Origin of the sequence: Streptomyces sp. NPDC048420 (assembly GCF_040651535.1) — a bacterium.
Taxonomy (GTDB): Bacteria; Actinomycetota; Actinomycetes; order Streptomycetales; family Streptomycetaceae; genus Streptomyces.
Window position 1 is genome coordinate 1 of the sequence record NZ_JBEZKG010000020.1, and the last position, 54913, is coordinate 54913.

The 54913-nt window shown below is 70.2% G+C and carries 60 protein-coding genes (1 of these 60 cut by a window edge); 27 read left to right on the forward strand and 33 right to left on the reverse strand.

Features of this window, described 5'->3' with window-relative positions; all coding sequences use genetic code 11:
• The first annotated feature begins 431 nt into the window (after positions 1-431).
• The 3 genes from AB0D34_RS32935 (at position 432) to AB0D34_RS32945 (ending at position 2272) form a co-directional block, all read left to right on the forward strand.
• Positions 432-1397, forward strand: coding sequence for a zinc-binding dehydrogenase (locus tag AB0D34_RS32935; RefSeq protein ID WP_362668239.1), 966 nt, complete (start codon positions 432-434; stop codon positions 1395-1397).
• A 102-nt stretch (positions 1398-1499) separates the two neighbouring features.
• Positions 1500-1709 (forward strand): HTH domain-containing protein, encoded by a 210-nt coding sequence (locus tag AB0D34_RS32940; protein ID WP_007384656.1) that lies wholly within the window; start codon positions 1500-1502, stop codon positions 1707-1709.
• The gene (locus AB0D34_RS32945) at positions 1709-2272 is read left to right on the forward strand and encodes a Clp protease N-terminal domain-containing protein (protein ID WP_362668242.1); all 564 of its coding nucleotides are present in this window, start codon (positions 1709-1711) and stop codon (positions 2270-2272) included. The genes AB0D34_RS32940 and AB0D34_RS32945 overlap by 1 nt, the downstream gene beginning before the upstream one ends.
• Positions 2273-2317: 45 nt before the next feature.
• Here AB0D34_RS32945 and AB0D34_RS32950 read toward each other — a convergent pair whose 3' ends face one another.
• A complete protein-coding gene (locus AB0D34_RS32950; RefSeq protein WP_362668244.1) occupies positions 2318-3385 on the reverse strand; it encodes a helix-turn-helix transcriptional regulator in 1068 nt (355 codons plus the stop codon).
• Position 3386: 1 nt separating this feature from the next.
• Positions 3387-4634 (reverse strand): DUF4097 family beta strand repeat-containing protein, encoded by a 1248-nt coding sequence (locus tag AB0D34_RS32955; RefSeq protein WP_362668570.1) that lies wholly within the window; start codon positions 4632-4634, stop codon positions 3387-3389.
• 147 nt (positions 4635-4781) lie between these two features.
• Between AB0D34_RS32955 and AB0D34_RS32960 the strand changes: the two genes are divergently transcribed.
• Positions 4782-5627 (forward strand): hypothetical protein, encoded by an 846-nt coding sequence (locus AB0D34_RS32960; RefSeq protein ID WP_362668246.1) that lies wholly within the window; start codon positions 4782-4784, stop codon positions 5625-5627.
• A 66-nt stretch (positions 5628-5693) separates the two neighbouring features.
• Here AB0D34_RS32960 and AB0D34_RS32965 read toward each other — a convergent pair whose 3' ends face one another.
• The 5 genes from AB0D34_RS32965 to AB0D34_RS32985 form a co-directional block, all read right to left on the reverse strand.
• Complete coding sequence (locus tag AB0D34_RS32965) at positions 5694-5873, reverse strand: DUF6104 family protein (RefSeq protein ID WP_003992906.1); 180 nt, start codon at positions 5871-5873, stop codon at positions 5694-5696.
• Between the two features lie 85 nt (positions 5874-5958).
• Positions 5959-9789, reverse strand: a complete 3831-nt coding sequence (locus AB0D34_RS32970) for a multifunctional oxoglutarate decarboxylase/oxoglutarate dehydrogenase thiamine pyrophosphate-binding subunit/dihydrolipoyllysine-residue succinyltransferase subunit (RefSeq protein WP_362668248.1) — start codon at positions 9787-9789, stop codon at positions 5959-5961.
• Positions 9790-10081: 292 nt separating this feature from the next.
• The gene (locus AB0D34_RS32975) at positions 10082-11188 is read right to left on the reverse strand and encodes an ATP-binding protein (protein WP_362668250.1); all 1107 of its coding nucleotides are present in this window, start codon (positions 11186-11188) and stop codon (positions 10082-10084) included.
• On the reverse strand, positions 11185-11922 hold the full coding sequence (locus AB0D34_RS32980; protein ID WP_031038660.1) for a response regulator transcription factor: 738 nt from the start codon (positions 11920-11922) through the stop codon (positions 11185-11187). Before AB0D34_RS32980 ends, AB0D34_RS32975 begins: the two co-directional genes overlap by 4 nt.
• Positions 11923-12045: 123 nt before the next feature.
• The gene (locus AB0D34_RS32985; RefSeq protein WP_362668251.1) at positions 12046-12723 is read right to left on the reverse strand and encodes a spermidine synthase; all 678 of its coding nucleotides are present in this window, start codon (positions 12721-12723) and stop codon (positions 12046-12048) included.
• Positions 12724-12862: 139 nt separating this feature from the next.
• On the opposite strand from AB0D34_RS32985, the gene AB0D34_RS32990 reads away from it, so the two are divergent.
• Positions 12863-13690, forward strand: coding sequence for a rhomboid-like protein (locus tag AB0D34_RS32990; protein ID WP_362668253.1), 828 nt, complete (start codon positions 12863-12865; stop codon positions 13688-13690).
• Between the two features lie 24 nt (positions 13691-13714).
• On the opposite strand, the gene AB0D34_RS32995 is transcribed toward AB0D34_RS32990, so the two are convergent.
• Together AB0D34_RS32995 and AB0D34_RS33000 are read right to left on the reverse strand one after the other, a co-directional pair.
• Positions 13715-14515, reverse strand: coding sequence for a GNAT family N-acetyltransferase (locus AB0D34_RS32995; RefSeq protein ID WP_362668255.1), 801 nt, complete (start codon positions 14513-14515; stop codon positions 13715-13717).
• Positions 14516-14713: 198 nt separating this feature from the next.
• The gene (locus tag AB0D34_RS33000; RefSeq protein ID WP_362668257.1) at positions 14714-15370 is read right to left on the reverse strand and encodes a GNAT family N-acetyltransferase; all 657 of its coding nucleotides are present in this window, start codon (positions 15368-15370) and stop codon (positions 14714-14716) included.
• A 179-nt stretch (positions 15371-15549) separates the two neighbouring features.
• On the opposite strand from AB0D34_RS33000, the gene lon reads away from it, so the two are divergent.
• Positions 15550-17964 (forward strand): endopeptidase La, encoded by a 2415-nt coding sequence (gene lon, locus AB0D34_RS33005; RefSeq protein WP_362668259.1) that lies wholly within the window; start codon positions 15550-15552, stop codon positions 17962-17964.
• 75 nt (positions 17965-18039) lie between these two features.
• On the opposite strand, the gene AB0D34_RS33010 is transcribed toward lon, so the two are convergent.
• Positions 18040-18882 carry a lysozyme gene (locus tag AB0D34_RS33010; protein ID WP_362668261.1) on the reverse strand — a complete coding sequence of 281 codons (843 nt, stop codon included), beginning with the start codon at positions 18880-18882 and terminating at the stop codon, positions 18040-18042.
• Between the two features lie 254 nt (positions 18883-19136).
• On the opposite strand from AB0D34_RS33010, the gene AB0D34_RS33015 reads away from it, so the two are divergent.
• Positions 19137-19631 carry a MarR family transcriptional regulator gene (locus AB0D34_RS33015; protein ID WP_362668263.1) on the forward strand — a complete coding sequence of 165 codons (495 nt, stop codon included), beginning with the start codon at positions 19137-19139 and terminating at the stop codon, positions 19629-19631.
• Between the two features lie 18 nt (positions 19632-19649).
• Here AB0D34_RS33015 and AB0D34_RS33020 read toward each other — a convergent pair whose 3' ends face one another.
• A complete protein-coding gene (locus tag AB0D34_RS33020) occupies positions 19650-20438 on the reverse strand; it encodes a protein phosphatase 2C domain-containing protein (protein WP_362668266.1) in 789 nt (262 codons plus the stop codon).
• Positions 20439-20809: 371 nt separating this feature from the next.
• Between AB0D34_RS33020 and AB0D34_RS33025 the strand changes: the two genes are divergently transcribed.
• From AB0D34_RS33025 to AB0D34_RS33045, 5 genes are read left to right on the forward strand one after another with little or no spacing between them, the layout of a single operon-like run.
• Positions 20810-23503, forward strand: a complete 2694-nt coding sequence (locus tag AB0D34_RS33025) for a nitrate- and nitrite sensing domain-containing protein (protein WP_362668268.1) — start codon at positions 20810-20812, stop codon at positions 23501-23503.
• The gene (locus AB0D34_RS33030; RefSeq protein WP_362668270.1) at positions 23500-24003 is read left to right on the forward strand and encodes a roadblock/LC7 domain-containing protein; all 504 of its coding nucleotides are present in this window, start codon (positions 23500-23502) and stop codon (positions 24001-24003) included. The genes AB0D34_RS33025 and AB0D34_RS33030 overlap by 4 nt, the downstream gene beginning before the upstream one ends.
• A complete protein-coding gene (locus AB0D34_RS33035) occupies positions 24000-24434 on the forward strand; it encodes a DUF742 domain-containing protein (protein WP_362668273.1) in 435 nt (144 codons plus the stop codon). The genes AB0D34_RS33030 and AB0D34_RS33035 overlap by 4 nt, the downstream gene beginning before the upstream one ends.
• Complete coding sequence (locus tag AB0D34_RS33040) at positions 24415-25041, forward strand: ATP/GTP-binding protein (RefSeq protein WP_362668275.1); 627 nt, start codon at positions 24415-24417, stop codon at positions 25039-25041. Before AB0D34_RS33035 ends, AB0D34_RS33040 begins: the two co-directional genes overlap by 20 nt.
• Before the next feature lie 24 nt (positions 25042-25065).
• Positions 25066-26319 carry a styrene monooxygenase/indole monooxygenase family protein gene (locus AB0D34_RS33045; protein ID WP_362668276.1) on the forward strand — a complete coding sequence of 418 codons (1254 nt, stop codon included), beginning with the start codon at positions 25066-25068 and terminating at the stop codon, positions 26317-26319.
• Here the strand turns inward: AB0D34_RS33045 and AB0D34_RS33050 are convergent.
• The 4 genes from AB0D34_RS33050 to AB0D34_RS33065 all read right to left on the reverse strand — a co-directional run bounded on the left by AB0D34_RS33050 (position 26268) and on the right by AB0D34_RS33065 (position 29512).
• A complete protein-coding gene (locus AB0D34_RS33050; RefSeq protein WP_362668278.1) occupies positions 26268-27353 on the reverse strand; it encodes an NlpC/P60 family protein in 1086 nt (361 codons plus the stop codon). The genes AB0D34_RS33045 and AB0D34_RS33050 overlap by 52 nt on opposite strands.
• Before the next feature lie 103 nt (positions 27354-27456).
• Entirely contained in the window at positions 27457-27753 is a 297-nt protein-coding gene (locus AB0D34_RS33055; protein WP_362668280.1) for a hypothetical protein, read from the reverse strand.
• 10 nt (positions 27754-27763) lie between these two features.
• Positions 27764-28411: a TetR/AcrR family transcriptional regulator gene (locus tag AB0D34_RS33060; protein ID WP_362668282.1), complete on the reverse strand. Its 648-nt coding sequence runs from the start codon at positions 28409-28411 to the stop codon at positions 27764-27766.
• 162 nt (positions 28412-28573) lie between these two features.
• A complete protein-coding gene (locus tag AB0D34_RS33065) occupies positions 28574-29512 on the reverse strand; it encodes a diiron oxygenase (protein ID WP_362668285.1) in 939 nt (312 codons plus the stop codon).
• A 90-nt stretch (positions 29513-29602) separates the two neighbouring features.
• On the opposite strand from AB0D34_RS33065, the gene AB0D34_RS33070 reads away from it, so the two are divergent.
• Positions 29603-30715: a ferritin-like domain-containing protein gene (locus AB0D34_RS33070; protein WP_362668287.1), complete on the forward strand. Its 1113-nt coding sequence runs from the start codon at positions 29603-29605 to the stop codon at positions 30713-30715.
• A 9-nt stretch (positions 30716-30724) separates the two neighbouring features.
• A complete protein-coding gene (locus AB0D34_RS33075; protein ID WP_362668289.1) occupies positions 30725-31543 on the forward strand; it encodes a hypothetical protein in 819 nt (272 codons plus the stop codon).
• On the opposite strand, the gene AB0D34_RS33080 is transcribed toward AB0D34_RS33075, so the two are convergent.
• The 7 genes from AB0D34_RS33080 to AB0D34_RS33110 all read right to left on the reverse strand — a co-directional run bounded on the left by AB0D34_RS33080 (position 31540) and on the right by AB0D34_RS33110 (position 38132).
• Positions 31540-32043, reverse strand: coding sequence for a DUF3291 domain-containing protein (locus AB0D34_RS33080; protein WP_362668291.1), 504 nt, complete (start codon positions 32041-32043; stop codon positions 31540-31542). The two genes, AB0D34_RS33075 and AB0D34_RS33080, sit on opposite strands and share 4 nt — an antisense overlap.
• A gap of 45 nt (positions 32044-32088) precedes the next feature.
• The gene (locus AB0D34_RS33085) at positions 32089-33552 is read right to left on the reverse strand and encodes a penicillin-binding protein 2 (protein ID WP_362668294.1); all 1464 of its coding nucleotides are present in this window, start codon (positions 33550-33552) and stop codon (positions 32089-32091) included.
• A gap of 29 nt (positions 33553-33581) precedes the next feature.
• Positions 33582-34931, reverse strand: coding sequence for an FtsW/RodA/SpoVE family cell cycle protein (locus AB0D34_RS33090; protein ID WP_362668296.1), 1350 nt, complete (start codon positions 34929-34931; stop codon positions 33582-33584).
• Positions 34932-34983: 52 nt separating this feature from the next.
• The gene (locus tag AB0D34_RS33095) at positions 34984-35394 is read right to left on the reverse strand and encodes an SH3 domain-containing protein (RefSeq protein WP_362668298.1); all 411 of its coding nucleotides are present in this window, start codon (positions 35392-35394) and stop codon (positions 34984-34986) included.
• Positions 35395-35572: 178 nt separating this feature from the next.
• On the reverse strand, positions 35573-36808 hold the full coding sequence (locus AB0D34_RS33100; protein WP_362668300.1) for a HAMP domain-containing sensor histidine kinase: 1236 nt from the start codon (positions 36806-36808) through the stop codon (positions 35573-35575).
• Positions 36805-37530 carry a hypothetical protein gene (locus AB0D34_RS33105; RefSeq protein ID WP_362668302.1) on the reverse strand — a complete coding sequence of 242 codons (726 nt, stop codon included), beginning with the start codon at positions 37528-37530 and terminating at the stop codon, positions 36805-36807. Before AB0D34_RS33105 ends, AB0D34_RS33100 begins: the two co-directional genes overlap by 4 nt.
• 95 nt (positions 37531-37625) lie before the next feature.
• Positions 37626-38132: a protein phosphatase gene (locus tag AB0D34_RS33110; protein WP_362668305.1), complete on the reverse strand. Its 507-nt coding sequence runs from the start codon at positions 38130-38132 to the stop codon at positions 37626-37628.
• Positions 38133-38242: 110 nt separating this feature from the next.
• Here AB0D34_RS33110 and AB0D34_RS33115 point away from each other — a divergent pair, with 110 nt between their 5' ends.
• Positions 38243-39046: a nuclease-related domain-containing protein gene (locus AB0D34_RS33115; RefSeq protein ID WP_362668307.1), complete on the forward strand. Its 804-nt coding sequence runs from the start codon at positions 38243-38245 to the stop codon at positions 39044-39046.
• Between the two features lie 216 nt (positions 39047-39262).
• Here the strand turns inward: AB0D34_RS33115 and ligD are convergent, their stop codons facing one another.
• The gene (gene ligD / locus AB0D34_RS33120; RefSeq protein WP_362668309.1) at positions 39263-40144 is read right to left on the reverse strand and encodes a non-homologous end-joining DNA ligase; all 882 of its coding nucleotides are present in this window, start codon (positions 40142-40144) and stop codon (positions 39263-39265) included.
• Positions 40145-40206: 62 nt separating this feature from the next.
• On the opposite strand from ligD, the gene AB0D34_RS33125 reads away from it, so the two are divergent.
• The gene (locus tag AB0D34_RS33125; RefSeq protein WP_362668311.1) at positions 40207-41223 is read left to right on the forward strand and encodes a Ku protein; all 1017 of its coding nucleotides are present in this window, start codon (positions 40207-40209) and stop codon (positions 41221-41223) included.
• A gap of 54 nt (positions 41224-41277) precedes the next feature.
• On the opposite strand, the gene AB0D34_RS33130 is transcribed toward AB0D34_RS33125, so the two are convergent.
• The 6 genes from AB0D34_RS33130 to AB0D34_RS33155 form a co-directional block, all read right to left on the reverse strand.
• Positions 41278-41784, reverse strand: coding sequence for a peptidylprolyl isomerase (locus AB0D34_RS33130; protein WP_362668573.1), 507 nt, complete (start codon positions 41782-41784; stop codon positions 41278-41280).
• Between the two features lie 89 nt (positions 41785-41873).
• A complete protein-coding gene (locus tag AB0D34_RS33135) occupies positions 41874-42035 on the reverse strand; it encodes a hypothetical protein (RefSeq protein WP_362668313.1) in 162 nt (53 codons plus the stop codon).
• Between the two features lie 50 nt (positions 42036-42085).
• Complete coding sequence (locus tag AB0D34_RS33140) at positions 42086-42454, reverse strand: hypothetical protein (protein WP_362668315.1); 369 nt, start codon at positions 42452-42454, stop codon at positions 42086-42088.
• 8 nt (positions 42455-42462) lie between these two features.
• Entirely contained in the window at positions 42463-42972 is a 510-nt protein-coding gene (locus AB0D34_RS33145; RefSeq protein ID WP_362668317.1) for a SigE family RNA polymerase sigma factor, read from the reverse strand.
• A gap of 180 nt (positions 42973-43152) precedes the next feature.
• Positions 43153-43590: a hypothetical protein gene (locus AB0D34_RS33150; RefSeq protein WP_362668319.1), complete on the reverse strand. Its 438-nt coding sequence runs from the start codon at positions 43588-43590 to the stop codon at positions 43153-43155.
• A gap of 12 nt (positions 43591-43602) precedes the next feature.
• Positions 43603-44679, reverse strand: coding sequence for an acyltransferase family protein (locus AB0D34_RS33155; RefSeq protein WP_362668321.1), 1077 nt, complete (start codon positions 44677-44679; stop codon positions 43603-43605).
• A 234-nt stretch (positions 44680-44913) separates the two neighbouring features.
• Between AB0D34_RS33155 and AB0D34_RS33160 the strand changes: the two genes are divergently transcribed.
• Positions 44914-45297 carry a DUF6083 domain-containing protein gene (locus tag AB0D34_RS33160; protein WP_362668323.1) on the forward strand — a complete coding sequence of 128 codons (384 nt, stop codon included), beginning with the start codon at positions 44914-44916 and terminating at the stop codon, positions 45295-45297.
• Positions 45298-45483: 186 nt separating this feature from the next.
• On the opposite strand, the gene AB0D34_RS33165 is transcribed toward AB0D34_RS33160, so the two are convergent.
• Both AB0D34_RS33165 and AB0D34_RS33170 read right to left on the reverse strand, forming a co-directional pair.
• On the reverse strand, positions 45484-45900 hold the full coding sequence (locus AB0D34_RS33165; protein WP_362668326.1) for a DNA-binding protein: 417 nt from the start codon (positions 45898-45900) through the stop codon (positions 45484-45486).
• A complete protein-coding gene (locus tag AB0D34_RS33170; RefSeq protein ID WP_362668329.1) occupies positions 45897-46157 on the reverse strand; it encodes a CopG family transcriptional regulator in 261 nt (86 codons plus the stop codon). Before AB0D34_RS33170 ends, AB0D34_RS33165 begins: the two co-directional genes overlap by 4 nt.
• A gap of 1710 nt (positions 46158-47867) precedes the next feature.
• Here AB0D34_RS33170 and AB0D34_RS33175 point away from each other — a divergent pair.
• Both AB0D34_RS33175 and AB0D34_RS33180 read left to right on the forward strand, forming a co-directional pair.
• Positions 47868-48068, forward strand: coding sequence for a type II toxin-antitoxin system VapB family antitoxin (locus tag AB0D34_RS33175; protein ID WP_362668331.1), 201 nt, complete (start codon positions 47868-47870; stop codon positions 48066-48068).
• Positions 48059-48484 carry a PIN domain nuclease gene (locus tag AB0D34_RS33180; protein ID WP_362668333.1) on the forward strand — a complete coding sequence of 142 codons (426 nt, stop codon included), beginning with the start codon at positions 48059-48061 and terminating at the stop codon, positions 48482-48484. Before AB0D34_RS33175 ends, AB0D34_RS33180 begins: the two co-directional genes overlap by 10 nt.
• Positions 48485-48532: 48 nt before the next feature.
• On the opposite strand, the gene AB0D34_RS33185 is transcribed toward AB0D34_RS33180, so the two are convergent.
• Together AB0D34_RS33185 and AB0D34_RS33190 are read right to left on the reverse strand one after the other, a co-directional pair.
• Positions 48533-49780 (reverse strand): XRE family transcriptional regulator, encoded by a 1248-nt coding sequence (locus AB0D34_RS33185; RefSeq protein ID WP_362668335.1) that lies wholly within the window; start codon positions 49778-49780, stop codon positions 48533-48535.
• Positions 49781-49938: 158 nt separating this feature from the next.
• Positions 49939-50319 (reverse strand): GntR family transcriptional regulator, encoded by a 381-nt coding sequence (locus tag AB0D34_RS33190; protein WP_362668338.1) that lies wholly within the window; start codon positions 50317-50319, stop codon positions 49939-49941.
• A 618-nt stretch (positions 50320-50937) separates the two neighbouring features.
• Between AB0D34_RS33190 and AB0D34_RS33195 the strand changes: the two genes are divergently transcribed.
• The 8 genes from AB0D34_RS33195 to AB0D34_RS33230 all read left to right on the forward strand — a co-directional run.
• On the forward strand, positions 50938-51231 hold the full coding sequence (locus tag AB0D34_RS33195; RefSeq protein WP_362668341.1) for a hypothetical protein: 294 nt from the start codon (positions 50938-50940) through the stop codon (positions 51229-51231).
• A complete protein-coding gene (locus AB0D34_RS33200; RefSeq protein WP_362668343.1) occupies positions 51228-52214 on the forward strand; it encodes a DUF2637 domain-containing protein in 987 nt (328 codons plus the stop codon). Before AB0D34_RS33195 ends, AB0D34_RS33200 begins: the two co-directional genes overlap by 4 nt.
• Positions 52211-52861, forward strand: a complete 651-nt coding sequence (locus AB0D34_RS33205) for a GGDEF domain-containing protein (protein WP_362668345.1) — start codon at positions 52211-52213, stop codon at positions 52859-52861. The genes AB0D34_RS33200 and AB0D34_RS33205 overlap by 4 nt, the downstream gene beginning before the upstream one ends.
• Positions 52858-53184, forward strand: a complete 327-nt coding sequence (locus tag AB0D34_RS33210; protein WP_362668348.1) for a hypothetical protein — start codon at positions 52858-52860, stop codon at positions 53182-53184. Before AB0D34_RS33205 ends, AB0D34_RS33210 begins: the two co-directional genes overlap by 4 nt.
• A gap of 61 nt (positions 53185-53245) precedes the next feature.
• Complete coding sequence (locus AB0D34_RS33215) at positions 53246-53563, forward strand: hypothetical protein (RefSeq protein ID WP_362668350.1); 318 nt, start codon at positions 53246-53248, stop codon at positions 53561-53563.
• A gap of 2 nt (positions 53564-53565) precedes the next feature.
• Positions 53566-53736: a pRL2-8 gene (locus tag AB0D34_RS33220; protein WP_362668352.1), complete on the forward strand. Its 171-nt coding sequence runs from the start codon at positions 53566-53568 to the stop codon at positions 53734-53736.
• A 2-nt stretch (positions 53737-53738) separates the two neighbouring features.
• Entirely contained in the window at positions 53739-54038 is a 300-nt protein-coding gene (locus AB0D34_RS33225; RefSeq protein ID WP_362668353.1) for a hypothetical protein, read from the forward strand.
• Between the two features lie 153 nt (positions 54039-54191).
• Positions 54192-54913, forward strand: partial view of an FtsK/SpoIIIE domain-containing protein gene (locus AB0D34_RS33230; protein ID WP_362668356.1) — the start only. The gene runs 1519 nt beyond the window's last position; only the first 722 of its 2241 coding nucleotides appear in the window; it begins with the start codon at positions 54192-54194; its stop codon lies off the right edge, out of view.

Below are 54913 nucleotides of genomic sequence, written 5' to 3' on the forward strand. Positions count from 1 at the left end.
GGCCGCTGCGGGCGGACACCCCCCACCCCGTCCCCTTGCCGCCGTACGCGGCCAACGGCCCACCGTGGCGCACGGCGCGGCGAACGGTCCGTCGTAGCGCGGGGGAGCGGGGAACGGTTCGTGTTGGTGCGCGGGGTGGTTGGCGGTCCGTTGTGGCGCAGGCCGGCTGCAGCTCCTTAGGGGTGCGGGGAACTGCGCGACCAGCCCCCACCGGGCCGCGGCCGCCATACGACATCGCGAGGCACTTCCCTGGGCGCCCGGCCCAAGCCCAGCGCAGCTGCCCGCCGGGAACTGTGCGACCAGCCCCCACCGACCCGCACTCGCCACACGACATCGCGAGGCACGTCCATAGGTGCCCGGTATCGCAAGAGGGCGTGTGTCACATCGTGCCCCGGTTCCGTGTGCCGCCGGAGGACCCTATCGTCAAGGTCATGTTCGCTGTCTACGCCGCCCGAATCGACCGCGACAACCCGCTCTCGGGACTGGAGTTGGGGGAGCGCCCGGCCCCCGAAGCCCGCCCGGGTTGGAGCGTCGTCGACGTCAAGGCCGCTTCCCTCAATCACCATGACCTCTGGTCCCTGCGCGGCGTGGGTCTCGCGGAGGACAAGCTGCCGATGATCCTCGGCTGTGACGCCGCCGGTGTCGACGAGGACGGCAACGAGGTCGTCCTGCACTCCGTCATCGGACAGAGCGGGCACGGGGTCGGCCCCAAGGAGTCGCGGTCCATCCTCACCGAGCGCTACCAGGGGACGTTCGCCGAGCAGGTGACCGTGCCGACCTGGAACGTCCTGCCCAAGCCGAAGGAGCTCTCCTTCGCGGAGGCCGCCTGTCTGCCCACGGCCTGGCTGACGGCGTACCGGATGCTCTTCACGAACGCGGGCGTCCGGCCCGGTGACTCCGTGCTGGTGCAGGGCGCCGGGGGCGGCGTCGCCACGGCCGCCATCGTGCTGGGGAAGGCCGCGGGGCTGCGGGTCTTCGCCAGCAGCCGGGACGCGGCCAAGCGGAGGCGTGCGGTGGAGCTCGGGGCCGTGGAGGCGCTGGAGCCGGGCGCGCGGCTGCCGCAGCGGGTGGACGCCGTCATCGAGACGGTGGGCGCGGCCACGTGGTCGCACTCCGTGAAGTCGCTGAGGCCCGGCGGCACGGTGGTCATCTCCGGTGCCACGAGCGGTGACCGCCCCTCGCACGCCGAACTGACCCGGATCTTCTTCCTGGAGCTCAAGGTCGTGGGCTCGACCATGGGGACCAAGGACGAGCTGGAGGACCTGCTCGCGTTCTGCGCCGCCACGGGGGTGCGTCCCGTCATCGACGAGATCCTCCCGATGGACCGTGCCCGTGAGGGCTTCGAACGGGTCGCATCCGGTGAGCAGTTCGGAAAGGTCGTGCTCGCCAACGGCTGACCTCCTTTTTCCTTGTCGACGGCCGACCCGGGCCTGCGGGTCGGCCGTCGACGTTTGTCAATCACGGTTGACACCTGATTCTTGTCAACGTAGGTTGACGTCATGACCGAAGCAACGGATCTCGCCGAGCGCGCGGGCGATCGCGATCCCCGGGTGGGGCTGCGTGCCGTCGCCGCACTGCGCAGGCTGCTGGAGCAGCTCGAGTCGGTGCAGGTGCGCAGCGCGCGCAATCAGGGCTGGTCGTGGCAGGAGATCGCCGCGGAACTCGGAGTGAGCAGGCAGGCCGTGCACAAGAAGTACGGGAGGCATTGATGTTCGAGCGGTTCACGAAGGATGCCCGGGCGGTGGTCATGGGCGCGGTCGAACACGCCGAGGGGGCGGGGGCCGGGTCGGTGGACGCCGAGCATCTGCTGCTCGCGCTGCTGGACCGGGAGGCCGGGCGCGCCTCCTTCGCCCTGGCCGCTCTCGGACTTGCCGAGCGCGGGGAAGCCGTACGGGAAGCCCTGGGCGAGGCGCGGCGGCGGGCCGGGCTGTCCCAGGCGGACGCCGAGGCGCTGGCCGGGCTCGGTATCGACGTCTCGGAGATCGTCGCCCGGGTCGAGGCGGTGCACGGGGTCGGGGCGATGTCAGGTGACCGGAGGGGCAAGGGGCGGCGGTCCGGCCGGCACCCCTTCGGACCGGGCGCCAAGGAGATCCTGGAGAAGGCTCTTCGGATCGCCGTGGCCCGCCGTGACCGTCACGTCGGCGACGAACACATCCTGCTGGCCCTGACAGTCAGGCCCGGGGTCCCCGGGGAGGTGCTCGCCGACCACGGAGTCACCTACGAGTCGGTCGTTCGTGTCCTCTATGGAGGGGGAGAGGCGAAGGCCGGCTGAGTCCGCTGGGGCGCCGCCGTGGAGAGATGGCGACGCCCGGTCGGATCAGGCCTTCGGCGTGTGCAACAGCGCTCCTATGTGGGCCGCCGCCGTGGAGAGATGGCGGCGGGCGTCGCGGAGCTGGTCGGCCGTGATGCCGTGGTCGCGGGCCGCGTCGCGGATGTCGTCACGGAAACGGTCGAGCAGCCGGTCCAGGTCGCGGGCGGGATTGTCGGTCGGGGCCTCGTGGGCCCAGGAAGGTTCGTGCTCGGCGGGGAAGTCCTCGGGGGTGTGCGAGTACTCGGGGCCCGAAGACGTCCTCTCGGACCTCACGCCGCCCCGGCCGAAGCCGAAGTCCTTCCCGAACTCCTTGCCGTAGTCCTTCCCGAACTCGCCGAACTCCTTGGCCAGTTCGGTCAGACCCTCGCGCACTCCTGTCGGCCAGTCGCCCCGCGCGAAGTGGTCCTGCACCTGCTCCTGCACCCGTCGGGCGATGCGCTGCACCTCCTCCTGCGCCTGCTCCCGGGCTCGCTCCTGGGCCTCCTTGGCCTGGCGACGGGCCCGCTGGGCCTCCTCGCGGGCGCGGCGGCTCTCGTCCTTGGCGCGCCGGGCCTGCTCCTTCCACTCCTGCTTGACGCGGCGCATCTCCTCCTTGGCGACACGCCACGACTCCTTGTCGGCGTACTCCGTGAAGTCCCCGAAGGGGCCCTCCTGGGCGCCGGAGCCTCCCTTGGTGCCACCGCCCTGGCGGGCCTCGGTCGCGGCCGCCCGCATCTCGCGCCGCAGGTCGCCCGCCGCGCCGCGCACATCGGCCCGGATCTCGGCGGCGAGCTCGGCGACCGACTCGCGGATCTCCAGCTCCAGGTCGGCCAGTTCACCGCTGCGGTCGGCCAGTTCGGCGCGGCCCGCGTCCGTGATGGCGTACACCTTGCGGCCGCCCTCGGTGGTGTGGGTGACCAGACCCTCCGCCTCCAGCTTGGCCAGCCGGGGGTAGACGGTGCCCGCCGAGGGGGCGTACAGGCCCTGGAAGCGCTCCTCCAGGAGCCGGATCACCTCGTAGCCGTGGCGCGGGGCCTCGTCCAGTAGCTTCAGCAGGTAGAGGCGGAGGCGGCCGTGGGCGAAGACGGGGGGCATGTCAGAGCACCTTCTTGTCGGTCGTGCCGTCGGCCGGGGCGCGGGTGGGGTCGTCCGCGGGAGCGGGGGTGGGGGTGGCGTTGGGGGTGGCGCCCGGGCCGGAGACGGAATTGTCTCCCGAGGCGCGGTGTCCGTGGTCGGTCGGGTCCGTCGGGCCGGTCGTATCGGCTGGGTTCGTCGGGTCGCCTGGGTCCGCCATGTCCGCGAGGTCGGCCGGGTCACGGGGGTGGTCCGTGGGATCCGCGAGGTCGGCCGGGTCGCGGGGGTCCCTGGGGTCCGCGGTGTCCGCCGGGTCGCGGGGGTCCATGGGATCGGCGGCGTCGGTCGGGTCTCCGGCGTCGGTGAAGCCGGTGCCGTCCCCCCGGACACCGGCGCCGCTCGGCTCGGTACCCGGGTCTCCGTCCCTCACGAAGGGGTCCGTCTCCCACGGCTCCTCCTCGTCCTCCCGGGGCGGGCGGCGCAGGAGGGCGATGGAGCCGGAGACGGTGGTCGCGCGGAGCTTGCCGGTGCCGGCGCCGAGGCGGCCCGTGACCTTGTGGGCACCCCACTGGCCGTGCACCCGCAGACCCTCGAACGCGTTGGAGATCGTCCCGCTCGCGGTGTTGGCCTCCACCTCGGCGTCCGCGGGCTGGGGGAGCCGGATGGCGATCTCACCCGAGACGTTGGTCAGCCGGACGTCGGTGGGGCCCTCCGGGTCGAGGTCGACGATCATCGAGCCGCTGACCGAGTCGGCCCGCACGGAGGAGCCGGAGCCGTCCACCACGGTGAGATCCCCGGAGACCGAGTTGAAGCGCAGGTCGCCGGTGACGGCCTGGGCCTCCAGATTCCCGGAGACGGTGTCGGCGCGGACGGGGCCGGAGAGGCCGACGAGGGTCGTGTCGCCGTTGACCCCCTTCACCACCGACGGGCCGCGCATCCCCGACACGACGGCCCCGGCGCTGACCACCCCCACCTCCACGCGGGTCTCCGCGGGCACCGCCAGCGACACGACCGCACTGCGCCGCCAGCCCTTGCGGTCGAGCCACTTGAGGAAGCCCTTCCAGGGCAGGTCCTCGTAGGCCACCGTGAGGGTGCCGCCCTCCTGGGTGACGACGAGGGGTGGTCCCTCGATCTCCGAGACCTCGAGGCGGGCAGAACCTTCCTCGGTGCCCACCACGTTCACTGTTCCGTTGACGATGCGCACGTGGAGTTCGCGCACGGGCTCGTCGAAGGTGAGCTTCCTGGGCTCAGTGACGGACCACTCGGACATGGTGCAGACCTCCCCGTAGCGACGCGCCATATCGCGTCTCCTGTTATTCACGATATATCGTGGACACGGAAAGTCAAGACACTCGTTCTGGGGGCGATAGAGGCTGTAAATATGACTAATCGGCGTGAATCGCCCTAACGTGTGAGCATGCCGATGGAAGCCACCTCCCGCACCGGTCGCACCGGCCCCGCCCCGGGAGCGCTGCTGCTCTGCCGGGCCGAGCCGGACTCCGTGGCCCCCGCCGCCCAGCTGCTGCGCGAGCGCATGCTGCTCACGCGCGCGGGCAAGGGCTGGAGCGTCCTCGTACCGGAGGGCGGGCCCTGGCTGCACGGCGAGGAGCCGGTCGACCGCGTCCTCACCGGCTGGGCCACCGCCCTCGCCGTCGGCGCCCCCTGGCCCGTTCTCGCCCTCTGGTGGGACGCCGACCACAGCGGGTACACCCTCGCGTCCGGCTTCCGCCGCCCCGTCGGCTACGTCTGGCTCACCAACGGCACCCCGGCGGGCGAGGACGAGGCGATGCGCACCTTCGCGGCCCGCCTCGCCCTCGACCCGGTCCTGGACGTCCAGTCCCTCGACCACCTCACGAAACCGGACCCCTCGTCCGACGCCCGGGCCCGTCTGCGCGGCCTCCTGGCGATCCTCACGCGTGCGGGAGTCACCCTCCCCACCGGCCTCGCCCCCGGCGAACCCGCCGACCGCCTCCGCGCGACGGCCCGCGTTCAGCCGGACGCCCGCGCGGTCGAGTGGGAGGGCCGGCGGGAAGCCGTGCAAGGCGAGATCGGGACAGCGGCAGGCCACCACCTGATCCCCTGGCTCCCCTGGTCCGGCGACCCCGGGGCCCGAACCCCCGCCCTCGCCCAGATCGCGACCGGCCTTCCCCTCGCCGCCTGGGGCCTACGCCACCACAGCGGCGGCTGGCTCACGGCAGGCGCGCTGCTGCTGGCGCACGGGGCGTTCGGGCTGGCGTACAACCTGACGCACCCGCGGGACTGACACGTTCCGAAGTGTGCCCCGACACACGAAAGGCGCCCCCGAAGGAGCGCCCACACCACATCCGCCCTACTCGTCGTCCTCGTCGTCGAGCCGCGCCAGCCACGTCGCCAGCCGCTCCACCGGCACCTCGAAGTCGGGGTTGAGGTCGACGAACGTCCGCAGCTGCTCGGCGAGCCACTCAAAGGTGACCTCCTCCTCGCCGCGCCGCTTCTCCAGCTCTTCGATGCCACGGTCGGTGAAGTACATGCCGTCAAGGATAGATGCGTGGAAACGGCCGGGCCGCACCCCCTGGGAGGGGTGCGGCCCGGCCGCCTACTGCCTGCGAGAGCGGTTACGCCTCGAACACCTCACGCACCAACTGCTCCTGCTCGGCCTGGTGCCGCTTCGCCGAGCCCACCGCCGGCGAGGAGCCGTGCGGGCGGGAGATACGGCGCAGGCGCTCGCCGTGCGGGATGTCCGCGCCGACGGCCAGGTCCAGGTGGTCGATCAGGTTGAGGGCGATGAAGGGCCACGAGCCCTGGTTCGCCGGCTCCTCCTGGGCCCAGAGGTACTTCTCGGCGTTCGGGTACTTGGCGATCTCGGCCTGGAGCTCGGCACCCGGCAGGGGGTACAGGCGCTCGACGCGGATGATCGCCGTGTCCGTGACACCGCGCTTCTGACGCTCGGCGTCGAGGTCGTAGTAGACCTTGCCGGCGCAGAAGACGACCTTCTTGACGGCGGCCGCGTCCACGGACGTGTCGCCGATGACCGGGCGGAACTGACCCGACGTGAACTCCTCCGTCTTCGACGCGGCGGCCTTGAGACGCAGCATCGACTTCGGGGTGAAGACCACCAGCGGCTTGTGGTGCGGGTTGTGCACCTGCCACCGCAGGAGGTGGAAGTAGTTCGACGGCAGGGTCGGCATCGCGACCGTCATGTTGTTCTGGGCGCAGAGCTGCAGGAAGCGCTCCACACGCGCGGACGAGTGGTCCGGGCCCTGGCCCTCGTAGCCGTGCGGGAGGAGCAGGGTGACGCCGGACGTCTGGCCCCACTTCTGCTCCGCCGCCGAGATGTACTCGTCGACGATCGTCTGCGCGCCGTTGACGAAGTCACCGAACTGCGCCTCCCACAGCACGAGCGCGTCGGGGCGGGCCAGCGAGTAGCCGTACTCGAAGCCCATGACCGCGTACTCGGACAGGAGGGAGTTGTAGACGTTGTAGCGGGCCTGGTCCTCGGCGAGGTACTGGAGCGGGGTGTGCTCCTCACCCGTCTCCCGGTCGATCAGGACCGCGTGGCGCTGGCCGAAGGTGCCGCGCTGGGAGTCCTGGCCGGACAGACGGACCGGGGTGCCCTCCAGGAGCAGGGAGCCGACGGCCAGCGTCTCGCCCATGCCCCAGTCGATCGTGCCGTCCTCGACCATCGACGCCCGGCGCTGGAGCTGCGGCAGCAGACGCGGGTGGACGTGGAAGGTGTCGGGGATGTTGACCTGGGACTCGGCGATCCGCTTCACGGTCTCCGTGGAGATCGCGGTGTTCACGGCGACCGGGAACTCGGCCTGCGGGTCGGAGACGGGACCGGCGGCCGGCTGGGCCGTGACGGCCTCGCGGACCTCGGTGAAGACCTTCTCCAGCTGGCCCTGGTAGTCCTGCAGGGCCTGCTCGGCCTCTTCCAGGGTGATGTCGCCGCGACCGATGAGGGACTCGGTGTAGAGCTTGCGCACCGAGCGCTTCTTGTCGATCAGGTCGTACATCAGCGGCTGGGTGAAGGCCGGGTTGTCCGACTCGTTGTGACCGCGGCGGCGGTAGCAGATGAGGTCGATCACCACGTCCTTGTTGAACGCCTGGCGGAACTCGAAGGCCAGGCGGGCCACGCGGACCACGGCCTCCGGGTCGTCGCCGTTCACGTGGAAGATCGGGGCCTCGATCATGCGGGCCACGTCCGTCGCGTACATGGAGGAACGCGAGGACTCCGGGGCGGCCGTGAAGCCGACCTGGTTGTTGATGACGATGTGGACCGTGCCGCCGGTGCGGTAACCCCGCAGCTGCGACATGTTCAGGGTCTCGGCCACCACGCCCTGGCCCGCGAAGGCCGCGTCGCCGTGCAGGGCGACCGGCAGGACGGTGAAGTCCGTGCCGCCCTTGTTGATGATGTCCTGCTTGGCGCGGGTGATGCCCTCGATGACCGGGTCGACCGTCTCCAGGTGGGAGGGGTTCGCGGCCAGCGAGACCTTGATCTGCTCGCCGTCCAGGCCGGTGAAGGTGCCCTCGGCGCCCAGGTGGTACTTCACGTCGCCGGAGCCGTGCATCGACTTCGGGTCGAGGTTGCCCTCGAACTCGCGGAAGATCTGGGCGTACGACTTGCCGACGATGTTGGCGAGGACGTTCAGGCGGCCGCGGTGGGCCATGCCGATGACGACCTCGTCCAGGCGGGACTCGGCGGCCGAGTCCAGCACCGCGTCGAGCAGCGGGATGACGGACTCGCCGCCCTCCAGGGAGAAGCGCTTCTGGCCGACGTACTTCGTCTGCAGGAAGGTCTCGAAGGCCTCCGCGGCGTTCAGCCGGCGCAGGATGCGCAGCTGCTCCTCGCGCTCCGGCTTGGTGTGCGAGCGCTCGATGCGGTCCTGGATCCACTTGCGCTGCTTGGGGTCCTGGATGTGCATGAACTCGACGCCGGTGGTGCGGCAGTACGAGTCGCGCAGCACGCCGAGGATGTCGCGCAGCTTCATCAGGGACTTGCCCGCGAAACCGCCGACCGCGAACTCCCGCTCCAGGTCCCACAGGGTGAGGCCGTGCTCGGTGATGTCCAGGTCGGGGTGCTTGCGCTGCCGGTACTCCAGCGGGTCGGTGTCGGCCATGACGTGGCCGCGGACCCGGTAGGAGTGGATCAGCTCGAAGACCCGGGCGGCCTTGGTGACGTCGTCGTCGTGCGAGGCGTCGATGTCCTTGAGCCAGCGGACCGGCTCGTAGGGGATGCGCAGCGCCTCGAAGATCTCGTCGAAGAAGTTGTTCTCGCCGAGCAGGAGGTTCGCGACGATCCGCAGGAACTCGCCGGAGGCGGCGCCCTGGATGACCCGGTGGTCGTAGGTCGACGTGAGCGTCATGACCTTCGAGATGCCGAGCTTGTTCAGGGTGTCCTGGGAGGTGCCCTGGAACTCCGCCGGGTAGTCCATGGAGCCGACGCCCATGATGACCGACTGGCCGGGCATGAGGCGCGGCACGGAGTGGACCGTACCGAGGCCACCCGGGTTGGTCAGGGAGACCGTGACGCCCGAGAAGTCGTCCATCGTCAGCTTGCCGTCACGGGCGCGGCGGACGATGTCCTCGTAGGCCTGCCAGAACTCGAAGAAGTTCAGCGTCTCGGCCTTCTTGATGCCCGCGACGACCAGCTGGCGGTCGCCGTTGGGCTTCACCAGGTCGATGGCGAGGCCGAAGTTGACGTGCGGCGGCTTGACGAGGGTGGGCTTCCCGTCCTTCTCCGCGTAGTGCCAGTTCATCGACGGCATGGCCTTGATGGCCTGCACCATCGCGTACCCGATGAGGTGCGTGAAGGAGATCTTCCCGCCCCGGGCGCGCTTCAGATGGTTGTTGATGACGATGCGGTTGTCGAAGAGCAGCTTCACCGGGACCGCGCGCACGGACGTGGCCGTGGGCAGCTCCAGGGAGGCGTTCATGTTCTTCGCGACCGCGGCGGCGGGACCGCGCAGGGTGACCGTCTCGGGGCCCTCCGGAGCGGAGGCCTGAGCGGCGGCGGGCTTCGCGGCGGCCGGAGCGGCCTTGGCAGGCGCAGGCGCGGCCTTCGCGGGAGCCGCGGCCGGGGCCGGCGCGGCAGCCGCGGGCTTGGCAGCCGGAGCAGGAGCGGCCGGAGCCGGGGCCTGCGCGGGAGCCTGGGCCTGAGCCGGCGGAGCGGTCGGCGCGGACGGGGCCGCCGAGGCCTGAGGAGCGGTGGTGGTCTCTGCGGCCCCCGCGGCCGCAGTACCCGCCGGAGCCGGGGTGGCAGCAGCCCCTGGCTTGTAGTCGGCGAAGAAGTCCCACCAGGCTCGGTCTACCGAATTCGGGTCCTGGAGGTACTGCTGATAGATCTCGTCGACGAGCCACTCGTTCGGGCCGAACGCGGCAGCGGGGTTCTTGCCCGCTTGGTCTGCGTCGGTCGAGATGCTCGAGTTACTGGGGGACTGTGGCGACACGGCGGCAACCGCCCTCTTCCGCTTCACAAGGTGATGGACAGCGGAAATAAAGGCTACGCCCCCAAGACCGTGAAGGTCAGGCCGGGCCGGTCCATCGTCGTGTAAGTCACATCAAAGAGCGGGTTTCGGGGGTGGAAATGGCGGGAAACAAGCGAGGTTCCGCTTGGTGAAACCGCGTGAGGGAAGGGCCGAGCGGGGCCCTGCGCGACGACGGCGCGGCCCTCTGCCTGATCACACGTGTCCGACAGCGCGGAACAGAGATGGATCTTGTGGCTCCGCTTCGAACTTTACGTCAACTTGGCAGAGATGGAAGCCCCGGCAGAGTGACAAGAATCCTGCAGCCCCGCTCGGATTCGGCCACTCCGATCCGGCCGCCGTGCAGATCCACCGCCCAGCGGGCGATCGCGAGCCCCAGTCCGGTGCCGCCGTCGCTGCCCGGACCGTGCGGCCGCATGACCTGACCGCGGTTGAACCGCTCGAAGACGCGACGCCACTCCGAGCGCGGAATGCCGGGGCCCTCGTCGAGAACCTCCAGCTCGAGGGACTCGGGCAGGGACCCGCGCCGCGCCTTGACCGTCACCCGGCCGTGCGCCGGGCTGTGCTTGACCGCGTTGTCGATCAGGTTGGCGACGACCTGGTGGATGCGCTCCGGATCGGCGTGCGCGGTCAGCTCCGGCGGGTGCACGTCGAGGTGCAGATGCACGTCCGTGCGGGTGTGGCTGCCGGACCCGGAGGCGATGCCCGCGCGCGCGGAGGCGACCATGTTGGCCTCCTTCAGCACGCCCGAGAGATACGGCCACACCTCGAAACGGCGCTTCTTCAGCGGGACGACGCCGTTGTCGATGCGGGACAGGTCCAGCAGTGTCTCGACCAGCCGGCCGAGCCGTTCCGTCTGCTTCAGGGCCGTGCGCATGGTCTCGGGGTCGGCCTCGGTGACCCCGTCGACGATGTTCTCCAGCACCGCGCGCAGGCCCGCGATGGGCGTGCGCAGCTCGTGGGAGACATTTGCCACAAGTTCCTTGCGCTGGCGTTCCTGGGCCTCCAGGTCGTCCGCCATGCGGTTGATCGTCTGGGCCAGGTCGCCCAGCTCGTCCCGTCGGTTCTCACGGACCCGGCGGGTGTAGTCGCCGTGCGAGATGGACCGGGCGACCGCGTTCATGTCGTCCAGGGGAGCGGTGAGCGAATGCGCCACGAACTGCGTAATGAGCAGTGTGGCGATCATCGAGAAGACCGTGATGAAGCGCAGCTCGGTCGCCGTGCGCATTGCGATCATCATCAGCCCGGTGGTGATGAGGACCGCGATGACGACCAGGGCGCCCAGCTTGGTCTTGATCGAGAACGGGCTCACGCCGCCCCAGGGCTCCCTGGGGCTTCTCCGGCCGGCCGGACCCTCGCTCATGGCGTCGGCGTCTCCAGGGCGTAACCGACGCCGTGCACCGTGCGGATCCGCTCGGCGCCGATCTTGCGGCGCAGCGCCTTGATGTGGCTGTCGACCGTGCGGGTGCCGGAGGCGTCCGCCCAGTCCCACACCTCGGCGAGCAGCTGCTCACGGGAGAGCACCGCGCGCGGGGTGTTCGCCAGGCACACGAGCAGGTCGAACTCGGTGGGAGTGAGGTGAACGTCCTCGCTCCGCACCCGCACCCGGCGCTGCGCGTGGTCGATCTCCAGCTCGCCGAGGCGCAGGATGCCGGACCGGGGTGTGGCGGCGGCCAGCGCGGCCCGCTCGACCCGCCGCAGCAGGACGTGCACGCGCGCGGCCAGCTCACGCATCGAGAACGGCTTGGTCATGTAGTCGTCGGCGCCGACGCCGAGCCCGACCAGCATGTCGGTCTCGTCGTCACGGGCCGTCAACATCATCACCGGCACCGGACGGGCGGCCTGCACACGGCGGCAGACCTCCAGACCGTCGAAGCCGGGCAGCATGATGTCGAGGATCAGCAGGTCCGGCTGCCAGGCCTCGGCCGTGTCGACCGCCGACGGACCGTCGACCGCTGTTTGCACGAGGAATCCCTCGGCGCGCAGGCGGGTCGCGATGGCGTCGACGATCGTCGGATCGTCCTCGACGACCAGGACCCGGCGCTGTGCGCCCGGGGTAGCCGTCGAACCGTTGTGGGAGGTGTGTGTCTGCTCCATCGCCCGCCCCTGGGGAGTGCTTTCCGGAACCATGTGGGGTGATTCCTTGTCTGCGCATGACTGCGATTGACGCTTGAATGATCGGCGTAGGGGAGCAGAGTACGGGGAGACATCACCCCTTTGCTATCCAGGTCGGACGGCAAGGTGCACGACGTCGGGTACGCCCCGGGCAACGGGGATCTCCTCGGTACGTACCTGTTGGAACCCGGCATTTGCTAGGGATCCCTCAAATTCCGCTGAGGGTTTGGCGGACCACACGGCCAGTACCCCGCCCGGCTTCAACACCCTTGCGCAGCTTGTGAGTCCGGCAGGCGCGTAGAGTCCGCCGTTGCCCTCCGTGACCGTCCAATCAGGTCCGTTGTCGATGTCGAGGCACAGCGCGTCAAAAGTGGCGCATGTCTCATTGACGAATCCGACCAGATCCGTTTCCAGAATGTTCGTCCGGGGATCGGCGAGCGCCGCGGCCGAGAGCGCCGACAGCGGGCCCGTGCGGTGCCAGTCGACGATCGCCGGTTCCCGCTCCACGACCGTGATCCGGCCCCAGCGCGGATTCGCGGCGGCGTGTGCGAGCGAGAAGCCGACGCCGAGGCCGCCGATGAGGACGTGCGGGTCCGAGCGGTCGTCGAGCGCGCCGAGCGCGGCGTCGACGAGCATCCGCTCCGAGCGCCCGTCCGAGGTGTCCATCAGGAAGCAGCCGTTGGCGATGATCTGGAGCAACTCGCCGTGGCGCCGCAGGACTACCTCTCCGTAGGGGCCCTCGCGACGGTCCAGGACTTCGGGAATGTCGTACGAGGTGGGCATCGGTCCATCCTGGCAGCTACGGCGTGCGGGGCGGGGCTACTTGAGAAGACCCTGTGAATCGGGACAAGGGTGGCGCCGGTCACAGACAGCGAGTGGGTCGGGCACGAAGGCTGGGGTGAAACGGAAGGAGCAGCTCACCTTGGAACGAACCGTGCCGCCGGCTCCTCCCGACGCGACCGCGCCGACCGCGCCGACCGAGCCCGCTACGGACGCGTGCTTTCCGGATGTCGCCGGGCTGCTCGACGGTATGCCCCGGCAGCGGAACGGGACTGCCGTCGCCGACCTGCCGAGGGAAGCCACGCCGACAGCCGCCGTCCCGGTCCGCCGCTTCCAGGTCCCCCGCGTGTGGCGGTTGCTCCCCACCCCCACCGGGACCCCGTTCACCTTCGTCTACGGCGCCGTCCTGGCCGCGGTCTCGCTGGTCTCGGCGCAGCTGGACCCCGCCCTCGTGCACACCCTGCACCAGGGCTCCAGCACCGATGTCGCCCACCTGGTGCGGACGCCCGTGCTGGTACTCCTCGCCAGTGCGCTGTGGATCGCGGGTGGCATCCTCTCGCCGTACGCCGTCGCCCTGTTGTTCGTCCTCACCGCACTGGAGCGACGGATCGGCGGTGTGCGCACGGCCGGGGTCTTCCTGCTCGGCCATGTCGGCGCGACCCTCGCGACGGAGGTCCCCATAGGCGTGGCGGTCCTGGTCGGCCACCTCCCGACTTCCTCGCTGCACCGCCTCGACTACGGCGTCAGCTTCGGCGTCGCCGCGAGCCTCGGCGCGCTGACCGGGCTGCTCAGGCCATGGCTGCGCTGGCCGTTGCTCGCCCTGTTCGGCTGGATCCTGGTCACCGACCTGATCGCCTTCACCGACCCGATGACCAACTGGGGCCACCTGATCGCGTTGTCGATCGGCGTCTCGACCTGGCCGCTGGTGCGACGGTGGCGGCAGGCGCGGCAGCCCCTCGCCGTCGACTGAGCCCGCAGAGGATGGCCGGCGGTGTCAACGGCCCGGTGGCGTCCAGACGTACGGCGTCGTCGTGGTCACCGCGTGGAAGCCGAGCCTGCGCAGGATGGGCGCGCTGTCGTCCGACGCGTCGACGTGCAGATACGTGACCCCGCGCGAGACGGCGAGAGCGGCGCGTACGGCGACCAGGGCGCGGTAGATGCCCCTGCCCCGCCACTCGGCGAGCGTGGAGCCGCCCCACAGGCTCGCGAACTCCGTGCCCTCGCGGAGCACCAGCCAGGCGGCGCACACCACTTCGCCGTCCGCCTCGGCCACGTACACCGCGATCCCGTCGGGCGCGGCGGCCACCCGGCCGATCAGGTCGTCGGCGAGCCAGTTCCAGTCCTGGCCCCAGACCGCCGACTCCATCGCGGCGATCCGGCGCATGTCCGCGTCGGCCGTGACCCGGCGCACGGTGACCCCGTCCGGCAGCACGGGCTCTCGTACGGCCATCTCGTCGGCCCGGCCGACCAGCACGGTCTCCCGCTCCTCGGGCAGGAAACCGGCCGCGCCGAGCCGTTCGGTGAGGTCGGCCGGGATGTCGTGGGAGCGGGTCTTCCACTCGACGGCCTCGCCGCGCGCGGAGAAGAAGTCGCGCTGGCGGACGATCAGCTCGTCGAGTGCGTCCCCGTACACGCCGAGGTCCCGCGGCCCGTCCACGAACCCGCGGAACTGCCCGACGATCCGCGACAGCGGTCCGTCCTGCTCGTAGGTCACCCCCGCGGGCGGGGCCGGGGGAGCGCCCCGCATCTGGTCGTCGTAGGCGGAGAGGAGGGCCGGTATGTCTGCCGTGGTCATCGTCGCTGGTTCCCCCTGGTCCTCAAGGATGTCCGGGGCGTCCGGCTCGTCGGGCCGTCGGGAAGAGCGGGCGTCGGCCGGGTGTTGTCCCTCATGAGGCCGGCGCGGATCACCGCGGGTGTCGGGTCGGCCACCGACGCAGCATGACAGAGGTCGTCCCGAGGCGCCTCCGGTTTCCAGGGAGGCGGTGACGGGTGGTCACCCGGCGTTCGGTCCCTCGAACTTCGCACTGGTGAGCGGAGCTTCCACATGCCAGCCCAGAGCCTCGTACAGCCCCCGTCCCGCCGGGGTGCCCGCCAGTACGCCGGTCTCCGCCCCCATGCCGACGGCCACGTTCTGGAGCGTGCGCATGACGACGCTGCCCAGCCCCCGGCGCTGGTGGGCGGGCACGGTCGCGATCTGGTCGAAGACCGCGGTCCTGCCCGTCGGGGCGACCTGGCCGCGGGCCGCGAGGGAGCCGTCGGGCGCGGCGACGAGTACGCGGGTGACGCCGCCGACGGACCAGGTGCGCAGCCGGTATCCGGGAGGGGCGCCGGTCCGTTGCGCCGAAGCGGTCAGCGGGACCGTCATCAGGAAGCCCGGCTCGGGATCCACCCACCAGCCCTCACCGAGCCAGCCCCCGACCACCTCCGGGTCGTGGAACACCTTGAGCCACACGCCGGCCCCGGTCACCCCGCCCGCCACTTTGCGCACGACGCCCTCGTCCACGTCGTCGCCCAGCGCGTCGAAGACGTGCCGCGACACGTGCGCGACCTGCCCCACGTCGACGGTGAACCCCCACGGCTCACGCTCCGGTGCCGCCGCCCCGCGGGAGACGACCCAGCCGGTCACCCATGCCTGTACGACTCCGTCCACGACATCTCCCAGTAATGACCACTCACGGTGTGTGCCTGTTACGCGACGACCATAGGTCCCGAACCGCCGATTCCGGCAGCCGTGATCGCCGACAGCGAACAGGCGGTCGGGTGGGGAACATTCGAAGGTGCATGTGCATTGAGTCGGCATAGCTCAACTTGACTGCCGAAGGGGAGATCATGGCTTCGACGTCCACACCGCTCACTCTGCCTGTGCTGCCGCTCGACGACGAGGTCGTGCTGCCCGGAATGGTGGTTCCGCTCGACCTGAACGACGCCGACGTCCGTGCCGCGGTGGAGGCCGCCCAGGCCGCCGCCCGCTCGGAACCCGGTAAGCCGAAGGTCCTGCTGGTGCCACGCATCGACGGCACCTACGCGAGCACCGGTGTACTCGGCACCGTCGAGCAGGTCGGCCGGCTGGCCGACGGCGACCCGGGCGCGCTCATCCGCGGCCGGGGCAGGGTGAAGATCGGTGCGGGGACCACCGGCCCGGGCGCCGCCCTGTGGGTCGAGGGGACGACGGTCGACCAGACCGTCCCCGACCCGCTGCCCGGTCACGTCACCGAACTGGTCAAGGAGTACAAGGCCCTCGCCACCGCCTGGCTGCGCAAGCGCGGCGCCTGGCAGATCGTGGACCGGGTGCAGGCCATCGACGACGTGTCCGCGCTCGCCGACAACTCCGGTTACTCGCCGTTCCTGACGACCGAGCAGAAGGTCGAGCTGCTGGAGACCGCCGACCCGGTCGGCCGCCTCAAGCTCGCCACCCAGCAGCTGCGCGACCACCTCGCCGAGCAGGACGTCGCCGAGACCATCGCGAAGGACGTCCAGGAGGGCGTCGACAAGCAGCAGCGGGAGTTCCTGCTCCGCCGTCAGCTGGAAGCCGTACGCAAGGAACTGCGCGACCTCAACGGCGAGCAGGACGGCGAGGAGTCCGACGACTACCGCGCCCGCGTGGAGGCCGCCGACCTGCCCGAGAAGGTGCGGGAAGCCGCCCTCAAGGAGGTCGACAAGCTGGAGCGGTCCAGCGACCAGTCCCCGGAGGGCTCCTGGATCCGCACCTGGCTGGACACCGTCCTCGAACTGCCGTGGAACGAACGGACCGAGGACGCCTACGACATCCAGGGCGCCAAGGGGATCCTCGACGCCGAGCACGCGGGCCTGGAGGACGTGAAGGAGCGGATCACCGAGTACCTCGCGGTGCGCAAGCGCCGTAGCGAGCGGGGCCTCGGGGTGGTCGGCGGCCGGCGCGGCGGTGCCGTACTGGCGCTCGTCGGACCTCCCGGTGTCGGCAAGACCTCGCTCGGCGAGTCCGTCGCGCACGCCATGGGCCGCAAGTTCGTCCGCGTCGCCCTCGGTGGCGTACGGGACGAGGCGGAGATCCGCGGCCACCGGCGGACGTACGTCGGCGCGCTGCCCGGCCGGATCGTGCGGGCCATCAAGGAGGCCGGTTCGATGAACCCGGTCGTCCTGCTCGACGAGATCGACAAGGTGGGCTCCGACTTCCGCGGCGACCCCGCGGCGGCCCTCCTGGAGGTCCTGGACCCGGCGCAGAACCACACCTTCCGCGACCACTACCTGGAGGTCGAACTCGACCTGTCCGACGTGGTGTTCCTGGCGACGGCGAACGTCCTGGAGGCCATCCCGGAGGCCCTGCTCGACCGTATGGAGCTGGTCCGCCTCGACGGCTACACCGAGGACGAGAAGGTCGTCATCGCCCGTGACCACCTGCTCCCGCGCCAGCTGGAGCGGGCGGGGCTCGCGGGGGACGAGGTCGTCATCGACGAGAGCGCCCTGCGCAAGCTCGCCGGCGAGTACACCCGCGAGGCGGGCGTGCGCACCCTGGAGCGCTCGATCGCCCGGCTGCTCCGCAAGGTCGCGGCGCAGCACGAACTGGGCGAGCGGAAGCTGCCGTTCACCGTCACGGACGAGGAACTGCGCGGTCTGATCGGCCGCCCGCACCACGTGCCCGAGTCGGCCCAGGACCCCGCGGAGCGCCGTACGGCGGTCCCCGGTGTCGCGACCGGACTCGCGGTCACCGGAGCGGGCGGGGACGTGCTCTTCGTCGAGGCCTCGCTGGCCGACCCGGAGACGGGCGCGGCGGGTCTGACGCTGACCGGCCAGCTGGGTGACGTGATGAAGGAGAGCGCGCAGATCGCGTTGAGCTTCCTGCGGTCGCGCGGCGCGGAGCTCGAACTGCCGGTCGGCGACCTGAAGGACCGGGGCGTGCACATCCACTTCCCGGCGGGCGCGGTCCCGAAGGACGGCCCGAGCGCGGGCGTCACGATGACGACGGCCCTGGCGTCACTGCTCAGCGGTCGCCTGGTCCGCACGGACGTGGCGATGACGGGCGAGGTCTCGCTGACCGGCCGGGTCCTCCCGATCGGCGGCGTGAAGCAGAAGCTGCTCGCCGCGCACCGCGCCGGGGTGACGACCGTCATCATCCCCAAGCGCAACGAAGCCGACCTGGACGACGTCCCCGCGGAGGTGCTGGACAAGCTCGACGTCCACGCCGTCACCGACGTCCGCCAGGTCCTGGAGCTGGCGCTGGCCCCGGCGACGAACGAGGCCGCGCCGGAGGTTCCGGTGGCGGCGTGACGGGCGCTGCCGGATGAGGTGGAGGCCCGGGTTCTCGTGAGGGAGGCCCGGGCCTTCGCCGTGTCCGCGCACGGGTCAGCCGTTGGCGAGCGCCTTCACCCGGTCGAACGCTCCGTTGAACCGGTCGTGGTCGCCGACCGTCGGGCCGGAGGAGGTGTACTGCCACATGGTGTACGCACTCCAGCCGGCCGGGAGGGTGCCCGCCGTCGAGGCGTACCGCGCGATCCACAGCGGGCTGGCGGAGAAGCCGCCGTAGTTCCCGGTGCACTGGGTCCACCAGCTGGTGGCGGTGTAGATGACCGCGTTCCGGCCGGTCCGCGCCTTGTACTGGTTCAGGAAGTCACGGATCCAGGTGACCATCCCGCTCTGCGACTTGCCGAAGCAGGCGTCGCCGTACGGGTTCCACTCGATGTCCAGCACCCCCGGCAGCGTCTGCCCGTCCCGGGACCAGCCGCCGCCGTGGTCGACGAAGTAGTTGGCCTGCGTTGCGCCGCTCGTGGTGTCCGGGGTGGCGAAGTGGTAGGCGCCGCGGACCATGCCGACGTCGTAGGAGCCGCCGTACTGCTGGCTGAAGTAGGGATTCGTGTAGTACGTCCCTTCGCTCGCCTTGGCGTACGCCCATCGGACCCCGCTGTTCCACAGGGTCGGCCAGGAGACGTTGCCCTGGTAGCTGGCGACGTCGACACCGTCGGTCTGGGCCGCCCGGGTGTCGGCGGGAAGAGCGCCCTGGCCGTCATGCGCTACGACGCCCATCCCCATGTGGGCGGAGCCGCGGGCCGGGGTGGCGGTGGCCTCGGGGGCCGCGGGGGGTTCGGCGGCCGAGGCGGGTCCGGGGTGCAGCAGGGAGAAGACGGTGAGCAGGAGGGCGGCGGGAAAGAGGCGCCGGGGACGTATCGGTCCGGGTCTGTGCACGGGCATGGCGTGCCTCCGAAGGCTCGGTGATGCTCGGTGGGGGCTGCGCGGGAAGCGCTGGGCAGGCCGGCCGGCGTGGCGACTTCTGGCGTGTACATGCCAGTAATTGCCTGGTGGAGACGCTGGGTACGGGGACGACGGGTTGGTAAGGGGGACCGGAGCTGCCGTTGGTCTAGCCCTGCGAAATACTTACGGAGCTGCGGCTATGGCGCAATTTGGCGGAAACTTTCAGTACCGGGAAAACCGAGGCAGGGACTGACGTGCACGAAGACGGAAACGGCGACGGCGGCCGGGGCGCGGCCGACGGGGCGCCGAGCGATGTGGACCAGCCCGGATTCCTGGCGCTCGAACGCGAGTTGACCGTCCTGCTGCGGCGCGCCCGGGCCAACCAGGGGGAGATGGCCCGCGAGGTCCATCCCGACCTGGAGTCGGCGGCGTACGGTCTGCTCGTCCGTCTGGATGAATGCGGCCGCCAGCGCGCCACCGGACTGGCCGCCTACATCGGCGTCGGCAAGGCCACGATGTCCCGCCAGCTGCGCGCCCTGGAGGAGCTGGGCCTGGTCGCCCGCGAACCGGACCCGGCGGACGGCCGGGCCTGGCTGGTCGACCTCACGGAGGAGGGCCGGTCCCGGGTGAAGCGGGTGCGCGACGCGCGGCGGGCGCGGTACGCGGGGCGGCTGGCGCACTGGGATCCGGGAGAGGTGACGGAACTGGCGCGGCTGCTGCACCAGTTGAACCGGGGGATGGAGAAGTAGCGCCGACGCCTCCCGGGCTCACAGCTCCGCGTACACCACCGTCGCGTCGTCGTGCGTCTTGCTGCGCCCCAGGTACGCCCGAGCCTCCGCGTCCCCGCGCTCCAACTCCCGTACGCGGTCCACCAACGCCTGCGCCCCCTCCTTGCGTACGAAGGTGAAGAGCTCTGTCCAGTCCCCCTCCCGGAACTTCTCCACCCACCGCGTCGCCCCGTCCGTCAGTGCCACCAGCGTCCGCACCCGGGACCGGTCCGCCGACCCCGTCACCGCCCGCCCCGCCACCGCCGGATCCGCCGCCGCCGTGAAGAAGCCGCCCTCCTTGTTGCGGAGGTCGGCGTCGATCAGGGCGTCCGTGGCCAGCAGGGCGCGGGGGATACGGGACAGACGGTCGTCCAGGACAGGGGTGAGGGTCCCGTCGGGGGACTCCAGGAGCAGGGCCGAGTCCGACAGGACCAGGTACTCCACCGTCGACGGGGACCACCGCGCGACCACCACCGTCGCCTGGGGCGTACGCGGGTGAGAAAGGTCACAGGTGGCTTGATGTGCCTGCGCTGTGCGCGCGATCGCCCGGGACAGCGTCTCGGCCAGCGGAACATCCATGAGCGAAACGGCCAGTTCGGTCAGCGCCCCGCCGAGACGCGCCGTGAACCAGGGGACGGAATGCAGACAGCCGGTCGGACCGGCGGGCGGGGTGACCCCGTCGAGGGCGACCAGTACGCCGCCCTGTCCGGAGGCGGGGAGCGCGACGCTCGCGAAGTCCTCGTTGGGCCGATGGGCGTCGCCGGGTTCCGAGACAAGTTCCGTACGCATTCGGCCAGTCTGCACGAGCCCTTCACAAGGTCCGCCAAAGGGTGGCAACGGTCACGGGACTGACGCAGCCGCGCAGGTCAGACGCCAGATTTGGGGTGGAATGGTTCACTCCGGGCAGGCGTGGTGGCGAATACTGCCATCGGTCTCCGCCGGCGTCCAACCGGCCTGCCGCACAAGGCTCGTGCGCGTGCCGTAGGAACTTGCCCGCCAACTCCCCTCCGGGGTTCACTCCTTCGGGTGGCGGCTCAGGTGATGCGCGGCCACCGCCCACCGGCGCTGGGAGGGTCGGGAATCTACCCCGGTGTGCACACCAGTTGACGGAGCGTCACCCCGGGCCCATGGGTATCACGAGTTCAGGAATGCGAGCAGCGGTGCAGAAGACGCGGCCTCGTCGCACAGGCAAGCAGACGGCCTCCGGCAAAGGCGCGGAGCGCACACCCGCCACGCCCGGCGCTCCCGAGACCCCCGTCGGCACGGGCCGCCCCACCCATGTCCGCACCCGGCTGATCCTCGCCGTCGCCGTCGTGGCCGCCGCGATCGCCGGGGCCGGGGCCCCCTCCGTCGTCAGCGCCTCCGCGGACCTCCGCGACTCCCAGGACCTGGTGACGCTCGCCGAGCAGACCCAGGACGCCCTCGCCCTCGCCCACTCGCTCGCCGACGAACGCGACGAGGTCACCTCCTACATCGCGGCCGGGCGGCCCAAGTCGAAGGCGCCGACCGAGCAGTCGAGCGCCCGAGTGGACCGCCAGGTCGAGGAACTGCGCACCGACACCGACGTGTCCACGACCCTGCGCGGCGACCTCGACACCGTCGCAGCCGTACGACGCTCCGCGCTCACCGGCAAGAGCACCGCACTCGAAACGCACGACGCCTACTCCGCCGCCATCACCGAACTGCACCGCCTCGCCGAGGAGCTGGCCGAGCGGATGCCGCCCCGCGCGGGCTCCGGCGCCTACTCCCTCGCCGAGCTGGACTCCGCCGTACAGCAGGCCGCCGCCGCCCGCGGCCTGCTGCTCGCCGCCCTGAGCGTGCCGACGACGACCCAGAGCGTCTACGACCCGATCACCGGCCTCACGAGCACCAAGAAGGTCTCCTCGGCGGCCGCCACCAAGCAGCGGGACGCGCTCAGCGCGGCCGCCCAGCAGGCCCGGCTGCGCTCCGACGCGGCCCTCGCCGACTTCCAGGACTCCGCGCCCGCCGCCGCCAAGGCGAGCTACGACTCCACGGTCACCGGCCCCGAGGTCAACTCCGCCGACGAGTACCTCGCGACCCTCACCGACCAGCCCACCCTCACCACCGGCGACCTGGGCACCAGCACCATCAAGGTCGACGACGCCCTCTCCGCCCGCGTCGACCTGATGCGCGGCGCCGAGTCCGCGCTCTTCGAACGCCGGGTCAAGGAACTCGCCCAGCTGCGCGACGACGACGTCACCACGCTGGAACTGCGCGTCGCGATCCTCGGCGCGCTGATGCTGTTGGCCGTCGGTATCGCCACCGCCATGGCCCGCACCCTCACCCGCCCCCTGTCCGTGCTCCGGCGCGGTTCCGCCCGGCTCGCCGGGGCCGAGGACCCCACCACCGAGGAAGCGGTCGTCTTCACCGGCCGCAACGACGAGTTCGCCCAGGTCGTCCGCTCGGTCAACGCCCTGCACGCGCACGCCGTCGCCCTCGCCGAGCGGGTCACCACCCTGGAGTCCGACCGCAAGCACCTGGTCGGCCAGCGGCAGAGGATGGCCGACGCCCGCGAACAGCTCAAGGGCGAACTCGCCGACTCCACCGCACAGTTGCAGCGACTGCGCACCACCATCGGCGCCACCTTCGTCAACCTCGCGCTGCGCACCCTCGGCCTCGTCGAGCGTCAACTCGCCGTCATCGAGGGCCTGGAGGAGCGCGAGCAGGACCCCGAGCGCCTCGCGACCCTCTTCAAGCTCGACCACTTCGCCACGGTCATGCGCCGCCACAGCGAGAACCTCCTCGTCCTGGCCGGCACCGAACACGTGCAGCAGAGCGCGGGGCCCGTCCCGCTCGTCGACGTCGTCCGTGCCGCGGTCAGCGAGATCGAGCGCTACGAGCGCGTCCGCATCGCCGCCCTCCCGCCGCACGCCCATGTGGCCGGCTTCGCCGCGGACGACCTCTCGCACCTGCTGGCCGAACTGATGGAGAACGCCAGCTCGTTCTCCCCGCCCGACCTGCCCGTCGAGGTCTCCGGCTGGCTCCTGGAGAGCGGCGAGGTCATGCTCTCCGTCCAGGACGAGGGCATCGGCATGACCGCCGAGCGGATGACCGCCCTCAACTCGCGCCTCGCCGAGTTCGACCCGGAGGACCCCGAGTCGGCGTACTCCTACGACGACCAGGGCGGCGACGGCCTCGGCCTGGGCCTGTACGTCGTGGCCCGCCTCGCCCACCGGCACGGCGTCCGCGTCCAGCTGCGCGAGCAGAAGCAGGGCGGGGTGGCCGCGGTGGTCGTCCTCCCGAAGCCCCTGCTCACCGCCGCCCCCACGTCCGCCGTACCGACCGCCGACGCCCCGGTGACCGGCGCGGCCCACTCCTTCTCCCTCCCCGGCGCGGACGCGGAGGTCAACTCCAACGTCCTCAGCGGCCGTTCGCAGGGCGGCGACCGCCTGGTGAACCTGGCGGAGAAGGCCGTACGCGACGCGGGGACGGCTCCGAGCGATCACCCGGACCCGGAGACTCCGGCCGAGACGACGATGGAGCTGCTGGCGCCGGTACCGGCACAGCCGGACGAGCCGGACGAACCCGCACCCGAGGCCGAGACGGAACACACCCGTGCCGCCGACGAGCCCCTCACCGACAAGGGCCTCCCCAAGCGCACCCCCAGGATCACCGCACCCACCCCCGCGGCCCCCCGCCAACGCAACGCCTCCGTGGACGCCGAAGCCCTCCGCAGAAGGCTCGGCGGTTTCAGAAGGGGCGCGGAGGCCGGCCACCGCGACGTAGAGGCGGAGATCAAGGAACAGACCGGCGAGACCAGACTGCCGGCCGCAGAACACCGCACCGCATCCGATGAAGCCACGGGGGGCACAGTCGAGGAGGCAAGCAGTTGACCGCGCCCAGTACCTTCGGACTGAGTCGTGAGGCCCGCAATCTCCACTTCCTGCTGACCAACCTGGTGGAGGAGGTCCCCGGCGTCCAGTCCGTCGCCGTGGTCTCCTCCGACGGCCTGCTCCTGCTCTCCTCCGACGCCGAGACCAACGCCCAGGCGCGCGAGGCGAAAGCGGACAAGCCCTCCGGCCCGCGAGGCTCCGCGGCCGACCTCGCGACCATCGTCTCCGGCATCGGCAGCCTCACCCTCGGCGCCGCGAAGCTCATGGACTTCGGCGCCACCAAGCACACCATGATCGCGATGGACGAGGGCAGTCTCTTCGTGATGTCGATCAGCGACGGCTCGCTGCTCGGAGTGCACGGCTCCGCCGACTGCGACATGAGCGTGGTGGCGTACCACATGGCCCTGTTCGTCGGCCGCGCCGGACACGTCCTGACCCCCGAACTCCGCAGCGAGCTACGCCAGTCGCTGGAGAACGAGGGGACGGGGAGCGCCCGATGACGAACCGGCCCGAGCTCCCGGTCCGCGGCAGCGACCGCAAACCCGCCCGCGTCCGCCCGTACTCCCTCACCGGCGGCCGCACCCGCTTCGGCCACGTCCTCCTGGTGGAGACGTTCGTGGCGGCTCTCGAAGCCCCCGAGGAGCGCAAGGAGTTGACTGGGGGCACCGCCCGCGCTATTGGCAGCGGGGGAGGCTTGCTGAAGTCGGTCATGCCCGAGCTCCAGGCCATCGTCGAACTGTGCCGCCGGATGCGCACGGTGGCCGAGATCGCCGCGCTGCTGAAGATGCCGCTCGGCGTGGTCCGCGTGCTCCTCAGCGACCTCGCGGACCAGGGAAAGATCCGTGTGTACGGCACCGGTACCGGTCACGGTACGGGCCGTCCCGACCGCGCTCTGCTGGAAAGGGTGCTGAGTGGACTCCGTCGCCTTTAGGGACCTCGCGTTCGAGGACACCGACGACAACCTCAAGTCCTGGCAGACGGACCGCACCCGGGCCCCCATCGCCACGAAGATAGTCGTGGCCGGCGGCTTCGGCGTCGGCAAGACCACCCTCGTCGGCACCGTCTCGGAGATCGAGCCCCTCCAGACGGAGGCGCTGATGACCGAGGCCAGCGAGCAGGTCGACGACCTCACCGGCACCCCGGAGAAGGTCACCACCACCGTGGCCATGGACTACGGCCGCATCACCCTCGACGACGACCTGGTCCTCTACCTCTTCGGCACGCCGGGCCAGGAGCGGTTCTGGTTCATGTGGGACGACCTGGTGCGCGGCGCGATCGGCGCGGTGGTCCTCGCGGACACCAGACGGCTGAAGGACTGCTTCCCGGCGCTGGACTACTTCGACGGCTGCGGGATGCCGTACGTCGTCGCGGTCAACCACTTCGACGGCAGTGAGCGCTTCGAACCGGAGGACGTGCGGGAGGCGTTGACGATCCCCGCGCACATACCTGTCATGATCATGGACGCGCGGCGGAAGATCTCGGTGATCGAGACACTCCTGTCCCTCGTCGGCCACGCACTGGACGTCACCCCCGAGTAGCCCTGGTTAGGAGCCATCACCCGCATGCGGAAGATACTCGTCGTCGGAGCCGGCCAGTCCGGACTCCAGCTCGCCCTCGGCCTCCAGTCGCACGGGTACGAGGTCACCCTGATGTCCAACCGGACGGCGGACGAGATCCGCACCGGCCGGGTCATGTCGACGCAGTGCATGTTCCACACGGCACTCCAGCACGAGCGCGATCTCCAGCTGAACTTCTGGGAGTCCCAGGCCCCGAAGATCAAGGGACTCGGCGTCTCGGTGGCGGCCCCCGGCTCCTTCGACCCGGGGCCCTCGCAGCGTGCGATCGACTGGCTGGGCACACTCGACGGGTACGCGCAGTCGGTCGACCAGCGCGTGAAGATGGCCGGCTGGATGGAGACGTTCGCCCAGCGCGGCGGCCAGCTCGTCATCCACGGCGCGGCGGTCGGCGACCTCGACTACTTCTCCCGCACGTACGACCTCGTGATGGTCTCGGCGGGCAAGGGCGAGCTGGTGTCGATGTTCGCCCGCGACCCGGAGCGTTCGCCGTACCGCGAGCCGCAGCGGGCCCTCGCCGTCTCCTACGTCCACGGACTGGGCCCGCGCCCCGAGCACCCGGACACCGAGGCCGTCCGCTGCAACCTGGTCCCGGGCGTGGGCGAACTGTTCGTCATGCCGACGCTCACGACCTCCGGCCGGGCCGACATCCTGTTCTGGGAGGGCATACCCGGTGGCCCGCTCGACGTCTTCAACGGCGTGAAGGACCCGGCGGAACACCTCTCCCTGACCCTGGAACTCATGGAGAAGTTCCTCCCCTGGGAGCACGCCCGCGCGAAGGACATCGAACTGACCGACGCGGGCGGGGTGTTGTCCGGCCGCTACGCCCCCACCGTGCGCAACCCCATAGGCCGCCTGCCCGGTGGAGGGCTGGTCCTGGGCGTGGCCGACGTCGTCGTCGCCAACGACCCGATCACCGGGCAGGGCTCCAACTCCGCGTCCAAGTGCGCGGCTTCTTATCTCGCGTCGATCCTGGAGCGAGGGGAGAAGGAGTTCGACGAGGAGTGGATGCGGGGTACGTTCGAGCGGTACTGGGGTACGGCTCAGCACGTCACGAAGTGGACGAACGCGATGCTCGCGCCTCCGCCGGAGCACATCCTGAACCTGATCGGCGCGGCGGGGCAGTTGCAGCCGGTGGCGGATCGGTTCGCCAACGCGTTTGACGATCCTGCCGACTTCGAGAACTTCTTCTATGAGCCGGAGAAGACGGGGGCGTACCTCGCTTCGGTGGCGGGCGGCTGATCCGGACGTACGGCTCCGAGGATCGGGTGGGACGCGATCGGGGACACTCTGACTTTCTCGCCCGTTCTTGGAGCCTCGATGACCTCTCCCCTCCCCGCGTACATCGCCACGTGAGTCGCCTCCTGGAAGTAGATCACCAGGTCACCCGGGCGTAGTTCCTCCAACGGAACCCTCGGTAGCTGCGCCCACTGCTCCTCGCTCGTCCTCGGGATCGGGGCCCCCGCGTGCGCCCACGCCTCCGACGTCAGGCCCGAGCAGTCGTACGTCCTCGGGCCCTCCGCGCCCCACTCGTACGGCTTCCCCAGCTGCTGTCGGGCGTACCGCAGGGCCTTCTCGCCCGCCCGCGACGGCTCCCGTTCGCCCTCACCCAGGGCACCCGAGGCGGTCAGCTCTTCCTGTGCCTTCTCGACCCCCTTCTTCTCGAACTCGGCCAGTCTGGTGAGCTGTTCGGCGGTGAGGGAGGCGAGGAGTCCTTCCACGTCGTGGAGCTTCTTCCGTACGCCGTCCCGGTCCTTCTTCTGCCGCGCCGCGAGGGTGAGTTGGTCGTCGAGCGCCTTGCGGGCCTTGCGGGCGAGTGCGTCGGCGCGGTGTTCGTTGCCGGTCATACGGCCGACCGTCTTGGCGCGCTCCCTCGCCAACCGGCCGATCACACGTCCCTGGTCGAGCGCGTGCTCGGGGTCGCGGGCCAGCAGGAGACGGACGTACGGCGAGATGTCCGTGACGTTCTGGTATTGCTGCCGGGCCAGCCGTCCCGCGGCACCCCGGCTGTCGTGGAGGGAGAGCCGGGCCCTGGAGAGTTCGGCGTCCAGGCGGGTCACCTCGGCGCGCTTGGCCTTCAGCCTCTCCGCGGTGGCGTTGTACGTCTCGGTGGCCTCCTCGGCCTCCCGGTACAGCCGCTGAAGGTCCGTCAGCACATCAGCCACGGAACGCTCACGCGGCTCCGGCTCGGGTACGGCCGCCGCGGGCAGCGGTGCGAGGACGGTGCCGGCCGCCACGGCCGCCGTACACACCAGACGCAGAAGCCTTCCTGACACGTCATCACCTCCGGTGCGGGACAGCCCCTCTGTTCCGCACGGCGAGCATCAGACGTCGCCCGGGATTTCGCGCGCCGGGTGTGGGCGGTTCGGCGCAACCTCGTCACCCGTCGGTGGTGTCCCGCTTGTCGACCGGCCTGTCGGGCTTGGACCAGGGCCACTTCAGCCCACTGTCCGCCTTCCCCTCGGGGTCGTACGCGTACTTCCACCCCTTCTGGATCCCGAGCTTGGTGTGCCCCCTCGGCACGCGGCGGTACACCAGCACGGTGGGCGGGCCGTCGGCCGTGTCGGGGACGGGGATGCGGTACGTCTTCGGCGGGTGACCCGTCGGTCCCAGCAGCACGGGCAGCACACGGCCGTCCATGGGGCCGCCCTCGAAGGGGGTGTCTTCGCTCTTCACGGGACCAGTCTCAGCCATCCGCCGCGAGGGCCGTGACCAGCGCGGCGGTCTGCGGGTCGCGGTTCGCGGTGACGGAGAGCACGGCGACGAACTGCTCGACCAGCCAGTCGCGCAGTTCCTCCACGGGGGGCTGCTTGCCCTCGTCGAGCCAGATCAGCGAGGCCGCCTCCACCGCCGTGATCCACATCCGTACGGTCATGCGCAGCCGCAGACCGGGTTCGGTGACCGCGATATGGCTGAGGATGTGCGCGGCGGCGGCCCGGCGTACGCCGTCCACGATGGCGGTGGTCCGGGACGTCTCGACCACGCTGCCACCCTGCAGCAGGGCGCTGAAACCGGCGTCGTGCTCGTCGACGAAGGCGAGGTAGCGGTCGAGGGCGCGGGCCAGCCGGGTGAGGAGGGGCCCCTCCCGGGGTTCGTCGAAGCACTGCTCCAGCTCTTCGGCTGCGGAGCGGAGGGCTGCCTCGTAGAGCTGCTGCTTGCCGCCGGGGAAGTACCGGTACACGAGGGGACGGGAGACTCCGGCCGCTTCCGCCACGTCGTCGAGGGAGACGTCCTCGGGGACGCGGTGCGCGAAGAGTCCGAGAGCGGCCTCAAGAAGCTGACTGCGGCGCTCCTCGACGCTGAGGCGACGATAGGCGGGCGCGGATGGGGTCATGCCTCGCAGGGTAGTCGGCCGTCCGCGGGAGCGTCGTGGCTGGTCGCGCCCCGCGGCGGAGCCGCTGATGTCACAGCCCCGCGCCCCTTGAGTAGGTCCAGCTGAGGTCTTTCAGGGGCGCGGGGAACTGCGCGACCGGCTCCCACCGGCCGGCAGCCGAAATCAAGCCAGCAGCCCCGATGACCGCCACAACCGACGCCCGACACCCCGAAGCACACCAATGTCGTCCAAGAAGTCGGTCAGCCGCCGAGCCCCGGTCTGCATCACTTCGCGCCGATGCCCACTCGCCTTCACCTGCGCAAGAGCCTCCCGCTGGTCAAGGCCCACGTTCGTGTACACCTCCGGATTCACGAACGCCACCGAGAACACCCGCGCGAACTCCCCGGACGTGACCCGCGTGAACTCCTGCGACCACCGCGGAGCGCACACCATCTGCCGCCGCAGCTCCTCGCGGGCGTACCGCACATGACGTGCCTCCTCCACCACATGGATCCGCGTCACCCCCCGGATCAACGGCTGCACCCGCTCGTCCGGAAACGTCAGCCGCTGCATCCAGTCGAGCACCTCCTCACCCAGCAGCGTCGCCGTGAAGGATCCCGGAGTCGTGGAGATCGTCTTGAACAGCCGCCCCAGCTGCTGGTGCGCCCGGCTCACCGGATACCAGGGCGTCCCGCCCCGTGAGATCAGCCGCGCGAACATCTTGGAGTGTCGGCACTCGTCCTCGATCTCGGTGAGCGCGTACCGCACATGCGCGCTCGTGGCCGCCTTGTCGTAGATATGACGGCACAGCAGCTGCATGAGGATGATCTCGAACCAGATCCCCAGCGAGGCCAGCGCCGCGGCCTCGTGCTGCGAGAGCAACAGCCGCTGCTCCTCGCTCATCCGGCGCCACATCGGGGTGTCGTACAGGGACACCAGTTCCGGCGGCCAGAACCACAGGCCCTCCTCGAAGGGCGCGTCCCAGTCCAGTTCCTCGTCCGGGTCGAAGGAGTGCTTCCTGGAGGAGTCGAGCAGCCGCTCGGCGACCTGCTCCCGGTCCTTGAGCAGACCGAGCGCGTCACGCAGCCCTGCGAGCGCGTCGACTTCTGTCAGACTCGTCATGGCACTTATGAGACTGCTTGTCAGCAAGGCCGTCAATCCCTCGCGCACGACTTGTTGACCCGGCGTCTACGAAGAGGCAGCCTGCGGAACATGCCGACTTTCGACCTGTACACCACGGACCCCGGGGACCCCCACTGGCAGGTACCGGCGACGGGCAAGGCCCGTTTCGCCTGGGAGTACGACGACGGCCGCGACCGCCTGCTCGCCCTCTACCAGAAGGGCAAGGACAAGCAGTGGGACGGGCAGACCCGCATCGACTGGGACCTCGAAGTCGATCCGTACGACCCCCTCGGCACCCCCGACGAGTCCATCTCCCTCTACGGCACCAAGTACTGGGCGAAGTTCACGGAGAAGGACAAGGGCGAGCTCCGCAGGCACCTCGCCTCCTGGCAGTTCAGCCAGTTCCTGCACGGCGAGCAGGGCGCGATGGTGTGCGCGGCGCGGATCGTCGAGTCCGTGCCCGACCTCGACGCCAAGTTCTACTCGGCGACCCAGACCATGGACGAGGCCCGGCACGCGGAGATCTACGGCCGGTTCCTGCACGAGAAGATCGGGATGCTGTACCCGATCAACGACAACCTCCAGTCCCTCCTCGGCGACACGCTCAGGGACTCCCGCTGGGACATGCCCTACCTCGGCATGCAGGTCCTCATCGAGGGCCTCGCGCTGGCCGCGTTCGGCATGATCCGCGACACCACCGACAAGCCGCTGCCCAAGCAGATCCTCGCGTACGTCATGCAGGACGAGGCCCGCCATGTGGCCTTCGGGCGGATGGCGCTGCGCGACTACTACAAGCAGCTCTCCGACGCCGAACTGCGCGAACGCGAGGAGTTCGTCATCGAGGGCTGCTACCTGATGCGCGACCGGCTGCGCGGGGTCGAGGTCCTGGAGAACTTCGGCATCCCCAGGGCGGAGGCCGAGCAGTACAGCGAGCAGTCCGAATTCCTCGCCCTCTTCCGCCAGTTGCTCTTCTCCCGGATCGTGCCCTGCGTCAAGGACATCGGCCTGTGGGGCAAACGCCTCCAGCAGGCCTACGTCGACATGGGCGTCTTCGAGATGGGCAACTCCAACCTCGACCTCCTCATGGCCCAGGACGAGGAGATCGCCGAGAAACTGGACGCGGAGCGCTTCGCTGCGGAGGAGCGGGAGCGGGTCGCGGAGGTGGCGGGGGCCATCGAGGCGGGGGCCGCCGACCCACAGTAATGTTCTGACGTGTCCACGCCTCAGCCGCCCCAGAGTCCCTACGGGGCGCAGAATCCCTACGCGCCCCAGAACCCCTACCTTCAGCCACAGCCCCCGCAGGCCCCGTATCCCTCAGGCCCGTACGGGCAGCCGCAGCCGCAGCCGCAGCAGCCCTACGTCTACGGCGGCTGGGGTGCGCCCCCGATGGCCCCGCCGCCGAAGCGGCGGCTCGGGCGGGTGTTCACGATCGTCGGCGTGGTCGCGCTGGCCGTCGTGGGATACGCGGTGCTCCAGACGGCGGCGAAGAACACCGGTTACCCGGCAGCCGAGTACACCCTCTCCCTGCCCAAGACCCTGCTCAGCGGCCGGTACGAACTCGCCCGGGACTACTCCGACTCCGAGGGTCAGAAGATCGTGGACGCGTCGGGCGGCTACTCGGACGCCAAGGTCGACGGGGCCGCGGTCGCGCAGTACAGCCTGGCCGGCAATCCGACGGAGGGCTCGCTCGTCGTGTCGGGCATGTACGGGCGGTTCAAGGAACCCGATGTGTCGCGGAACCACATGATGAAGGGCGCGGGTGAGGGCGCCAAGGTCGCCCTGGCACCGCAGGACTTCCATCCGGACGGCTCCGAGGGTGTCACCGTCACCTGCGAGGTCCTCACCAAGACGCAGGCCGGCACCGACATGACGGTCCCCGTCTGCGCCTGGACGGACGCCAACACGGGCGCGTCGGTCGGTGAGCTCAGGACCTCCACGATGACCCAGGACCCGTCGGACGTGGACCTGGAGAAGCTGGCGGCGACGACTCTCCTGATCCGCTCGGAGATGCGCAAGCCGATCGGAGGTTAGACCGAGCAGCCCAGATCGTCCGGCACCGCCAACGGCACCGGCTCCGCCCCCTGCGCAGGGAACGGCGTCCGCAGCGTGAACGCGTACGGCGTGGGCCCGTTCGTGCGCAGGTGCAGCAGACGGGCTTCCGCCTCGGCGACCGTGGGGCGGTGCCCGGCCGGGACCCACCACATGGCCACCATCGCCTCCTGGACCCGTTCGAAGAACTCCCTGCGGCGGGCCAGCATCTCGCGGTGCCGGCCCTGGTACATGTACGCCGTCAGCGCGTTGGTGTCCCGCCACACCGACATGTTGATGATCAGCCACTCGTCGCCGAACACGGCCACGTCCGTCGCGTCGCCCGACTCGCCCTCCAGCCGCCACACGAAACCGTCGGCGGCGTCCGCGTCGGCGTTCACGGGGTCGAGGTTGTCGACGAAGTCCTTCAACTGGGCCGAGTCCAAGGGGGCTTTGAGTCGGCCGATGTTCACCTGGGCGAGTTCGTAAGCGGCTGAATTCATGTACCGAACGTTAGGTAGGGCAGGCGGTCGCCTTCAACCCCCGTCTCACTCCTTGGAGTTGAGCACCGCCTCCATCACCGCCCGCGCGATCGGCGCCGCCACCCCGCCCCCGGTGATGTCCCCCCGGTCCGCCGAGGCGTCCTCCACCACCACGGCCACCGCGACCTTGGGCTCCATGTCCCGCTCGCCCTGCGCCCAGGACACGAACCACGCGTACGGCGTCCCGGCGTTGCCGACGCCGTGCTGGGCCGTCCCGGTCTTGCCGCCCACGACCGCGCCGGGGATGGCCGCGTTGGTGCCGGTGCCCTCCGTGACCACCTGGGCCATGAGCTCCTTCAACTGTGCGGCCGTCGACGGATGCATCGCCTGCCGCACCGGACGCGAACCCGCGGTCCCCACGGTGGCGCCGCCGTCGGTCGTCGTCCGCTCCACCAGGTACGGCGTCCGGATCTGACCGCCGTTGGCAACGGCCGCCGAGACCATCGCCATCTGGAGCGGAGTCGCTCGGGTGTTGTACTGGCCGATCGACGACAGGGCAAGCTGCGCCTTGTCCACGGTCGGGTCGAAGGTGGACCGGGCCACCGAGAAGGGGATCCGCAGCGAGTAGTCGTTGAAGCCGAAGGCGTGCGCGGTGGCCGTCATGTCACCCACCCCCACCCGCACGCCGAGCTTCGCGAACACCGTGTTGCACGACCACCTGAACGCCTCCCGCAGCGAGAGGTCCTCGCAGCCGTCCGACTCGTTGGACAGCGAGGTCCGGGTGCCGGGCAGGGTGTACGGCGCCGGTGAGTCCGTCGGCGCGTCCACGTCCGTGACCACCCCCGCGTCCAGCGCGGCCGCCGCGGTGACCACCTTGAACGTCGAACCCGGCGGATAGGTCTGCCGTACCGCCCGGTTGAGCATCGGCTTGTCCACGTCCTCGTTGAGCCGCGCCCAGGAACGGCCCACCCCCCGGTCGTTCCCGGACAGCACCGCCGGGTCGTACGACGGGGACGACACCAGCGCCAGGATCCGCCCCGTCGACGGCTCCACCGCCGCCACCGCGCCCTTGCGTCCGGCCAGGCCGTGGAAGGCCGCCTTCTGCGCCGCCCTGTCGATCGTGGTGACGACGTCCCCGCCCGGGTTGCGCCGCCGCGTGAAGTCGTTCCACAGCGGGAACGGCGTCAGCAGCGGGTCCGAGCCGGACAGGACGCCGTCCTCGGCGTGCTCCAGGAAGGTCGTGCCGTACTCCTGGGAGGCGAAGCCGGTGACCGGCGCGTACAACGGCCCGTCGGTGTACGTCCGTTCGTAGCGCAGCTGCTCCCCGGTGTCCCGGGATCCGGTGACCGGCCGCCCGCCGACCAGGATGTCCCCGCGCTGCAGGCCGTAACGGGCGATGTTCTCGCGGCGGTTGGCCGGGTTCTCGTCATGGGTGCGGGCCTGGAAGACCTGCACCCGGATGGCGTTGACGAGCAGGGCCGTCAGCAGCAGCGCGCAGAAGCAGGCGGCGTGGCGGATGTAACGCGTCATGCGGGGGGCCTGCAGGGGGGCCTGGTCCATCAGGAGACCTCCGGTTCGCGGGCCGAGTCGCTGACCCGGATCAGCAGGGCCACGATCGCCCAGTTGGTGACCACCGACGAGCCGCCCTGGGCGAGGAACGGCATCGCCATGCCCGTGAGCGGGATCAGCCCGCCGACCCCGCCCGCGATCACGAACACCTGGAGCGCCACGATCGAGGCGAGCCCGGTCGCCAGCAGTCGCCCGAACGGGTCGCGCAGGGCGAGGCCCGCCCGGTAGCCGCGCTCCACCAGCAGGCCGTACAGCAAAAAGATCGCGGACAGGCCCGCCAGGCCCAGCTCCTCGCCGGCCGTCGCCAGGATGAAGTCGGACTTGGCGGCGAAGCCGATCAGGATCGAGTGCCCGAGCCCGAGCCCGGTGCCGAGGACCCCGCCCGCCGCGAAGGCGAACAGGGACTGCGCGAGCTGGTTGGGGCCCTGGCCCGCCTCGATCGACGCGAAGGGGTGCAGCCAGTCCTCCACCCGGCTGTGGACGTGCGGTTCCAGCCCGCCCACGGCGAAGGCGCCGACGGTGGCCAGCAGCAGCCCCAGCGCGATCCAGCCGGTGAGCCCGGTGGCGACGTAAAGCAGGACGACGAACAGCCCGAAGAACAGCAGCGAGGTGCCGAGGTCCCGCTCCAGGACCAGCACCCCGACGCTGATCAGCCAGATGGCGAGGAGGGGGCCGAGGACCCGCCCGGTGGGCAGTTGCAGTCCCCAGAACCGGCGGCCCGCGAACGCCAGCGCGTTGCGGTTGGTGGCCAGGTACGCGGCGAAGAACACCGCGAGCAGCACCTTCGCGAACTCGCCCGGCTGGATGGAGAACCCGGCGATCCGGATCCAGATGCGGGCGCCGTTCACGGAGGGGAAGAGGATCGGGAGGGTCAGCAGGACCAGCGCGGCGGCCACGCAGACGTAGGCGTACCGCTGGAGCACGCGGTGGTCGCGCAGCGCCAGTACGACCACGATGAACAGGGCCACCCCGACCGTGGACCACACCAGCTGGGCGGGGGCGGCGCGGTCGCCGGGTGTCTCCAGGTCGAGCCGGTAGATCAGGACGAGGCCGAGGCCGTTGAGCAGCACGGCGATCGGCAGGAGGAGCGGATCGGCGCAGGGTGCCCGCCACCGCACCGCCCCGTGCGCGAGGAGCGCGAGCACGCCGAGCCCGGCGCCGTAACCGGCGGCGCCGGGCGGGAGGGTGCCGTTCTTGGCGAGGCCGACAGCGCAGTAGCCGTACACGCAGAGCAGGACGGCGAGGACGATGAGGGCCAGTTCGATGCCACGGCGCCCGGGCAGGCGTCCCGCGGGAGCGGGGGCGTCCGCGGGGGCCACGGTGGTTCCGGCCTTGGTCATGTCCGGAACCTACCCAAATAGGGCGGGATGTCTGCCTGGCTCGCGCGAGATGTCAGCACCAGCGTGGCGTGGTCCCGATGTCCCTGATGTACCGGGCCGAGCCCCAGGCCCAGGTGCCGTCCGTGAGGAGGTACCAGTTGGAGTTGCCCTGGATGTTCTGCCCCCTGGTCTTGCAGAAGATCGTGACGACCTCACCCCGGGCGGCCCACCGGATGATCTGCCCGCCCCGGTTCGGCGCGCTGCGCAGCGCGAGCGCACTGGCCGTCACCACGCCCTTGTACAGCCGCGCGTTCTGGTTGTTCTGACCCTGGTTCGGGTTCTGGCTCTGGTTCTGGTTCTGCTGGTTCCCCCAGGTGCCGCTGGAGTCCTCCCAGTCGTCGCCGGCGACGGCAGGCGTGGCGAGCGCCGCGACAGCGAGAGCACCGGCGGCGACGGCTATGGAGAAACGGGAGCGCAGAGACATGGGGACACCTCCGTGAGCGGGGTACAAACCTGACTATTCGCCACGTTAGGAGGCGGGTGAGAAGGCCGCCTTTCAAACTGGGCCATAGGAGAACGCCCCTTCAGGGGCGCGGGGCTGTATCGATATGCGGCTCCGCCGCGTGGGCGCGAGAGGCCCCACCGGGCTGTCAGCCGCCCAACTACCGCAACACCAACGTCGCGACCGCCCCACCATCCACCGCATTGGAAAACGAAAGCCGAGCCCCCAGAACCTCCGCCTGCCCCACCGCAATGGTGAGCCCGAGCCCATGCCCCCGAGCCCCGCCCTCCGTACGAAACCGCTGCGGCCCGTGGTCCACGAGATACCCCGGAAACCCCTCTCCGCGGTCCCGAACAGTCACCACCGTCCCGTCAACCGTCACAGACACCGGCCCCCGCCCATGCCGATGCGCATTGGCCACCAGATTCCCCAACACTCGCTCCAACCGCCGCCGATCCGTCTCCACGGCGACATCCCGCACCACGACCACCTCGGTGTCCGTCCCCGACGCCCGCACCACCCGCTCGGCCACAGCGGCCAAGCGTTCCGTGTCCAGCTCGACCGTCTCCCGTCCCGTGTCCAGCCGGGAGATCTCCAGCAGATCCTCCGTCAGCGTCCGCAAGGCCCCGACCCGATCCCGCACCAGCTCCGTCGGCCGCCCCGGCGGCAACAGCTCGGCCGCCGCGTGCAGCCCCGTCAACGGCGTACGCAACTCGTGCGCGACATCCGCCGTGAACCGCTGCTCACTCAGCAGCTTCCCCTGCAACGACCCCGCCATGGAGTCCAGCGCGGCGGCCACCGCGGCCACCTCGTCCTGGGGCCGGCTCGGATCCTTCGTACGAGGGTCGTCCACCCGTGCGTCCAGGTCACCCCCGCTGATCCGCCGGGCCACCCGGGCGGTCGTGTCCAACCGCCTGGTCACCCGGGTGACCGCGAACGCCCCCACCAGCAGCGTCGCCGTGATCGCCAGCGCCGACGACCACAGGATCGCCCGGTCGAGCCCCTCGATCGTCCGCGCGCCCTGCGAGTAGTCGACCTCCACCGCGAGGGCCCGCTTCCCGTCCACCGGTCCCGCCGCCCACATGGTGGGGCGCCCGCGGTGCTCGCCGACCATCGTGCCGCGGTCCCCGGCGACCGCCAGCGCCCGCAGCGACCGGGGCAGGTCCGGTGGGTCCACGCCGGCGTCCCACATCAGGGTGTCGCCGGCCTCGTACGCCCCGGTCGCGTCCTTCAGCCGGCTCAGCGCCAGGTCACGGGCCTCGCCGACGGTCTGGTTGGTCACCGAGACATGCACGAGCACGCCGAGCAGTGCGGCCAGGGCGCAGCACATCACGGTGATGAAGACGGCGGCCTTCACGGCGAGGGTGCCGGACCACCGGGGGAGCGCGAGCCTCATCGCGTACTCGCGGAGGGACTGGGCGAGCCACTGGCCACGCCGGTGTTCTTGCCCGTCCGGAGCATCTCGTCGTGGGTGAGGAGCATCGCCTTCTGCTCCGGATCCCAGGTCCACTGCAGCCGGTACTCGTACCCGGCCACCTCGGACGGCGAGCGGATGATCACCGACCGCCCGGCCAGCTCGACCCCGCTGACCGCGTCCTCCCAGTGCATGACCTGCACGAGCCGGTGCTTCTCGACGGTGTAGACGCGTACGGCGGTGATGTTGCCGGGCAGCTGGAGGAAGCCCAGCGTCAGGTCGTCGTGTCCGTCGCCGGTGAGGTCGCGGTAGTAGGGCTGCAGGACCGGGCACTCGTGCCGGGCCGCACCGCTCTGGTCGCAGTCCGCCATGAGCCGGGCCGTGCGGTCGTAGCCGCCCGCGGTGTAGTCGCCCGGGTCCGACTTGATCTCGGCGCGGACGACCGCGACCGGATCCACCGCGCGGATGTCGTCGTCGGGTACGGCGACGCCCTTGACGACCTGCGTGTCCACCTCGTCGATCGTGAAGGCCGGGCTGGAGGCCGGCGTCAGCTGCGGCCACAGCCGGTCGGGGCTGATCGCGGTCGGTGTGGAGCCCGCGCCGACCAGGTCGCCCGCATCGCCGCAGCCCGCCGCGGCCGTCAGCAGCAGGGCGACGGCGGCGACGGCGCGGGTCGTACGGCGTGCGCTGCGGGCGGGTGGCACTGTGCTCCTGGTGTCGGGGCCGGTGGGCGTACGTCGGCCCCGTACAGGTTATTCGTGCGGAAGTCGTCCTTGCGTTCCGGCGGGTCCAGGCGGGCCTACTCGGTCAGCTCCTCCAGCAGCCGGGCCGTCGAGAGACCGGTCCGGAGGTACTCCACGAACAGCTCGTTGTGCAGGGCCCACGGCGAGCGCCGCCCCCGGATCAGCCGGATCGCCTCGTCGGTGGCGTGCCCCCGGCGGACCAGGGCGTGCGCGACGACCAGGCCCGAGCGGTTGTAGCCGTGGTAACAGCGGACGAGGACCGTGCGGCCCTCGTCCAGTGCGTCGCTCGCGGCTCGCGCGAGGCGTATCACCCCCGCGAGCTGGGTTCCGTCCAGCGGGCCGTCCGGAATCGGCCACACATGGTGCTCGACACCGGGATCGGGACCGTGCCCCGGCAGCCGCAGCAGCGTCTGCACGACGTCGAACTCGTCCCGTACGACGGCGAACTCCCGTTGCCCGGAAACGCCCTGGAACTCGTGCCCGCCCATCCACAGCCCGGGCACGATCTCGTCCCACGCTCTGTCCGGAGCCGGTACATCGGGTTGCTTCCTACGGGTCCGCAACAGCGCCTCCCCAAGCCCCTGCGCCAAGCCCTGCAACTCACCCCAAAGGTAACCGGCTTCTTGCCTGCGCAGCACCCCGCCTGTTCCCATGGTCGGTGGGGTGATGGTGCATGAGCGGACTGCGCGTCGTACCGACCTGGCGCCATGGTCAGGAGCGGCTGTACGTCTGCCTCACGGATGGCAGGAACATCGCCTGGTACGACCGTGAGGCGGCCCGGATCAATCTGTTGAGCGAGGACCGCGAGGAGGACGTGCTCACCGTTCTCGGACCCTTCCTCACCGGTCCGGTGGCCGTGGGCCCGCCACCGGTGCCGACACCCGCCGAACTGGCCCGGCTCTCCCTCCACCCGGACGACGACCTCGCCCCCAACCGGCCCGGCGAGGCCCTCCAGATCGCCCTGGACCGGGAACCGGGCCCGCCGCACCGGTTGCGCCGCGACCCCCGCCGCCGCGCGCTGGAGGCCGAGCAGACCGTCGGCGAGGCCCTGGACCGCCTGGACGGCGCGGGCTGGCACACCCTGCACTCCGTACCGCTGCCCGGCGGCGACCGCGTCCACCATCTGGTGATCGGCCCCGGCGGACTGTTCGCCGTGCACGCGCTGTACGCCCGCAAGCAGAAGGTCACGGTCTCCGACCCCATGGTCGCCCTGGGCCGCCGCGACCCCCACCCCCTCCTGCGCCGCGTCCGCGCCGACGCCGACCGCGCCTCCTACGCCCTGACCGCCGAGGTCCACCCGGTCCTGGCCCTGGTCGCCCCCACGGCCATCTCCGTCACCCTCCCACCCCGCGAGGTCCGAGTCCTCAGGGAAACGGACCTCGAAGGCCTCGCCCGCCTCGGCGGCGTGCTCAAGCCGGCGGACGTGGAGGCCCTGCACGCGATGGCACGGGACCGGCACACCTGGTCGAGGGTCTGACACGGGGTCCGCGCCGGCGATACGCGGCTTCCGGTCTGGGGTGGTGCGGGGGCGGTGAGCGGTTCGTCGTGGTGCGTGAGGTGGTGAGCGGTGTGTGGTGGCGCCGGTGACTGCAACTCCCCAGGGGCGCGGGGAACTGCGCGACCAGCCCCCACCAACCCGCACCCGCCCGACAACCTGACCCACCCCCCCATGACGCGCAGCCCCCCCGGCCCGTCAGGGAATCCGCCCCGCCCGCCCCGGCTCAAGCAGCGGAGCCAGCAGATCACCGTAGTCCTGCAGCCGAGGCCCCATGTCCCCGGCCACGAAGGCCAACCGCTCTGGCACCGCACACTCCGCGACCTCCCCCCACGTCACCGGCGCCGACACCAGCGGTCGGGCCCGGGCCCGCAGGGTGTAGGGCGTCGCCGTCGTCTTGCGGCCGGCGTTCTGGCTCCAGTCGACGAAGACCTTCCCGGGGCGCAGACTTCGGGTCATCCGGTGCAGGGCCAGCCGTGGCATCGCCCGCTCCGCCTCCACGGCGAGCTGCTTGGCGTACTCCGACACCTGGTCCGACGACGCTCCCCGCACCGCGGCCAGCAGATGCAGCCCCTTGGACCCTGCGGTCTTCGGATACGCCTCGACACCGTCCGCCGCCAGCCGTTCGCGCAGCCAGAGGGCCACCTCGCAGCACTCCACGATCGTGGCGGGCGCCCCCGGGTCGAGGTCGAATACCAGCCGGTCGGCCTCCTCGGGGTCCCCGACCAGCCACTGGTGGGTGTGGAACTCGGTGACCAGGTTCGCGGCCCACATCAGGCTCGCGAGGTCCTGCACCAGCACCATCCGGGCCGGCCCCTCGGACCGCGGCACCTCCGCGGTGGTGACCCAGTCGGGCGTACCCGGCGGAACGTTCTTGGCGAAGAACACCTGGCCCTCGGGGCCGTCCGGATAGCGCAGGAAGGAGACGGCACGGTCACGCAGATGGGGGAGCAGGGCCTCGGCCGTCGTGGCGTAGTAGTGCAGCATCTCGCCCTTGGTGAAGCCGGTGGCCGGATACAGCACCTTCTCCAGATTGCTGAGCGCGAGCCGCCGCCCCTCCACCTCTGTGATCGGCGTCATACGATGAGAATCTCACGCAAAATATGAGAAAAGGGCGTAAATACACCGAAAGGGTGCTGCACGTGCGATCCATATGGAACGGCGCCATCTCGTTCGGCCTGGTCAGCATCCCGATCAAGCTGGTGAACGCCACCGAGAGCCACTCGATCTCGTTCCGCCAGATCCACACCGAGGACGGCGGCCGTATCCGTTACCGCAAGGTCTGCGAACTGGAGGACCGCGAGGTCACCCAGGCCGAGATCTCCAAGGGCTACGAGGACGCGGACGGCACGATCGTCCCGATCACCGACGAGGACCTCGCCCATCTGCCGCTCCCCACGGCGAAGACGATCGAGATCGTGGCCTTCGTGCCGGGCGACCGGATCGACCCGCTCCAGATGGACGCCGCGTACTACCTCCAGGCCGGCGGCGCCCCGGCGGCCAAGCCGTACACCCTGCTGAGGGAGGCGCTCAAGCGCAGCAACAAGGTGGCGATCGCCAAGTTCGCGCTGCGCGGACGGGAGCGGCTCGGCATGCTCCGGGTGGTGGAGGACGCCATCGCGCTGCACGGCCTGCTGTGGCCCGACGAGGTCCGGGCCCCCGAGGGCCTCGCCCCCGACACCAAGGTCAAGGTCAGCGACAAGGAACTCGACCTCGCCGACGCCCTGATGGACACCCTGGGCGAGATCGACCTCGACGAACTGCACGACGAGTACCGCGAGGCCCTGGAGGAGGTCGTCGCCGCGAAGGCCGCGGGCGAGGCACCTCCGGAGGCGCCCGAGGCGGCCCGCGGCGGCAAGGTCCTCGACCTGATGGCCGCGCTGGAGAAGAGCGTGCGGGACGCGAAGGAGTCCCGCGGCGAGGAACCGGCGGAGGTCAGACCGCTGCCCCAGCGGAAGTCTGCGCGGGCGGCGCCGAAGCAGACGGGCGGGAAGAAGTCGACGGCGAAGAAGACCACGACCGCGAAGAAGACGACGGCCGCGAAGAAGACGACCGCGAAGTCGTCACAGGGCACGAAGAAGACCGCGGCGGCGAAGAAAACCACGAGCGCGAAGAAGACGACGGCCAAGAAGACGACCGCCCGCAAACGGACCGCGTGACCCGCGCACTGCCGTCGGCAGTACCCGGGTCACCCCGGCCTCGGGTGCCGTCGGTCAGTCGACGACCTTGGCGGACTCGATGATCACCGGCTGCGTCGGCACGTCACCGTGACCACGGCTGCTGCCGGTCCGCACGCCCTTGATCTGGTCGACGACGTCCTGGCCCTCGACGACCTTGCCGAACACGGTGTAACCCCAGCCGTTCGGGCTCTTGGCCGTGAAGTTCAGGAACTCGTTGTCCGAGACGTTGACGAAGAACTGGGCGGTCGCCGAGTGCGGGTCGCTGGTGCGCGCCATCGCCACGGTGTACGCGTTGTTCTTCAGACCGTTGTCGGCCTCGTTGGGCACCGGCGCGAGCGTGGGCTTCTGCACCATGTCAGGGGTGAAGCCACCGCCCTGGACCATGAAACCGTCGATCACCCGGTGGAAGATCGTGCCGTCGTAGTGCCCGTTGCCGACGTACTTGAGGAAGTTCTCGACCGTCTTGGGCGCCTCGGCGTCGGCCAGCTCGAGGACGATACGGCCGAAGTTGGTGGTCAGCTCGACCCTGGACATGGGAATCGTCCCTTTCTGGTGGGGCATGACCGAAGCATCTTGTCACACGGTTGTGCGGGGACTGGGACCCCGGAGAGCCTGGGCCCGGCGAACCGTTACTCGGCCAGGTGCGCCGACTGGCCGTCCTGAGCCGCCGGATGGCCCAGGTGCGCACCGGCGCCCAGGTGCCGACGGCCGGGAAGGCCATCCAGCTCGCCGTCGAGTACGACCCGCACCCACCCTTGGACGCGGGCGACGCGGCCGGGGCGAGCGGGCAACTCAAGCAGCGCGCACCGGACTTGCTCCTCACCTCCCCGTCCTCACGGCCTCAGGGCACGGGTGACGTCAGGGGTCCCTCGCCCGTGCCCGAGGGTGAGGGAACCACCGACGCCTCGGAGGGGACCGGCGACGGCGACGCCGGGCCGGGCGTGGTGGTGGCCGGGGGGCTGCTCGCAGGGCTCAGCGGCACCGAGGAACGGCCGGGATCGGTGCCGGGCAGCGCGGCCACGACCCCGGCGGCGAGAACGGCGGCCACCAGCGCGCCCACGGCGCCCGAGACCGCCGTACGACGACGCCGGATCCGTCGGCCGCCGGCGACGGCCGCGTCGGTGACACCGGGGAAGGACGGCTCCCGCGCGCCGTCGAGCATGGCCTCGAAGACGTCCCGCACCCGTTCACCCTCGTGCGTGTCATGCATCTCCCGCCTCACCTCCCGCTCGTCTCGCCGGCCAGACCCTCGACGAGCCCACGCAGCCGGACCAGCCCGCGGGCACTCTGGCTCTTGACCGTGCCCGGGGTCACGCGCAGCGCCTCCGCGGTCTGCTCCACGCTCCAGTCCTCCCAGAACCGCAGCACCAGCACCGCCCGGTAGCGGGGCGGCAGTTCCATCAGCGCGGCCTGCATCACCAGCCGCAACTCGGGGGTGACCGGCTCCGCGGACGTCGGCTCGGGCACCTCGTCCACCGGCTCCTCGCGCCAACTCCGCCTGCGGTACTGGTCGATGAAGGCGCGGGTGAGGATCGTACGGGCGTACGCCTCGACATTGCCGTCGCGGCGGACGCGGCCCCAGGACGCGTACAGCTTCATCAACGTCGTCTGGGTCAGGTCCTGGGCCTGGTGCCAGTCCCCGCACAGCAGATACGCGCTGCGCCTGAGCTGCCCCTGTCTGGCCTCGGCGAACTCCCGGAACTCCCGCTCCCGGACTGCTTCCCGCACCCGCCGACCCTCCGCCGAACCGATCCACCTGTCCTCCAGAGGTACGGCGAGGGGCCCCGCGAGGTTGCACGCCCAGGGAAGAGAAGTTTCCGGTCCGGCGCGCGCAACCCGCCCCCGCCGACGCCCCGTACTCCTCTCACACAACCGATCCCACGACAGAGGAGCAGTCTTGACGAACCGTCATGACACCCGACCCACCCGCCGTCTCGTGATCGGCGCCCTCGCGGGAACCGCCGTGGCCGTGGCGGGCTGGGCCGCCGTCGCGAACGCCACGACCGAGTCCGCGAAGCCGAAGCCGGCACCGGCTTCGGCGTCCGCGAAACCTACGGGGGTGCCGTCGACGGTGCCGTCCGCGGTGCCTTCGGAACCGAGTGCGGTGCCGTCGGTGCCCGCGACCGTGCCGAGTCCGGCGCCGTCGGTTGTGCCGACCAGGGGGTCGTCGCCGGTCCCGAGTGAGGAGCCGTCGGTTGTTCCGAGCCCCGTTCCCGCGGAGCCGACCACCGTGCCCAGCCCGGTTCCCTCGGTCCCCGGGAGGTCGTCCAAGTAGGCCGGGCCGAGCGGCACCGAACCGGGCGGCCTGTACGGGACGGCGACGCCCCGGTCGCCGTCCCGTCGCACGGTCAACTCCCGTCAGGCACGCCCGGGTTGAACCGCATCCCGCCGGAACGCCCACCGCATCTCCGGCTCCACGACACCCCGCAGGGCGCGCCGGACGGGCGGAGTGCACAGCACGGTCACCACGACCGCGGCGACCAGGGCGACCGCACCCACCCCGAGCGGCCCATGGACCCACGCGGGCCCGTACCAACCCCAGAACCGGGCACCCTGGACGAGGAATCCGTGCAGGAGATAGCCGTACAGGGTCCCCGCCCCCAGCGCGGTGAACCAGGTCCGGCGCCCCGGTACCAGCGCGAAGAAGCACCCCACGAGGAGCAGCGAACACCCGAAGACGACCAGCGTCATCACCGGCCCCGACCAGGCGGGCCCGCCCAACTCCCGGGCGCTGTCCCGGTGATAGAACCAGGCACCGCTCATCCGCGGCACGGCCCAGTAGGCCGCGACGAGCGCGCCCGCGAACACCGGCACCGCCACCACCCGCGCCGCGCGCCGCCGTACCACCTGGAAGTGCTCGGGCTTCATCAGCAGGCCCAGCACGAAGTACGGCAGGAACTGCAGGACCCGCTGCAGGTCGAGGTCGTCCCCGATGGACGGCGTGAGGGTCGCGAGCATCGCCACGGCGAGCGCGAGCGGCAGCGGATGACGCACCCGCTGCCAGAGGGGCGTGGTCAGCCGCCACACGAACAGCGCCACCAGGAACCACGTCAGATACAGCGGATCGAGCAGGCTCACCGGCCGGTCCGGCACCTGGTCGGTCCACCGCGTGAAGAAGGTGTACGCCGTCTCGAACACGACGTACGGCACGACGAGCCCCGTGACCAGCCGCCGCAGCCGCCCCGGGCTCCCGTCGAAGTTCCGCGAAAAGTAACCGGACACGACGATGAACGCCGGCATGTGAAAGGCGTACACGAGCAGATACAGCGCCGACACCGCCCGGCTCCCGTCCCGCAACGGCTCCCACGCATGCCCCACCGCGACCAGGACGATCGCCAGATACTTGGCATTGTCGAAGAAGGCGTCCCGCTCCTTGGGACGCTGCTCTGTTGCGGGTCTTTCCCGAGGGATGCCCGTGAGAAGTCGCTCGCGCATCCTGGTCGCCTCACCGCCCGCGGGCCGGCCCAAACTCCGCAATCGCGTGCGAACGCTGCCCCCTGTGGGCCGTCAGGACCCCGGCCGTCGGGGTGTCTCGGCCGCGCGCTGTCGGTCGTCGGTTGCAGGAGGGACCTTCCGCGTCATGCGCAGTTCCACCAATGGATGTAGACATCACGCGTTCCGTCCGATTCCCCTCTTCGCCTGGGGCCCCGGGCTGCCGACCCTCGCAGTATGGGGGCTTTGGAAGAACGACCGCGCAGGTTGGAAGGCGGGCAGTCACTCTGCCTCTTCTGTGGGCTGCCGGCCGACCGCGTGGCCACACTGGAGTACGACTGGGTCATGCTGGAGCCGGACATGGAGCCGCTGGCCCATACCGTGCCGGCCGAGCATCGATGGATCGCACTGCCGGACGGACGCGTCACGGTCTACGGCGTGTGCCCACCGGACCCGTTCCAGCGCTGCCGCATCGAACACCGCCTTGCCTGTCCGGCACAACAGCTACCCGACCTCTGGCCATGGCTGACGAGCCTACGGCGCGAGAACGGACGCCGAACGGAACGCGAGAAGGAGGCGAAACCACCACAGCTCCCGAAGCCATGGCCGGATGCCGGCTGAGGTCTCTCGATCGCCGTCCACAGACAGGCAGTTCCTGCGCTTGGGCAAAGGTCCCGACCTCAGCGTTTCCGCTGGTGACGGGGGTTCAGAACTGGCCGGCGCCAGAAGACGCCCAACAGCGGAGCACCTGGCTCAGCCCAGGTTCCGGGCGAACGGCAATGGCTCGCACGGACATCCACTGAAGGATCAGATTTTGATGACGATGGCTCGCCCACCGCACAGCGCCGTGAGGTCCTCCGGATCGGAGGTCAGGATTGTCACGGGGCCGGGGGCGGTGAGGGCGGTGGCCCCGAGCATGGCGTCGATGGCGTACTCGTGGCCGTGCAGGCCCGCGTCGGCAAGGAGTGCGGCGGCGTGGCGGCCGATGGGCTCGGTGACCGGTTCGACAACCAGGCGGGACAGGGTCCACTCCAGCGCCGGGCGGTTGATCCGAGGGTGGACCACCTCGACGAGGGTGGCTGCGGAGGTGATGACGCGCAGGTCGTCGGCGCGGGCCAGGGCGAGCCAGGCGGTGACGGTGCGGTCGCGCAGGACGGCCTTGGCCAGCCCTTCGCTGTCGAGGACCAGCGTGCCGCCGGGGGTAGCGGGGGAGGGGTGGGTCACGCGGAGTTCGCCCCGCCTGTCTGTTGCTGGCGGGCCTGGTGGAGTTGGTCGCGCAGCGCCTGGATCTCCTCGTCCGTCACGGGCCCGTGCTCGGCCTCGGCGACCTGGATGATCTCGTTGAGGTTGTCCCGCTCGATCTGGCGGGCCACGGCGGCCGCCACATAGGCAGACAGGCCGGAAGGGCCGCTGCGGGCCTTGGCGGCCTCGGCGATGTCCCGCGGCATGGTGATCGAGTACTTGCCGGTAGGCTCGCTCATGCTACTCATCCTACCTCGGATCCTCCCACGCGGAGATGTCTTACTGGGAACTCGAGTCGGCTGGCAGGACCGGTCGGGAGTGATCCCCACCCGCCGCGCCAGGCTTCAGGCCCCTGGATCCGGGGGGCTTCGTCGTCCCCGGGGTTGACCAGGGACGATGCCTCAAGATCGTGTCCACGAATGGTCCAGGGACCCCGACATGGGGCCGCTCACGGTGGCATACGGCTGCACAAACGCGAAGACCCCGCACTCAGCGTATCCGCTGGTCACGGGGTCTTCAGGCACCTCAGAAGGGGTGCCCCCGGCAGGATTCGAACCTGCGCACACGGCTCCGGAGAGCACGTGCATGGGAGTCACTAGAGCGTCCTGACCTGCGCTTTGCTTGATCCGCGACTCCTCGCCCTGCGGGCTCACGCACTACTCACGCACTCTCCGCTCCGAGCATGTGTTCTGAGGGAGAGCGAGTGTCGCAGCAGGCCAACCCTTGCGGAACTGTGCGACAGTCCCCGCGCCCCTGGGGCAGGGCCTTACAGTACCGGCAGGTTCTTCGCTGTGGGCCCCCCTTCGACGACCCACAGGCGGCCCAGCGGCAACGCAATCCATGACGTCTTCGTCCCGAACGCGATCAGGGCCCTCTTGACCTTGCGTGAGAGCCATCTGACCTGCTTGTTCGTCTCCAGAACAGTCCACTGCCGTCCGGGGCCGTCTGGGTGCGGTCGCCTCATCGGCCCCCTGTTTGGCCCCGTGGCTCACCACTCTCCGAGGCAGAGTTTGTCAGGCAAGGGTGCAGCTCAAGGCAGGTTCTTGGACGTTTGTTCGATCTTCTGCTCGTGCGGCCCGTGGTGGGCACCTTCTCGCGAGAGGGCAAGCCTGGCAGACTGTTACGGCTGCAAGGGGGGGTGTGAGGCACGGGCATGGGGATGTCGGAGTTAAAGGCCGCGCTGGCAGAGGCGTACGCCAATGGTGTGGAGCCGAAATTCGTATCAGTCGCTGACAATGGTGACGAGCTCTGGAGCATGGGCAGTGCAATGTTCGTACTGCCAGCCGTGCCGGCGGGCGCTACTCCTGAGTTGGAGTATGCGCTTCGAGTGCGTAGGGACGCTGTCCTGTCCGGCACATGCGAAGAATGCAATGCTTCGCTGGACGCGGATCCATTTGGGCGTCTCGAAGGTGTTGAGGCTGTGGCCGCTATTATCGCTCACCGACGCAACTGTCCTGCTTCGGATGAGAATCTACTACCGCAACTTCGGCGATTCCGTGAACAACGCGAATCAACGTCGACCGACGATATCTTCGCCGCCGCTAGTAAAGCAACTAGGCTGAGTGTGGAGGCGAAAGCTCCATCACGACGAATTATCCGCAATAGAAAGTTCGAAATGTGGAGTCGTCGGCTCTTGGATCAAAAGCTTGCGGAGTCGACGGGGAAATGCGGCCACCTTCACGTGGATCCGGCCCAGACCTGGAACATCCTACTTGGTGACACAAGGTGGACGTGTAACCAGTGTTGGGAATATCAGGGCCAGGAGATTATTCGCGGGAACTCCCCGATTAGCGCTCAAGAGGATTTTACGTGCGATCATTGCCGCACTGTGAAAGATGAACTTGAGCCGTTGATTCTTCGCATCGGAACTTTCGTTCTGCATGGCGGATTGTGTCGAACCTGCTCAAAGCGTAGTATGGAGACCACCGAGAAGCCGCGGAGGAAGAGAAATGGGGCCAAGCGTAGAGGACGTCGATGAGTCGGCGCTCAATGAGGCTCAACGGGTCCTCGGCACTACAAACCGTCGCGATACAGTAAATGCCGCACTCCGGGAAGTTGCGCGCCAAAAGCTCGTCGACGATTTCCTTGAGTTCATGGCTTCTAGAGATCCGGAAGAGCTTGAGAGGCTACGGAACGAGGCGTGGCACTAGATCCGTTGTACATGGTGGATAACAGCGCGATGAACCGGTACAAGCACGCCGCTGTTGCAGCGCGCCTTGAACCTTTGATTCGCGGTGGGGTTGTTGCTACTTGCGGAGCGCTGGACATTGAGGCGCTTTATTCTGCACAGAGTCCGGCCGAGTATGAGCGGATGCGTGCAATGCGTGGTGCGGCGTTCACGTACGTTGAAACAGATGAAGACGACTGGCAGCAAGCGCTAAGTGTTCAGCGTGAACTCGCCGCGAAATCTCAGCACAGGGGCCCGAAGGTTCCGGACCTGGTGATTGCTGCTGTCGCTCAGAGGCATGGACTCACACTCCTCCACTACGACTCCGACTTTGACCGCATCGTTGAATTTACCGGCCAGAAAGGCGAGTGGGTGGTGCCGCGCGGTTCTGTTCCTTAACTGGTTGACTCCACGCGGCATATGAAAGCCTGATTTTGCCCTACTCGATCACTGCGGCAGGAAGCCTGGCTTTTCTCGTCCAAGGGCGCTTAGCCGCGCGAGGTAGTCCTGTGCTGCTGGCTCTGAGCTGTACCGCCGCTTCATCTCGGCAGCGAGTTCGCGACTGGTCATGATGAGCGACGGCACAGACTGCCGGTCGCCTTCGAGGGCGCGTTCGCCCATGATGAGTGCTTGCTCCAAGTCGCCCTCACGCGCCGCCGTGACTCCGAGCGTGACCCGCGCTTCCGCGTTACGCATGGGCGAGCGGTCAGTGCCGTCGAAGTCCGTTCCTACCCTCAGGACCTCTTCGGCGAGCGTGCGCGCGAGCTTGTCCTCGCCGACCAGGCGGTAGCAGTCCATCGCGTAGAAATCGAACTTGGCGGGGTCCACCACGAAGTGATTGTCCAGGTTCTCGGGGTGCGGCATCGCTTCGAGCAATCGCCGCCCCTTGTCCAAGGTGACCTCGACCTGCCGGCGGTCTCCGAGCCGTGCCCATGCCTTGGCTTCCTGGGCAGCGAGTTGCACGGCCACGCCGTGGTGCGCCGCCGTCTCGGCTCCGGCCCGCGCTGCCGCGATGACGCCGCGGTAGTCGCCGGTAGTGAGGGCGAACCATGCCCGCATCTCGTGCGCCCACCCGGCAACCTCTGCATGGTCAGCCTCGGTCGCGAGGGAGAGCGCGGCCTGTCGCGTCGACTCGGCCGCATGGCGGTCGCCCGTGTCGTACTCGACGCATCCGACCAGTAGTGCGAGCCAGCCGGACAGCGCGAGAACCTCGCGGTGTTGCGCGAGCGTGAGGCTCTTCGAGTGAAGTTCAACGACGCGGCGAAGCCACTGCCGTCCCTCAACGAGAAGTTGCTCGCTCGGCATGAACGGGTACTCCGAGGCGAGTCGGTCCGTCGTGATCCGCAGAGCGTCAAGCGTGGCGTTGTCGACGTCGGACCGGTTGAGACGGCTCACGATCTCCAGTGTCTCCATACCGGACGCTGCCAAGATCTCCTTGTCTCCGTCCCTCCGTGAGGGCGCCGGGAAGAGCGCGTGCGTCACGGTGCCGAATGTGGCCGCGATGATCGGTTGGTAGAAGTCGTTCGGTGCCTGGCCTGACTCCCAGCGCTTCCACTGGCGAATCAAGCTCTCTTCCGCGGGCAGCTCCGTGGGAGCGTGCGCCCGCAGGGCCCTGACTGCGTCACGCTGCGACCAGTCGCGTGCCATCCGCTCAGCCGCGATGCGCCGCGCCCATGCGGGCCTGTTGTCGGTCATGCGCCCTCCTCCGAGTGCCTGCTCCGAGTCTCGCGCGCGAGCCGGGGGGACAGGGAAGGTGACAGGCCGGTGTCACCGGACATGTCCCCTCCTCTGGTCTTCCGTCCCCTGGCTGTCACTTACCTCTCAACTCCCGTTGCTTGCATGCTGGTTGCAGATCACGCACCACCCGGCACGGAGCGGCTTTCGAGCGCTTCGAGCCTGCCGCGAAGTTCCGAGACTTGGGAGGTGAGATGTTCGAGCTGACGCAGGACTTCGGGAAGGTCGACACCTGCGTCGGCCTCGCTGGCTTCAGTCGCCTGCTGCGGATCGCGGGCGTAGCTGCCGCGGGATGTGGTCAGGATGAGTCCATCCTCACGGAGGATCGAAAGGGCTCGCTGCACCGTCATTCCCGAGATCTTGAACCGTGTGGCCAAGTCTCGCACGGAGCCCACATGAGCCCCCGGCTCGATGTCGCCACGCAAGATCTCTTGCCGCAGGATGTCGGCCGCCTGCTCGGACTCCGGTCTGGGGTCGTCTTTCGAGATTTCAGCGCTCATCACGCCATCGAGCGTACCCACTCCTAGTACGACCTAGCACGAATCTGCACGGACCTCTTGCGCCACGGTACGTGCTAGTACATGCTGTTACGCATCAGCACGGCAAGCCCGGAAGGGCTTCACCGGCTGGGTTCGCAAGTGCTTGACCTGCACGAATGCAGAGGGCGGGGACGCTGCAATCCCGCTAAAGGCCAGGTGGAACAGGGTTTCGGCCCGTACTGGCGAGGTGGCCCGGTGACCGCGAGCAACGGCCGGAGAGTGGGGACACGGTCCCCCTTGCAGTGCGTATCCCCTGTTCAGCGGTCTGAAGGAGTGTCAGTGAGTCGACGAAAGCGATGGGCGCGGCCGTGATCGACCGGCATGGCGGCGCCGTTCCATCCCTGGTCCGTGAGCACCTCGGAGTGCTGCGGCCAACCGGTCGTCTTTCACCGAATCGCGGCGGCTAGCGCCGCGCCGGTTGCTCGCCCTGTCCGTCTGGGCGCTCTGCGGAGCGGTCCCGTACGGGCGGGGTTGAGGGGAGCCGGAGCCCCGGTGTCCGCAACGTTCCGGAGCAGTCGCCGTCTCACCAACACGCCTGCGGCTGCTCCGGCTTCCTGTCCCTCCGATTCAGGAGCCTCCATGCACGCCTACATCGGCGGCCATCAGGCCGTGAACGACCTTGATTTCGTCGAACTCGCTCTCGGTACCCCGCTCGAACTCTGGCTCGGAGTGGAGGGGGAGAGCGAGATGGAGCGCGCGGCCCGGCTGGACGCCGCGCGGGACATCCTCGCCGACAACCCGGCCCTTCCCGACGACGTGAGCCGCATCGCCGCTGAGGCGATCGAGGCGTACGCGCCGGAGCTGTTCAACGTCCTGCCGCTGCCGCGCCCTACGCGGCGCCGCCGGAGCTCTCGGAAGGGGGCAGCGGCATGACCACCGTGACCGAGACGGAGATGACCCGGCCTCAGGTGCCGCCGTTGTCGAAGCCTGAGCTGTGGCTGTTGGGTGCGGTCGCCGTCCTCGCGGCCGGGGTCGGCGGGCTGGGTCTGGCGTCCTCGTTCGAGGCGGTGTCGGCCGCGGGTGCCCGCTGGGGGTTCGCCTCCCCGTGGATGCTGCCGGTCGGTATCGACGTGGCCATTCCGGTGTTCACCGCGGCTTTCCTGCTGCTGATCCGCACGGACATGCCGTTGGGCTGGGTGCGGTTCGTGCCGTGGGTGCTGACCGGGGTGACGTGCTGGCTGAACATCGCGGCCGGGCAGTCGCTGTCCGCGAAGGTGGCGCACGGCACGATGCCGCTGCTGTGGGTGGTCCTGTCCGAAGTTGCCGCCCACGTCTACGCCTCCCGGATCGGCGCGGTGACCGGCCGGCGGATGGAGAAGATCCGCCGCTCTCGCTGGCTGCTCGCTCCGCTGTCCACCTTCGCCCTGTGGCGCCGCATGACCCTGTGGGAGGTCACCTCCTACGGCGATGCGCTCGCCCGTGAGCGGGATCGGCAGCTGGCCCGCGCGGACCTGCGCGAGCGCTACGGCCGCAAGTGGCGGCGCGAGACCCCGCGGCGCGAGCGGGTGCTGTTGAAGCTGGGTGAGCTGGCCCCGGCCGCTGAGGACGTCCCGCCGGTGGCGCCGCAGGATGCGGAGCCGCCGAAGCAGGAGGCGCCGAAGGCGCCGCGCAAGCGTCCCAGCAAGCCCAAGGCCACCAAGGCGCAGCGGACTCCGGCGGAACTGCTCGCCGAGGCTCGCACGCTCACGGCCGACTGGCCCGATGACGGGATCAATGCCGAGGCGCTGCGCACCACGCTGCACTGCTCGGCTGCCAACTCCCGTGTTCTTCGGGACCTGTTGCTGACCGAGCGTGCGGAGGGCCGACGCCTGCACCCCGTTGACGGCACCGAGGACGGCGAGGGGGCAGCGGCATGAGCACGCTCGCCACGATCCTGCTGTCTGTGCTTCCGCTGGCCGCGGGTTGGGCGGGGCATGTGTGGTGGCTGCGAGGCTGCCTGAACACGGCCCGGCGTGACCCGCTGACCGGCCTGCGCACTCGGGACGGTTTCACCCGCCGCGCCACGGTCCTGCTGAAGGACCCGCGCGCGGTCGTGGTGCTGGCCGACGTCGACAAGTTCAAGCAGATCAACGACCGCTTCGGGCATGCGGTCGGGGACGCGCTGTTGAAGGCGACCGCGGACCGGCTCGCCCACCACGCCGGACGTGCCGGGGTGGCCGGGAGACTCGGGGGCGATGAGTTCGCTGCCGTCCTCATCGACGACCACGGCACCGCCGGGGACCTACTCGCCGTGCTGCACGGCGTCCTCGCCCGGCCGGTCGACGGCCAGGACCCGGCCGTGAACACCACGGTTTCGCTGGGCTGGGTGCGCGCCGCCGACTTCCCGGCCGACGACCTGTCCGGCCTGCTGCGGCGGGCGGATGAGGCGATGTACGCGGCCAAGCAGGCCCGTGCGGGAATGCGCCGTCCCGGGCTCGGCAGGCTCTTTGCCACCGTCTCCGGACGTCGCTCCGGCCGGACCGGCGCCCGCACCGATGCGCCGATCGTGGGGGTGGCGGCATGAGCGAACCCCTTGTTGGCGCCGCCCTGTTCCGCGCGGTCATGCAGGCCGCGGGCAACCGCTGCCAGTGCGAGGGCGTATGCGGCCAGCCCCACACCAAGGGCAAGGGCCGATGCCTGCACGAGCACGACCACCACACCAGCAAGCACGGGCGCCGGGTGCGGCTGATGGCAGCCCCTGCCGACCCGCTTGCTTCGGACGTCGCCGCCGCCCGCCTGCCCGCGGGTGCGCTGCGGGCCTGGTGCCCGGACTGCCACACGGCGGCTGCCCGGCGTGCTCGCGCCGCGGTGCCGGCGGAGGACGCGCCGGGCCTGTTCGACCTGTGAACCCTGCTTCGGGCGGGCCTTGCGGCCCGCCGACGACCCCCACTTCAAGGAGGGGCTAACCATGGCCAAGCCCAACACGAGCCGTCTGGACCGGGAGATCCGGCAGACGGAACGCAAGATCGAAGCAGTCCGCAAGGAAGAAATGTGGCCGCTGACCGGTAAGGAGCGGCGTGCCGTAATGGGGGCGCTCGCCGGAGGCTCGTACAAGGTCGTACGTGGCAAGAGCACCGACCGCGCGGAGCGGAAGCTGGAGACGCTGCGGCAGTCGGTGATGACCCGGCTGTCCGCGGAGCTGACCGCGTTGCAGACGGAGCGGCAGCGGATCGTGAACGAGGCCGCCGCCGCGAAGGCTGCCAAGAAGTCGTCGGGGTGGTGGTGACCATGGCCCGCACCCAGACGCCTCCGGGCGAGTGCCCGCAGTGCTGGGAGCACGCCCACAACCGGGGCATCCACCGGCGCCTCCGGCCGCGCGAGGACTGCCCGCAATGCGTGGACCACATGCGCAACGGCTGCCCGTACATCGTGCCCAAGCAGAAGTCGAGTTGGTGGTGAGCATGGAGCACCGTTGCCCCGCCGCCCACCCGGAGGACCCCACGCCCTGCGTCGGTCCGGTCGCCGTGACCGTGCTCGATGCGGTCAACGCCGGTGCCGACGGGTGCGAGCACCACGCCGCCCGCCTGCTGGCCTCCCTCGACAGCGCGAGCGTCTACGCCCTGCCGGACGCCCCTTACGGCGCGGCCATTCGCGTCTTCAAGGCCGCCGACGGTATCCGCCCGTTCTGCTGGGTCGACGGCCCGCGTACCAAGCCGTCCCAGCTCAGCCACGCGGAGAACCGCGCGCGCAACAGCCGCTGACCCGCGGCCAGCGCACGCACGTTCTAGGGGCACGAATCGTGCCCCTTCCGGCTCTCCTCAGCCCGCACGATCGCACCACGGGCCCGGCCGCTCACCTCCTACAGCGACGGCCGGGCCCGCTCTCCCTCACACCCAAAAGTGGAAGGACCACCAGTGAAACACCCCGACGACGACAACGAACTCTTCAACCGGCTGGAAGCCGAGATGACCGACTCCGCCGCCCCCGAGGGGGGTGAGGTGGTCGACCTGAGCAAGGCGCGGACCGCCCGCGGCGAGTCGGCCGACTCCGCCCCCGACGGGTTGGGCGACTCCCGGCCGCCGCAGTCGCCCGACTCGGAGGCGACCGGGTCGGGCGAGGGTCGGCCGACCCCGGTCGACAGCTCCGTCCCGACCGTGTCGGGTCCGGGTCTGGTCGACCGCATCAAGGACTCCAAGCGGCTGGACGTCTTCCCGGCGTGGATGAAGTCCCGCGCGGAGTTCACGGAGGCGCTCGGCTGGCTGGCCGGGCACGTAGGCCACACCGCCGCCTTCCACGCGGTGCGCGTTCCCTTCGTCTACCTGCCCAAGCTGGTGTGGCGCTCGCCGCGCGGTGCACTCAACATCCTGGGCAGGATCGGCCGTTGGGCCGTGGACGCCGAGGGCGAGGGACTGCGGCAGTACACCGCGACGCACGAGCAGGTGGACGAGTACCTGAAGCTGTCGCGGCAGCGCGATCGGCGGGTGCGGCTGCGGATGATCCTGACCGTCCTGGGCAGCATCGTCGCCCTGGGTGTGAGCCTGTTCCTCGTCTTCGGCGCACAGCCGATGACGCAGGCCATCGCCCTCGCCGCGCTCATGTTCTGCTGCGGGGTGGCGGGTGTGCCGGCGGATGCGCC

Bases quoted from the DNA above. Each gene is read 5' to 3' on its own strand.
- AB0D34_RS33045 (WP_362668276.1), top strand. From the start codon at position 25,066: ATGCGGAAGATACTCGTCGTCGGAGCCGGCCAGTCCGGACTCCAGCTC.
- AB0D34_RS33205 (WP_362668345.1), top strand. From the start codon at position 52,211: ATGAGCACGCTCGCCACGATCCTGCTGTCTGTGCTTCCGCTGGCCGCG.
- AB0D34_RS33190 (WP_362668338.1), bottom strand. From the start codon at position 50,319: ATGAGCGCTGAAATCTCGAAAGACGACCCCAGACCGGAGTCCGAGCAG.
- AB0D34_RS32965 (WP_003992906.1), bottom strand. From the start codon at position 5,873: ATGTACTTCACCGACCGTGGCATCGAAGAGCTGGAGAAGCGGCGCGGC.
- AB0D34_RS33085 (WP_362668294.1), bottom strand. From the start codon at position 33,552: ATGACGCGTTACATCCGCCACGCCGCCTGCTTCTGCGCGCTGCTGCTG.
- AB0D34_RS32995 (WP_362668255.1), bottom strand. From the start codon at position 14,515: ATGACCACGGCAGACATACCGGCCCTCCTCTCCGCCTACGACGACCAG.
- AB0D34_RS33210 (WP_362668348.1), top strand. From the start codon at position 52,858: ATGAGCGAACCCCTTGTTGGCGCCGCCCTGTTCCGCGCGGTCATGCAG.
- AB0D34_RS33090 (WP_362668296.1), bottom strand. From the start codon at position 34,931: ATGACCAAGGCCGGAACCACCGTGGCCCCCGCGGACGCCCCCGCTCCC.
- AB0D34_RS33140 (WP_362668315.1), bottom strand. From the start codon at position 42,454: ATGCATGACACGCACGAGGGTGAACGGGTGCGGGACGTCTTCGAGGCC.
- AB0D34_RS33080 (WP_362668291.1), bottom strand. From the start codon at position 32,043: ATGAATTCAGCCGCTTACGAACTCGCCCAGGTGAACATCGGCCGACTC.
- AB0D34_RS32940 (WP_007384656.1), top strand. From the start codon at position 1,500: ATGACCGAAGCAACGGATCTCGCCGAGCGCGCGGGCGATCGCGATCCC.
- ligD (WP_362668309.1), bottom strand. From the start codon at position 40,144: ATGACGCCGATCACAGAGGTGGAGGGGCGGCGGCTCGCGCTCAGCAAT.
- AB0D34_RS33195 (WP_362668341.1), top strand. From the start codon at position 50,938: ATGCACGCCTACATCGGCGGCCATCAGGCCGTGAACGACCTTGATTTC.
- AB0D34_RS33160 (WP_362668323.1), top strand. From the start codon at position 44,914: ATGGGGGCTTTGGAAGAACGACCGCGCAGGTTGGAAGGCGGGCAGTCA.
- AB0D34_RS32985 (WP_362668251.1), bottom strand. From the start codon at position 12,723: ATGCCCACCTCGTACGACATTCCCGAAGTCCTGGACCGTCGCGAGGGC.
- lon (WP_362668259.1), top strand. From the start codon at position 15,550: ATGGCTTCGACGTCCACACCGCTCACTCTGCCTGTGCTGCCGCTCGAC.
- AB0D34_RS33215 (WP_362668350.1), top strand. From the start codon at position 53,246: ATGGCCAAGCCCAACACGAGCCGTCTGGACCGGGAGATCCGGCAGACG.
- AB0D34_RS32935 (WP_362668239.1), top strand. From the start codon at position 432: ATGTTCGCTGTCTACGCCGCCCGAATCGACCGCGACAACCCGCTCTCG.
- AB0D34_RS32945 (WP_362668242.1), top strand. From the start codon at position 1,709: ATGTTCGAGCGGTTCACGAAGGATGCCCGGGCGGTGGTCATGGGCGCG.
- AB0D34_RS32960 (WP_362668246.1), top strand. From the start codon at position 4,782: ATGCCGATGGAAGCCACCTCCCGCACCGGTCGCACCGGCCCCGCCCCG.
- AB0D34_RS32950 (WP_362668244.1), bottom strand. From the start codon at position 3,385: ATGCCCCCCGTCTTCGCCCACGGCCGCCTCCGCCTCTACCTGCTGAAG.
- AB0D34_RS33010 (WP_362668261.1), bottom strand. From the start codon at position 18,882: ATGCCCGTGCACAGACCCGGACCGATACGTCCCCGGCGCCTCTTTCCC.
- AB0D34_RS33200 (WP_362668343.1), top strand. From the start codon at position 51,228: ATGACCACCGTGACCGAGACGGAGATGACCCGGCCTCAGGTGCCGCCG.
- AB0D34_RS33095 (WP_362668298.1), bottom strand. From the start codon at position 35,394: ATGTCTCTGCGCTCCCGTTTCTCCATAGCCGTCGCCGCCGGTGCTCTC.
- AB0D34_RS33185 (WP_362668335.1), bottom strand. From the start codon at position 49,780: ATGACCGACAACAGGCCCGCATGGGCGCGGCGCATCGCGGCTGAGCGG.
- AB0D34_RS33225 (WP_362668353.1), top strand. From the start codon at position 53,739: ATGGAGCACCGTTGCCCCGCCGCCCACCCGGAGGACCCCACGCCCTGC.
- AB0D34_RS33060 (WP_362668282.1), bottom strand. From the start codon at position 28,411: ATGACCCCATCCGCGCCCGCCTATCGTCGCCTCAGCGTCGAGGAGCGC.
- AB0D34_RS32975 (WP_362668250.1), bottom strand. From the start codon at position 11,188: ATGAGCGAGGGTCCGGCCGGCCGGAGAAGCCCCAGGGAGCCCTGGGGC.
- AB0D34_RS33065 (WP_362668285.1), bottom strand. From the start codon at position 29,512: ATGACGAGTCTGACAGAAGTCGACGCGCTCGCAGGGCTGCGTGACGCG.
- AB0D34_RS33035 (WP_362668273.1), top strand. From the start codon at position 24,000: ATGACGAACCGGCCCGAGCTCCCGGTCCGCGGCAGCGACCGCAAACCC.
- AB0D34_RS33155 (WP_362668321.1), bottom strand. From the start codon at position 44,679: ATGCGCGAGCGACTTCTCACGGGCATCCCTCGGGAAAGACCCGCAACA.
- AB0D34_RS33100 (WP_362668300.1), bottom strand. From the start codon at position 36,808: ATGAGGCTCGCGCTCCCCCGGTGGTCCGGCACCCTCGCCGTGAAGGCC.
- AB0D34_RS32980 (WP_031038660.1), bottom strand. From the start codon at position 11,922: ATGGAGCAGACACACACCTCCCACAACGGTTCGACGGCTACCCCGGGC.
- AB0D34_RS33070 (WP_362668287.1), top strand. From the start codon at position 29,603: ATGCCGACTTTCGACCTGTACACCACGGACCCCGGGGACCCCCACTGG.
- AB0D34_RS33175 (WP_362668331.1), top strand. From the start codon at position 47,868: ATGGGGCCAAGCGTAGAGGACGTCGATGAGTCGGCGCTCAATGAGGCT.
- AB0D34_RS33220 (WP_362668352.1), top strand. From the start codon at position 53,566: ATGGCCCGCACCCAGACGCCTCCGGGCGAGTGCCCGCAGTGCTGGGAG.
- AB0D34_RS32955 (WP_362668570.1), bottom strand. From the start codon at position 4,634: ATGTCCGAGTGGTCCGTCACTGAGCCCAGGAAGCTCACCTTCGACGAG.
- AB0D34_RS33170 (WP_362668329.1), bottom strand. From the start codon at position 46,157: ATGAGCGAGCCTACCGGCAAGTACTCGATCACCATGCCGCGGGACATC.
- AB0D34_RS33115 (WP_362668307.1), top strand. From the start codon at position 38,243: ATGAGCGGACTGCGCGTCGTACCGACCTGGCGCCATGGTCAGGAGCGG.
- AB0D34_RS33020 (WP_362668266.1), bottom strand. From the start codon at position 20,438: ATGCGTACGGAACTTGTCTCGGAACCCGGCGACGCCCATCGGCCCAAC.